We start from the raw sequence: 57,671 nt of genomic DNA on the forward strand, positions 1-57,671 counted from the left end.
GGCCAGCAGGGAGTCAGCCTGTACTCCTGGGAAGTACAGGCTTGGCGTGGGTTACACGTCTTTCTTGATTTTTGTCCACTCAGACTTGAGTTTGCTCACGAAGGATTCTTTCGGGGTTTCCTTGCATGCCGTCACCACGATAGGCGTGATTTTTGCGATACCGTCTACATCCAGTACCGCATCTTCAACTTTGCCCTTTTTGTTAATCGCTTCACCCAGGCCTACAGCCGTCGGCTGGAAACTTTCATCAACGGCCAGGAAATCCGCGCACGTCCATTTCGACACGGGCTGTTTGGTTTCAGCCTGAGCCAACGTAGACAGTGCAACCAGACCCACAGCGCCCATTAACAGAATGTGCTTCTTCATATGCAAATATCCCTATCGTCAAAGATTCAGTAACTCGTGTTCTGCCGCAAAGAACATAGTCGCAGACCGTGAACCTGTCAAAAAAACAGTTAACTTTCTGTTTTTATACCGACGTATCATGCGACCACTTATTTACCCGCCACAACAATAAGCACGCTAACTTTGGCGATGCTTTTTATATAAAACCGCCTTTGGCGCACCCATGCATATCCGCGGCCTACAGCAACTTCATGCTGGCGGCCGACGTTAAGTTTTATTGAGAAAGAATAACTTTCATGGCCTTCTCCTTGGCCGCATTACCGAACACTTCATACGCCTGCAAGATGTCGGACAACGCAAAGCGGTGGGTAATCAACTTGCCCGCATCGATCTTCCCGGACGCCACGGTTTTCATCAGCAGAGGGGTGGTATTGGTATTCACCAGCCCGGTGGAAATGGTGACGTTCTGGATCCATAGCTTTTCCAGGTGCAGTTCGACACTTTTGCCATGTACACCCACGTTGGCGATGCTTCCGCCCGGGGCTATGACCGATTGGCAGGTGTCAAAGGATGCTGGAATGCCCACGGCCTCAATCGCAACGTCGACCCCCACGCCATGGGTAATCTCGAATATGCGCTCAACCGCGTTTTGCGTATTGATATCGATCACATGTGTGGCGCCAAACCGTTGAGCGACTTCGAGCCGGTTGGTATCACCATCCACCATGATCAACTGAGCAGGCGAATAGAACTGCGCCGTCAACAGAGCCGCCATGCCCACCGGGCCCGCACCGACGATTACAACGCTGTCACCGGGCTTGACCTTGCCCGCGAGCACGCCGATTTCAAAGCCGGTCGGCAAAATGTCGCTCAGCATCACCAGGGCTTCTTCATCGGCCCCTGACGGCACCGGGTAGAGGCTGTTATCGGCATGGGGGATGCGCACATATTCCGCCTGGGTTCCGTCAATCGTATGCCCCAGAATCCACCCGCCATCCGCGCAGTGGGAATACATCTGACGCCGGCAGTTGGCGCAACTGCCACAGGAAGTGATGCAGGAAATCAGTACATGATCACCGGGCTTGAAATTGCGTATGGCCGGGCCGACTGCTTCGACCACGCCTACACCTTCATGACCCAGAACGGTGCCTCGAGTCACTTCCGGCACATCTCCCTTGAGGATGTGCAAATCGGTTCCGCAGATGGTGGTGTGGAGGATACGCACGATGGCGTCGGTCGGTTTATCGATCACAGGTTTGGGCATATCGGACCAGGATTTTTCGCCAGGCCCCTGATAGGTAAGCGCTTTCATGGTGGTTTTCCTTTACCGGATCAAGAATCAGCTGCGGCTACCTCTGATGTGCATCCTGCACGGCAGCCCCCAAAAACACAGGTGCAGTTAAGCAGCCTTTTTCAGGAACGCCCTTGCCACAGGTCATAAAAATGCCTGACTGACTAACGGTGCGGGTGGACTGTGGCAGACACCAGCTTGATCACAATCGGGCGCACCACCAGAACGCACAAAAAGGCTACGGGCATGGCCAGTTGATAGGCGTGCAGCACATTACTCAGGTAATCCCCCTCAATACCCGAGTTGGCTGCGGTGATCACCAGGCACATCAGAAAAGCCATGATTGCCGACATATAAAACGCGAACACATACGGCGTGGCCTGTGCAGAGAGCTTCAGGCGCTTCAAGGGCAATGTGTTAGAAGATTCTTTCGGCGTCATGTCAGTCCATTTCCAGCTTCAATTTAAGGAATGACGGACCTTAGCAAGATCAGAAATCCACAACTAGACGTCTCACGATAGTTACTTTATAAAGAAAAACTTACGAATAACCTTCTCAAGGCTGCCCAAAGTGAATCTGTTAGCGGCAATTGCCAGCTTTATCAAAGTGGTCGAAACAGGCTCCATCGTTGGCGCGGCCAAACAGTTGGGGGTCAGTGCCGCTGCCGTCAGCCAGACCATCAACCGCCTTGAAGAACATCTGGGCACTCGGCTGCTGCAACGCACCACCCGCAGCATGGCACTGACTGAAAACGGTACGTTGTACTACTCAAGGGTGCGGCACATCGCCTCCGACCTGGAGTCAGCACAGATGGCCATCAGCGCGGGCGATACCGAGCTCCAGGGGCGGCTGTGCATTGCGTCTTCCTCCGCGTTCGGTCGGCATGTGCTGGCCCCTTTGATTGCGGGCTTTGCTACCCGCTACCCGCGGCTGAGGCTTGAGCTATGCACCACCGATGGAAAAATCAACCATATCCAGGAAGGCATTGATCTGAGCCTGCGGATCAAACCCCAACTGGAAGAAGGCATCGTTGCGCGCAAGATAGCTTCTGTTCCTTTTATCGTTTGCGCCTCCCCCGCCTATCTGGCCCGGGCCGGCATCCCCCGTACCCCGGAAGAGCTCCAGCAGCACGCCTGCCTGGCTTTTCGCTACCCGCTGGACGGGCGCTTGCTGCGCTGGGGTTTTATTCGTGACGGGCAGCACTACTACGCAACGCTGAATTTCACGGCGATCAGTGACGATATCGATGCGCTGACCCAAATGGCGATTTACGGAGCCGGCATTGCGCGTCTTGCCGAGTTTGTGGCTGCGCCCTACATAGAGTCAGGCCAACTCATCTCGCTGCTGAAAAACAGCCATGAATCGACCGAATCCTACGCAGAACCGCTGGATATATACGCTTGCGTACAGGATCGCGCTGCCATGACGCCAAAAGTTAAAGCCTTTATCGAGTATTTAACCGAACACCTGAAAACGCGTTGGCCAAAAGATAATATTGCGAACACTGCACTCATTTATTGAACGCTTTCCAGGCGCACTAAGGTGGTGCGGTTTCTTTATGAATAGCACCTGCAATCCAATACACCCGGAACGATCTATCATTACAGCGTCGTGAACATATTTGCGCTTCAAACAAAAAAAATAAACGTTCCGGCGGAGTACTATTTTTTTATGTGCTGTTACACTCAGCCGTCAAGCCATTCAAGGAATGAATAGTATGAGCGTCACAAACAGACGTGGCTGGAAATGGGCCTACCGCAAGATGCGTGACCTTCACTGCACCCCCGCCTCTGCCTTTTACAGGGCAACCCTTTACGTACTTCGTGGCGACACCGGTACATTTATCTGTGAAGTAACACACAAGAAAATCCGCATCAGTCGCTGATTGCATTAGTTCCAGTGCGTTGGCCAGACCGCGCCTGACTAAAGTGCGCACTGGCTTTCACTTGCAATCCTTTAGTCTCAATCCGGTTTCACATGACTGCACAGTCTTGACTCAGGGACGACACTATCAACGCTTCCTGGACCCGTTCAGGAACGTGTTGCCCCCCCCCCCCGCCCAAGCAGAAGATGCAATCTGAAGGCCATGGGCGCCGTACAAACACTTCAGACCTATCGTTACGCAAGCGAGGCAGTACAATTGCTCAGCCTTGCCAGATCGTGATCCTCATCGATCGGGCCCCGAAGAAGTTTGGATAATGCCGAAGAAGAATCCCGCAAAAAGCCCGGCGGTTACTGCAGCCGACATAGAAAGGTCGATCCAGGCCCTGAATAAAATGGCCGAACGACTTTGGGGGGATGGTCGAGAAGCTGAAGCAAAAGCCCTTCTCGATGCCCTGGACGCGTTAAACCGTGCCTTGGACAGAATCAGGATTGGCGAAAGTCGCCGGGTCGTTACGCTTCACTGATATCTGTTGGTTTTTGGGCGCTTTACATACCGTCTCGCCCTTAAAAGTGGCGCCTTCCCACAAACAAACAGGAACCGCCTGAATTGCTCCGGCGAACCTGAATTCATTATTTTCCCTTCCGAATTGGATGCCCACGGGCGACTGGATCAGCGAAGGGTTTAATCATGGCGTTTCACGTCTCGGGGCTAACACCCAAACAGCGCAATAAAAATCCGGAGCCTTCAGCTCCACAAAATAACCTTGTCTCTTTAATCCTCTTGATTGCACTGCTCGCCTGGCTTCTTGCTGGCGATGAGTAACGGGCGATCACAGCAAAGACCAGCATCAGCACATAAGCTGTCAGCAGCTCACCATTACCCCAGACAAAAGGTTTAGCCGGCTGCTTGACTCTCTCTTCAGGGGGGCCGTCGAGGCGAACACGTGCCACAAAAAGCACCGGTTAAAGAGCTGTTGCGCAAAATGCTGGGCGCCGCGCTCATTTTTCCGCCGTCAAAGAACAGCACTTACCGACCCCAGGCCCCGTTTTTAGACAAAGAAAGGGGGCCCAACCCCGGAAACACGCGGAATCAGATCCCGTCCACCGTACAACTGTCGCCATACCTATGCGACAATATGCTTAATGTCCGGTTTGAATCCCGCCTTCATTTCCCAGCAGCTTGGCCCTAGCGTCCAAATGTTGCTGTCTACTTATGCGCGTCGGATCAACTCAAGCTCAGATTGGAGCGAGCTGGAAAAGCTCCAAATTGGTATCAAATTGGTATCGGCTGAAACCAGCGAACTCTAAGCTATTGATAGGTAAAGTAATTGATCTCCACAGCAAATATCACGATGCAGTTCGGCGCAAAGCCGCTATTCGAGAACGTTTCAGTAAAATTTGGTGCAGGTAACCGTTACGGTTTGATCGGTGCCAACGGTTGCGGCAAGTCCACTTTCATGAAAATCCTCGGCGACGACCTTGAGCCATCCGGCGGGCAGGTCATGCTGGAGCCGAACGTGCGTCTGGGTAAGTTGCGCCAGGACCAGTTCGCTTACGAAGAATTCACCGTAATCGATACCGTGATCATGGGCCACGAGGAGCTGTGGAAGGTCAAGGCCGAGCGCGATCGCATCTATTCGCTGCCGGAAATGACTGAAGCAGACGGCATGGCCGTCGCAGAACTCGAAACCGAGTTCGCCGAAATGGACGGTTATACCGCTGAATCCCGCGCCGGCGAGCTGCTGCTGGGTCTGGGTATCGGTATCGAACAGCACAACGGCCCGATGAGCGAAGTGTCGCCAGGCTGGAAGTTGCGCGTTCTGCTGGCTCAGGCACTGTTTTCGAATCCTGAAGTGCTGCTGCTCGACGAACCAACCAACCACCTGGATATCAACACCATCCGCTGGCTGGAAAACATTCTGACCCAGCGCAACAGCCTGATGATCATCATCTCCCACGATAGACACTTCCTGAACAGTGTCTGCACCCACATGGCTGACCTTGACTACGGCGAACTGCGCCTGTTCCCGGGCAACTATGACGAGTACATGACAGTCGCAACTCAGTCGCGCGAGCAACTGCTGTCGGAAAACGCCAAGAAGAAAGCCCAGATCAACGAACTGCAAGCGTTCGTCAGCCGCTTCTCGGCCAACGCCTCGAAATCCAAGCAGGCCAGCTCCCGTGCCAAGGCGATCGACAAGATCACGCTGGCCGAGGTCAAGCCTTCAAGCCGTGTCAGCCCGTTCATTCGCTTTGAGCAGAACAAAAAGCTGCACCGTCAGGCAGTCATGGTCGAGCAAATGGCCAAGGGCTTTGATGGCAAGACCCTGTTCAAGGACTTCAGCTTCACCGTTGAAGCCGGCGAGCGCGTCGCGATCATTGGTCCGAACGGTATCGGCAAAACCACCCTGCTGCGCACCCTGGTCAACGAACTGACTCCGGATGCCGGTACTGTGAAGTGGACTGACGCCGCTGAGCTGGGCTACTACGCTCAGGACCATGCCCACGACTTCGAAGACGACATGACCCTGTTCGACTGGATGGGCCAGTGGACTCAAGGCGAGCAAATGGTACGTGGCACATTGGGCCGCATGCTGTTTTCCAACGATGACATCCTTAAGTCGGTCAAGGTGATTTCCGGTGGTGAGCAAGGTCGCATGCTGTTCGGCAAGCTGATCCTGCAAAAAGCCAACGTGCTGATCATGGACGAACCGACCAACCACCTGGACATGGAATCCATCGAGGCGCTGAACCTGGCACTCGAGAACTATCCGGGCACTCTGGTATTCGTCAGCCATGACCGTGAGTTCGTATCCTCGCTGGCCACTCGTATTATCGAGCTGAGCCCAAGTGGCGTGATCGACTTCAGCGGCACATACGATGACTACCTGCGTAGCCAGGGCGTAGTGTTCTGATTGAACACACCACGTATCGTCGAGCAATACCCCGTCCTGGCCGGAGTGTGTAAAAACACAGCCTGACCAGGACTGAAAGCAAATGCCCCGACCTGTCGGGGCATTTGCTTTTCTGGAATCTGAAAATGAAGGCTCTGCGAGCCATCCATCCCTGATAACCGCTGGGCTCCCGGCGCCACGATGCTCTTGTCGCCATACCTTTGCGCATTGCTCCAATAGCGAATTGGCGTAGAAGCGCCAGCGCTGAATCCCGAGCGCAAATACAAATTCATCGCAACTAGTAACAATTACCATTTACAGATGCGAATAAGTCTTTAATATCGCCCGCTAGCGTAGTCCGTTATCAGACAACGAGCTCCAGTCGCTGCTATTTGTCTGTCAAACAGGTGCGAATATTTCCCCTTTGCAGGATCTGTATGATGCCCCTTCCCTTTACCTCATCGTTGACTGGTGCCCTGGCACTGGGCTTATCTGCTGCAACCCTGGCTGCCCCGGTCAGTCCAGGCCCGCTGAACCTCGGTGAGGTGAATATCAATGCCCAAAGCGTAATAACCGATAACGCCACCACCGAAGGCAGCGGTTCCTATACCACCGGCGCCATGAGCACCGCTGTCGGCCTGCCGTTGTCGATCCGCGAAACGCCGCAATCGGTCAGCGTCATTACCCGCCAGCGCATGGATGACCAGGGCATGAATGACCTCAACGATGTAGTCAAGTACGCACCGGGCATCACCTTGCGCAAGTTCGGCGGGGACCGCCAACAGTTCCTTGCGCGGGGCTTTGTGATCGACAATTTGATGTACGACGGCCTGCCCACCAGCCTCAGTACTTTCACCCTGGACACCATTGCCGGGGCGGATTTGGCCATGTACGACCGCGTTGAGGTAGTCCGCGGCGCGACCGGCCTGATGAGCGGTGCGGGTAGCCCGTCAGCCACCCTGAACCTGGTGCGCAAGCGCCCTACTGCAACGCCGCAGGTCAGTATCACCACCAGCGCCGGGAGCTGGGATCGCTACCGCACCGAGGTGGACGCGTCAAACAAGCTCAACGAATCGGGAACCCTGCGCGGCCGCGTCGTGGCCGCCTATGAAGACAACAAGAGCTATATCGATGAACGCGACAAGCTGCGCCAGACTTTTTACGGTGTTGTGGAAGCTGATCTGAGCGATGCAACCACCTGGACCCTCGGCGCATCCAAGCAACGCGACGACGCAACCTCGGACTGGGGCAGTCTGCCAGCAGGGCCCAATGGCGAAGACCTGCACTTGTCCCGGTCTACGTTCCTGAGTAACGACTGGGCCTATTGGGACCGGGACAACGTCAGCCTGTTCACCGACCTCACCACTCGCTTTGACAACGGCTGGACCTCAAGGCTGGCATTCGCCAAGATCTGGGCCGAGTCCAACACGTTCTCCAGCTATTTGAACGCAGCCAAGGGCGGCGGGTTTACCCAGTCCTCGGGGCAATACGACACCACTGACGTGCAGACCAACCTCGATGGCTCGCTCTCGGGCCCGTTCCGCCTGTTTGGCCGCGAACATGAGCTGACAATAGGAGCGAGCCGCCGACAGGAAAAGTTCGATCAAAAAGGTGGCTTCTGGGCCAAGGCGACGCCAATCGACATCTACAACTTCGACCCGGGTGTCATCCCCAAGCCGGACATTGCTGACCGCACCCCCTATCAAAGCCAGAACACCGCGACAGAAGAAGGCGTCTACGCCGCCGCGCGCTTCAACCCGTTCGACCCACTGCACGTCATCATCGGCTCCCGGTTGAGCTGGTACGAATACGACAACCGCTCGGGCACCGGTGATTACAAGGTCACTCAGCAAGTCACGCCGTATGCCGGCGTGGTCTACGACATCAACGACACTTACTCGGTCTATGCCAGCTACACCGAGATTTTCAAGCCGCAAACCCAACAGGACGTCGCAGGCTCGGTGCTCAAACCGATGACCGGGGACAGCTATGAAGTCGGAATCAAGGGCGAGTACTTCAACGGTGAACTGAACGCATCGTTGGCACTGTTCGACATGACCCAGCAAAATCGCGCGTATGCGCTCGACACCCAGCCCTCCAGTTGCCTGGCCACCAACCGTACCTGCTACGAAGCCGCAGGCGAAGTACGCAGCCGTGGTCTGGATGCGGAAATCAGCGGCGCCCTCACCCCGGACTGGCAGGCTTCCGCCGCCTACACCCTGGTGCTGAGCCAGTACGTCAAGGACAAGGCCTTTGACAAAGGCAACCTGTTCGCCCCCAACCAGCCCAAGCATTTGTTCAAAGCCGCGACCACCTATCACTTGCAGGGCAATCTGCAGAAAGTACGGATTGGTGCTGACGTGTTGGCGCAAAGCGCAACCTATGGCCGGGTCGGCAACGGCCATGCCGAGCAGGACCCCTATGCCGTGGTTGGCTTGATGGCGGGTTATCGGTTGGATGAGCACTGGGATGCACGGGTTAACCTGAACAACGTCTTTGATGAAAAATACTGGCAGGGCATCCCTACCGCCAGCGGGGCCGGGACTTATGGTGACCCGCGCAACCTGATGCTTTCGCTGAAGTGGACACTGTGACACGCATCGGCTGATGCGCCAGGCCTGCTCATGGGTGGCAAGCGGTACCCGCATACCGCAAGCCAGCCATGTCCCTAAGCCATGGGGGCTGCACGCTCAAAGGGCAATAAACAGTTTGTTGGCCAACGCGGTATTGATCTTGCCCCGGTAAACCTCAATCACATCCCAGCTGTTTCTCGCTTTGGCGTATAGCGCCCGCTCGCTCATTGTTCGTTGTTCGAGGGTTTTCAAATGCGCTGCGGTGTAAGACCCCACTGCGGCATCCTGGGTGTCGTAATGAAAGTGGGCATACCAGAGCGGGGTGCCCGACTTGTCCTTTATTTCGTACTCCTGCAGATAATCCTTTCGAGGCCCCCTGGACAAAGCTCGTCTGGCGCCCAGCCGCGATATATTGATTTCGCCCTGTGTCATCAAATAGTCGACCCGCTCCTCAGTGGGAGGCTGCTCCTTGATCATGTCGATGCGGATCTGGCGGCCTTCCTGTTTCAAGCGTTCGGCTTTCAATTCAAGTTCGGCAATCGTCCCCCTCAGGGCACTGGCTCTGACTTCAGAAATGCTGCCTTCGGCAAGGTTAGCGTCGCTCAAAATGTCCTGAATGCCCCGCGCGGTATCCAGCAACGTCTGTGACTTGCGGACCAGAATGTCTTCCATTTCCAGCGGGATTTTCGCTGTTTTTGATTGAGACCTGATCAGATGAATAGTGCCCTCGACTTGTTCCAAGTGTAATTGCGCTTGGGATTCCAGCCTGGACAACGCCCGCCTCTGCGGGGCACGCCTGGGCACAGGCGGGGTTTTAGCATCGACTTCTACCCAGTTTTCCCCACCTGTGTTGCGATAGCTGCTGACTTTGACATGGCTCAAGGAATCAATCACATCAACCACCTCCCCGGTCTCCCCGGCCACGGGGTCGCGCACCTCGCCGACCAACACTTGCTGTTTGTCGGTTCGGAATACTTTCCTGGGTTTCGCCGAAGGAGATGGCCTGCTTTGAGCCTGGGATGGCTGTTGGCTGGAAGAAGCAACGGGCTCTTCCTCCACAAGGTTTTCGAGGGTTTTGATGGTGTTGCTGAAGCTCACTTCTGCAAGGCTGCTCAACTGTTCCAGCATGCCCAGCAATGAACTTACATACTCAAGACGAAAGGCATTGGATTGCATGAACAGCACATTGCGGCATTGCAGCCTCGCCACCTCATACTGATGCAGCGCGCTGTCAAAGAACTTTATGCGGTCCTCAATAGAAAACCTGCCATCGGCCTGCAGGCTGATTTGCGACATGGCCAATTCAGACAGACTCGTATTGTCGAAATAATTCACGCTCTGTTGTTCAAAGGGGGTCAGCTCCGTGTTTTCACGCCTGACAAGCAATTCCAGTAACGTCTTTACATAAACAACACTCCAGTAGCGCCACGCGGGGTCCCTGTTCGTGATCGCGTTAATCTGCTTCAAGTTCTGGTCACGGGTGGTATTCAATTTGGCTATTTCCTGCAAGGTTTCGAGGGCTGTTGCGCAAGTACTGACCAGTTTTTTCTCCCATGACTCGGTAACTTGCAGGCGGGCGATCATGTTCTCATAGTGCTGGTTGTCTCCTGCGGCAAGCGACTCTATGGCCTGAAACTTTGAATCTGAAAAATCAAACGCCAGCGTGCTGCCTGGCAACTTTCGATACTCGCCATCTATCAACTTTTGCAAGTCAAAGGTGAACCTGGCCAGCTCGGACAAACCGTAAATTCTGTCATGTTCATAGGCAGCCGCGCTGCTCAGGTCATTCATGTCATCCAGCAGCTTAAGTAACTCACTTTGCTTGGCGTACCAGCGCCGATACTCCACCTCATACCGTTCAACTAATTCGACACGCCTCGACGTGGCAGATTTCAACAGGTTTGCTGTCAGTTCCATCACCCCTTCTATGCCTTTTTTTTGTTCGATCAGGGCTAACCTGCGGCTGTTAAGCGCTCTGAACTTTTCGGCTTTTACTTCACGCAAGGCCTGTACGCTTTTTTTCGGCCCGCCACCGCGCAGGCGTAGCCGCAGATCAAAATCCCAATGACCAAAACCATCGCTGCGCAGCCAGGGGCCTACGCGCAGGACATTGTTGTTGTCCTGAATAACCAGGCCGTCCGGCTCCCGACTGACCCTGTACACAGCGTCTTTTATCTTGACCCAGCGTTTGCCTAGATAGTTGTAAGTCCCTTTGTATGGCCCGACTTCAATTTTCGTGGCCTTGCTCAAATCCACATTGACGCTGAACGTTTGTATGGCGACAGCCTGGTTAGCCGTCATTTGAGGGCTCGCGCCAAACCATGAAAAATCAAGCTGCGAATACTCTTCTCGCCCGTGGGCAGGGATCGTGCCCGGGGCTCTTGCCCGAAGCGTTGCTGATGCGGGCTGGAGTTTTTTCTCCTCCGGAACGCTAAATAATGGTTCGTCCATCGCCCTCTCCATCAGGCTTTGATGACGTTCCGCCTCGAACTTGAGCCCTCGGTGCAACAAGGTGAGGCTGATCATGAACAGCAAATCGATAACTGATTGCGAGGCTGCAGGTTTGTTGCCTTCGATCCGCGCCTGCAGGCCGGAATCGATACTGACCAGAACCTGGAAAAGCCATGCGGCTTTCGCCAGGGGGCCACTGATAAAAAACGTCAGGCCGTTGAACAGTGTCCAGGCACATTGTTTAAAGAGGGCCCAGCGCCTTTCGGAAACACTGACCGACTGTTGATCCGCCAGTTGCACCAATGCAGAGGTGTTGGAGTCGTACATAAACTCAAAATGATCACCCACCAACACACGCTCGCTCAGGGTGGCCGGGCTGCGCGGTAACAACGCCAACTGGCCTTCCAGCATGACGCTTTCAAGATGGGGCCTGTCGAAGCCGCCATCCACGTAATACTTGCGGCTTTGGGGTGGCATCCATTCCATAACATGGTCGTTCAGTTCCCCGGGTTGCCTGATCGCGTCGAACAGGGATGGCCAACTGGCAAATTCGCGCAAGACCTGGTGGCTAAACGGGCTATACAGAACGAATGGCCCCGTATTTTTTTGGCGTGTACCCAAAATGAACATATTGGCCACGGTATCAACTGGAGCAGAGGAATAAGGAGAAAACTCCAGAGGCCTGATCACAATACTGTCAGTGGCTGACAGTCTGTCTTGGCGCATCAACTGGTGAACGATATCGACGCCGCTTGCTGTTATCGCGGATTCGTTCTTGATCTTTTTCTCCAGCGCGAGCATGGGCAATTGATTGCGCAATTGATCCTTGAACAACACCCGACGGGTGTTGGCCACCTGCTCGTCTTCAATCAGAACGCGCTTGAGCAAGGCAATATAAGAACTGCCCACGTCCAGTTCCATGACCAGCCGCTTCGCGTAACCGGCATCCATCCACGGCGGCAGCGTCACGCCATTGCGCCCCCTGACAGACAAAAACCCCGGGGGTTTTCCACCGATGTAGGTCAACGCCATGTCGACCAGTGACATGACGTCTTCGGTCAACCAGGCCATTTGCAGATTTTCGATACTCAAGTCGTGCACTTCAATATCGGCCACGTCCAGGCCCAAAGCGTCTGGATGATCCTGAAGCATTCGGGTGCGCAACTGATGGCTGGCGTAATCGGGCAGCGAATCTATACCGTCCAGAAAAGAATGCCCCTGAACCTCACTTTGCCGCCTTACTTCGCCAGCCAGCAAAGCACTGTATGCCAACTGATCTTCGGCATTGGCGCGGTCAAGCCAGGCCGGGAATTTATCGGCCACGTTGTCAAACTGGCTGCGTTCGCCGGCACTGAACAGATCGAACATTTGCGTAAGGCCTGCCAGCGCATGCTCGAGTCGCGCCGCGCTCCAGTGTTCAGCCCGAGCCGTCGCGGCCATCGCGGTGATGTCCTCCAGTTGCTTGTCCAGCAAGGTGTGTGCGAGGGCGACAAAGAACTCATCTTCCGGTTCGTCGAAGCTCCAGCTGGCGTCTTCTGGCAAAGGCTGCGGTAGACGGCTGGCGATGGTCGCGGCAAATGCCTGCCGAGACTCAAACGTCTCGATACCGCCCTCGAGGGTGTAGGCCAACCATGTTGTTTGCGTGAGCTCCACGCGTTCAAGCACAGCCACGCCGGGCAGTCGAAAAAGCCAGGGCCTGCCCTCGCGGGTGGTATCGATATCAACAACATAGGCGCGATTGACTACTTCACCCCGGGGGCGCAAACGGTGTTGCTTATGGCTTGTCAGCACGACTTCCGTGGCCAGGTCGAGCTGCTTTTGAGTCAGGGCCGGCGTACGCCGGGTATTCAAGGCGGCGCTGTACAGACCCGCCTTCAGGGTTTGCCCCAGCCAGGTCAGAGGGCTCTTCCCTGCTGCGGACAACTCGCCCCAGAAACAAGCCAGTGCCTGTTTGAAAAGAGGAATTACCTGGGGAGTCCAGTCGGCGACCATGCTTTCCATATCCCGCATGTTCACGGCCAGCAGGCTGAGGGCCTCTGCATTGTCATCGGTGGTCAACCAGTGAACGTCTTGCCTGAGCGTTCTCTGTGCCACTCCGGTAAACCGCTCGATCATGAGCTGGGCCGGGGTGATGAAGCGGTAACGTCGAGGCGCGTTGTATGCCGGCTCGGGAGTGCTCAACGGCACTGCGATCTTGAGCGCAGCGCCCTGAATGTTCAGGCCGGGGTATTGTTGCGCCAGTGCTTCGGTAAAGGCCTGTGTCACTGCCTGCTGGAGAGTCGGCAGTGGAGCGAAATTGTTACGTGCAAAGCTGCTCAGCACATCAAAGCGGCTGAGGTAATCGGACGTCAATGGGAGTGAGCGCATCGGAAAAATCCATCATGAGGAAGTTATCTGCAGGCCGGCCTCAAAAAGGCGCATGAGCAGATAACGGATTTAAAACAATGGGACGCCCGTCAGTGCGCTACATAAGTAGGCTCTGTGGCGGTCTGTTGTTCGATCCCGTTGAGGTGCAGGACTATCAAGCTTCGCTTCTGTGGCACCAGGCTTATAGTTAGCCTGCTTTCATTTATTCCGAGGCCGCGCCATCATGCCGGTCATTGACCGTCAGCCGGATGCTTCGTCTATGCCTGCGCAACACCCACCCTGCGAGAGTTCCCTGTCGGTTACCCTGCAAATCCTGTCGATCGTGTTTTACACCTTCATTGCGTTTATCTGCATCGGCTTGCCGATTGCCGTATTGCCCGGTTATGTCCATGACCAATTGGGCTTCAGCGCCGTGATCGCGGGTCTGACCATTGCCTCGCAATATTTGGCGACGCTGCTCAGCCGTCCCTCGGCCGGGCGACTGGTAGACAGCCTGGGGACCAAGCCGGCCATCGTTTATGGCTTGATCGGGATCGCCATCAGCGGCGTGCTCACCACCCTGGCCGTCATGCTGGAGCAATGGCCATGGCTTAGCCTGGGCATTTTGCTTGTCGGGCGGGTTTTCCTGGGTATCGCCCAGGGCCTGATCGGCGTCGGCACCATCACTTGGGGCATCGGCCAGGTCGGCTCCCAACACACCGCCCGGGCCATTGGCTGGAACGGGATTGCCTCCTACGGCGCCATCGCCATAGGTGCGCCGCTGGGTGTGGTGATGATTGACCAGCTGGGCTTCGCCAGTCTGGGGGTGACACTGTTGCTGCTGGCACTGCTCGCGCTGCTGCTGATTCGCAAAAAGCCTTCAATCCCGGTGATAAGCGGCGTACGCCTGCCCTTTTGGTCGGTGTTCGGCCTGATCGCTCCGTACGGCATCAGCCTGACCCTGGCCTCCATTGGCTACGGCACGCTAACCACCTTTATCACCCTGTTTTATATCGACCGCGGCTGGGTCGGCGCTGCGTATTGCCTGTCGGTCTTCGGGGTGTGCTTTATTCTCGCGCGCCTGGTGTTCACCAACAGCATCAACCGCCTGGGCGGCTACACCGTGGCGATTGCCTGTATGGCCATCGAAACTGTCGGCCTGACATTACTGTGGTTGGCACCCGGCCCTGCCTATGCCCTGGCGGGTGCTGGCCTGACGGGCTTTGGCCTGTCGCTGGTGTACCCGGCGCTTGGCGTTGAGGCGGTCAAGCAAGTGCCCGTTACCAGCCGGGGGGCCGGGCTGAGTGCCTATGCGGTGTTTTTCGATCTGGCACTGGCCATCGCGGGCCCGATCATGGGCGCGATTGCATTAAACATGGGTTATCCGTGGATTTTCTTCAGTGCTGCACTGCTAAGTATTCTGGGGCTGATACTTACTGTAGGTTTATCCTTACGTAAAACTTCATAAGTTGAGTAACTTAACTTACAGAGAACCTCGCATACACTCTGTGTGAAATAGCTTTAAACAACAAGATCAACTCCTGAAGATAGAAAGCAGCCAACATCTTCAGGCAAAAAAGCCACTCTGAAACATCAAGAATACTTCCAGGCATATGGCTACTATTGCGCAGTAAATCTCTTACGCCAATATTCGACTTGCTGAATAAGCTCAGCACAAGCTGCCTATACCAATAACTGAATATTCTTATAGAGTAATAATAAAAAATGCGTGCATTGATAACAACTATCGCTGTTCCTGCTTTGTACTTTGGGTTGAGCGCTGTTGCGCAAGCAGAGGTTGACCTGAATGCCCCTCCCCATGGCTGGCCATGCTGCCCTTTCAGCGATGCACAGCTGAAAACTGATGTTCGCCCCCTGACCGACTCCACCAGCAAGCTGCTGCAACTCCAGGGCGTGACGTTCAACTGGAAAAACGGTGGCCATGAGGACGTAGGGCTGATTGCGCAAGATGTGCAAAAAGTCTATCCGCAGTTAATTCGCGAAGATAAAAAATACCTGCGCGTGGACTACGAGAAACTGGTTGCTCCGTTGATCGAATCGGTTCGCGAAATGGATGCGCGCATCAAACAGCTGGAAGCAGCCAGCAAGGCGCACTGATAGTCTCCACTTGAGCCAGTCAGCAGGGCAAACCTACTGACTGGTCGATGCAGTTGTTCTAACCGTCACAGGCCCCAGGGCCTTGCTGAAAAACCGCCCTGCCTCATAAATCAGATCACGATGTACATCTTCGCGATCGACCCCTTCAGCATCTGTACACAGCCCGGGCATTGCCGCCATTTGCTCGTCGGTACACGGCGCCATAAATACAAAATGCCCCGCGCCGGGAATCACCTTGAACTCAGGCTCCATCGGCAGTTTGCGCGCCAGGGCGTCGGCGTTCATATCGGGGAACACCAGACTGTCGTTTTCGCCGCTGTACAGCAGCACGGGCACATGCACGTCCGCCAGGGTTTGGCGCCCGAACATCAGGCTTAACGGCGCCAGCAGCAACAGCGCCCGCACACGGGAATCAGAAACAGGAACCAGATCATCGCGATCGGCGATCAGCTCGCCCTTGGTCGTGCAGGCATCATGGTCCTCCGGTCGCTCCTGGCAGTAGCGCCGCAAACGGTCCAGATCAGGCTCGGCGCCGGCCAGGATCAACGCCGTTTCCCCTCCCGCCGAATAGCCGATCACCCCGACCTGATCGTCATGCACATAGGGGGATATATCAGCATCAGCCAGGGTTGCACTGATGGCCGCGGATATCTGCATCGGCCGCCCATACAGGTTGCTCAGGGTGCCCAGGCGGCTGTGGTCTTTATAGTTGTCACCAGGGTGCAGAACCGCCACCACAACAAAGCCCTTGCGCGCCAGTGAGGTTGCAAGGTCATGTAATGCCAGGGGCGTGCCGGTATTGCCGTGGGACAGCATCAGCAGCGGGTAGCGGCCGATGGCAATCCTGGCGTCTTCGGTGGCCTCGACCTCATAGCTGCCCATTTTAGTCAGCCCTTGGGCTTCAGCAGAGGGATAAAAGGCGATGGCGCGCATGGGCTGATCGTCCAGCGGGTCGAGAAAACTCAAACGATGAAAGCCCACACTCCAGTGGACCTGCGGCTCAGCCTGCACCACGAATGGGCCATATGCCAGCAACAGTGCCAGTACCGCGCATAAACGCATCATGGATGCTTACCTTTGATGGCGTGTGGCTTGCAACCGGCGATGCCAGAGCGTTGACCCTCAACCCTGCACAACCCAAGCCAAACGCAAAAAACTCCGTACCCTGGAGACGTTCAGAGTACAGAGTTTAGTCGTTGCAGCGGGGCAGATTGCTTACGCGGCGCTGAACAGATCCTGCTTAATTTGCGCATGGGCATCGTTCATGGCTTTGCTGCGAACTTCGTCGCCATATGCCAGCCCGTGGGCGCGGACAAATTCGACGTCGGTGATGCCCATAAAGCCCAGCATCACTTTCAAGTAGTCTTCATGGGCCACGCCTGTAGCCTGACCAGCATGCAGCCCACCCGAGGTCGATACCACGATCACTTTCTTGTTGCCGCACAGGCCTACGGGGCCGGCTTCGGTGTAACGGAAGGTCTGGCCGGCAACCGCGATACGGTCGATCCAGGCCTTGAGCTGGGTCGGAATGGTGAAGTTGTACATCGGTGCCGCGATTACGACTGCGTCAGCTGCCAGAAATTGCGCCAGGGTGTCAGCGCTCAATTGCGCTTCGTGTTTTTGTGCTGCATCACGCAGCTCTGCCGGGGTGCCAGCTGCCACCAGGGTCGCAGCCGAAAAGTGCTCAATGGCCTCGGCGGCCAGATCGCGGTAGCTGACTTCAACCTCCGGGTCGGCAGCCTGCCAGGCCTTGACCACTTCACGGCTCAACTGACGCGAAGCGGAGTTGTCGCCCAGGATGCTCGAATCGATATGCAAAAGTTTCATGGTGATCTCCGATGAGGACCGCCACTGGGCGATCTGATGAAGGTGATGCTATAGATGAAAGCAATCGACGATAAGTCAGGCATCATGCGATAGTTCGTCCCATCTGTAGGACAGTGAGCCAGCCATGCAAGACCTCAATGATCTTTATTACTTCGCCAAGGTGGTTGAAGCCGGTGGTTTCGCCGCTGCGGGCCGCCTGCTGGGGATTCCCAAGTCGCGCCTGTCGCGCCGGGTGGCCGAGCTTGAAGAGCGCCTGGGCGCCCGTCTGCTGCAGCGCACGACCCGTCAACTCAAACTCACCGCGGTGGGCGAGCGTTACCTGCGCCATTGCCAGGCCATGCTGCTGGAGGCAGAAATGGCCGACGAGGCAGTGGCCAGCATGTCCAGCGAGCCCCGGGGCCGCTTGCGCGTTTCGTGCCCCGTGGGCCTGGCCCATGAGTTCATGCCTGGCGTCATCAGTACATTCTTGCAGGCCTACCCCCTTGTGCAGCTGGAAGTCAGCCTGCTCAACCGGCGCGTCGATCTGGTCACAGAAGGCATCGACGTGGCCTTGCGCGTGCGCGAAGAAGGCGATGAGGACCCGTTGCTGGTAACGCGGCGCCTGCGTCAGGCCCAGACCGTGATGGTGGCCAGCCCCGAGTTTGCCCGCCAGTGGCCAATCCACAGCCCGGAAGATCTGAAAAACGTCCCGCTGCTGGGAGCTCTTGAACCTGATCGCATGGTTCATTTGCGCATGCTCGATGAGCAAGGCAAGGCCTGCAACCTGGTGCTTGAGGCGCGGCTGGGGATTGACGACTTTATCGTGCGCAAAGCCTGCACCCTTTCAGGCCTTGGCTTTACCGTGTTGCCCATGATGTATTGCGAGCAGGAACTGCAAAATGGCCAGCTGGTTCAACTCTTGCCCAAGTGGACCCTGCCCGGTGGCTGGTTGCACGCGGTGTACCCCCACAGGCGCGGGGTAATGCCTGCCGTCAGGGCCTGGATCGACCATTTGGTCGAGTCATTCGAACGTTGTGGAGACAAACTGCTATGAGCGTGATGACCAAACAGGAGGTAGCCGAGTTCTGCCTTGGCCTGCCCGGTGCCCGGGAAGAGGTTAAATGGGGCGGGGTTCAGGTGTTTTTTGTCGACCAGAGCAAGATGTTTGCCCTGTTCAACCTCAACAAGGACGGGCTTTCGTTCAAGGTCGAAAAAGAGTTGTTTCTGGGTTATGTAGACCGTCCAGGCATACGCCCGTCGCCGTATCTGGCGCGGGCGTACTGGATCAACATGCAAGCGCCCTACCCGATGGGGGCGCAGGAGATGCAAGACTTGCTGCGTCGCTCCCACCAGTTGGTGGTCAGCAAGCTGGCGAAAAAACGCCAGATCGGTTTGCTGCTCTGATCGCTACAGGTTCTGAAAAGTGATTTTCAAAAACAGTATGTCAATCCATACCACCTGGTGCAGCGTGACGATCAGCCAGAAAAATACCTGATACGACAACTTGCGGGTTTTGTGGCGAAACATCTGTTGCGCCACCAAGGCCCCCGGCCAGCCGCCAAGCAGCTCAGCCCCGTGCAAGACATTCTCCGGCGTGCGCCATTGGCCCGTTTGGGCCTGCTTTTTGTCGTACCAGTACAGGCCAAACGCCAGAATGCTGGCAACCAGATAGGCCAGCAACGGCACCCGGCTGATACCGTTAAGCAGCAAGCTTATCGAGCCGCCCACGGGCAGCGCACAGAGCAGCGTGAACATCAGCAGCTTGAGCTTCAAGCCGCGAATCGGCGGGCGCTTGCGCTCACCCATGCCGACATGCTCGCGCCGGTCCTTGGCCTGTTTTTTCACGCGGCAGCTGCTGACCAGTCGATCCAGCCGAACTGCCAGGTAGCCAGGATCAGCAGACCAAACGCGATGCGGTACCAGGCGAACACGGCATAGCTATGGTTCGAAATGAACTTCAGCAATGCCCGTACCGCGATCATGGCGAAGATGAACGAGGTCACGAAACCAATCGCGAACACCGGCAAATCGTCAGGCTGGAACAGATGACGGTATTTGTAGCCCGAGTACACCGCCGCACCCACCATGGTTGGCATGGCCAGGAAGAATGAAAACTCGGTGGCCGCCTTGCGCGACAAACCGAACAGCAGGCCGCCGATAATGGTCGAACCGGAACGCGAAGTACCGGGAATCATCGCCAGGCATTGCGCAAAACCGATTTTCACCGCGTCTTTCCAGGTCATGTCATCCACTGTTTCGGCGCGGATCACATGCTGGCGACGCTCGGCCCACAGCATGATGATGCCGCCGATGACCAATGCCGTAGCAACAGTAATCGGGTTGAACAGGTATTCATGAATCACGTCGGCGAAAATCACCCCCAGAACCACCGCCGGCATCACCGCGATGATCAGGTTGGTGGTAAAGCGCCGCGCCTCGGGTTTGGTGGGCAAACCTACGACAACGTCGATGATCTTGCGGCGAAATTCCCAGACTACAGCCAAAATCGCGCCCAGCTGGATGATGATGTTGAACGCCATCGCCCGCTCGCCGCCAAAATTCAGCAAGTCGGCCACAATAATCTGGTGGCCAGTGCTCGATATCGGCAAAAACTCCGTCAAGCCCTCTACCACGCCCAGTATCAACGCCTGAGCGGCAGTCCAAAGATCCATTATTCCCCCATAAAGCCCTGCCTCATGCAGAGCTGATTAGTCATGATTAGGTGTTTGCAACCGCTGCCGTAGAGTGGGTTACAGGTGTGCCATGTTCACCACAGCGGCGTGAAAAAACTGTCAGAAATCAATAAAGATGAAGCTTTGCCAATTTCGGCCGAGATCCTATCAGACACGTTCCACTTTCGCTGCTATGACATAGCTTCGGTGTCGTCTGACAGACAAGTCTGAAAGTTGTTCAGTGAATCACCACAACAAGAAAAATACGGAGTGACTACTTATGAGTACCCTGCGCGGGTTGTCCATCAGCCGACGTTTATGGCTGATCTTGATCGTGGCCATGGCCATGCTGCTGGCGTTGGGCTTATTGATGCTAAAGCAGATACATGACGATTTGTATGACGGCAAAGCCCAGAAAACCCGGCATGTGGTGCAAGCGGCCAGTGGCGTGCTCGGGTATTACCACGGTCTGGAAACCGCCGGCAGCTTGAGCCGTGAGGCCGCGCAACAGCAGGCGCTCACCGTGATCAGCCAGTTGCGCTATGACCAGGACGACTACTTCTGGATCAATGACCTGCGCCCTTTCATGGTCATGCACCCCACCAACCCCAAACTTGACGGCAAGGACCTGTCGACCGTCAAGGACCCCGACGGCTTTGGGATTTTCAACGAAATGGCCAGCCTCGCGAAAACCCGAGGTGCCGGCATGGTGGACTATCGCTGGCCAAAACCGGGGGCCGAAGCACCGGTGCAAAAAACCTCGTATGTGCAACTGTTCGAACCCTGGGGCTGGGTGATCGGCTCCGGGGTCTATATCGACGACATGCAGGCCGAATTCCGGGCCCAGGCCTGGAAGGCCGGTTGGGCAGGCCTGGGCATTGCACTGGTGATGGCGCTACTGGTGACGCTGATTGCCCGCAGCATCGTGCGCCCGTTGCAAGAAGCCGTGCAGGCCATGGCCAATATCGCCAGCGGTGAAAGCGACCTGACCCGTAGCCTCGATACCCATGGCCGGGATGAAGTCACCTTGCTGGCGCAGCACTTCAATGCCTTCACCGCCAAGTTGCGCAATGTGATCAGCCATCTGCAGGCCACCGCCACTGCCCTGGAACAGTCTTCGACAGAGCTGGGCAGCGACGCGACCGACGCCCAGCAACGCAGCCAGCAGCAAGCCCTGCAAATGGATCAGGTGGCGACGGCGATCAACGAAGTGACCTACGCCGTGCAAGAAGTGGCCAAAAACGCCGAACACGCCGCCAGCGAAATGCGCGGCGCACGGTCGCAAGCCGACCTTGGCCAGCAGAACATCGACACCAGCCTGCAGCAGATCGGCGAGCTGTCGGGCACCATCCATCAGGCGGTAGAGGTGATCCGCACCCTGGCCACGCAAAGCAGCGAGATTGGTAGCGTGCTTGAAGTGATCCGCTCGATTGCCGATCAAACCAACCTGCTGGCCCTCAACGCAGCGATCGAAGCAGCGCGGGCAGGCGAGCAAGGCCGGGGCTTTGCGGTGGTGGCTGACGAGGTGCGATTGCTGGCCCAGCGCACGCAAAAATCCACGGCCGAAATCCAGACCATGATCGAAGGTTTGCAAAAGCATTCCGAGGCCGCCGTGGATGTGATCGGCAGCAGCAGCCGTGCCTCGCAGCTGACCATCGAGCAGGCCACCCAGGCCGGGCAGAGTCTGACCAGCATTGGCCTGGCCCTGAGCAACCTCAATGATCTCAATGCGTCCATTGCCAGCGCCACGCTGCAACAGGCCCACGTGGTGGAAGACATCAACCAGAACGTGACCCGGGCCGCAGAGCTGTCCCAAGGCACCGCCCAGGCGGCGGAGCAATCGAGCGTTGCCAGTGCGCACCTCAAGGAGCTGAGCGTGCAACTCAATGGGCTGTTGCGCCAGTTCAGGGTGTGAAAGCCGGGGCAGGCTGCAAACTTGCAGCCTGCCCCGCCTCAAGCAATCACAATGTCGTTGCCTGCCAGCGAGGCCAGCCCGACACCGACCAGCGTCACCGAGTCATTGCCAAAACTCAGGACGGTGTCGTGCCCCGATGCACTGGCATGGGCCCGGTAGTCAGCGTTGTAACCGCCATCAACTCCCATAAACAGCAGCGTATCGGTAGCCTGGTAGCCCAACAGTGTGTCGTTGCCGAAATGCCCGCTGAAGACGAAGGTATTGATCCCGCCTCCCGACTCCAGCAGGTCATTGCCCGCGCCGCCGATAAACACATCGTTGCCCCGCGAACCGATCAGATGATCGTTGCCGCCCTGCCCCAGTAGCCAGTCGCCGTGCTCACCGGCCTTGAGCGTGCTGTCCCCGGGCCCCGCCTTCACCGCAGCGGTGTAATCACTGCGGCTATTGCCGGACCACAAGCCGTCATCGGTCACCCGGTGGACCACGGCTTTGCTCATCCCCAGCCAGCCCGGCTCTTGCGTTGCCAACAGGTTAATGTCCCGGGCAATGCTGAGCCCGCCGTGTTCATCACGCACATAGAGGGTGCCATGGCCGTCATTGACCACTTCCACGCGGCTCATGGCCTGTTGCAGGTCCAGGGTATTGATGCCTTTACCGCCCAGAATCAAGTTATAGCCGCCACTGTCCCTAAAAGTGTCATTACCCTCGCGCCCTTCCAGGAAGTCATTGCCGCGCCCGCCCTGAATCAGGTCGTTGCCGTCGCTGCCAATAACGAACGTACTGCCCTTGTGGGGCTCGGCGTTGCGATTCAGATCCTGAACCCAGGTGTTTTCCCGAGCCGGATTCGACAAGTTGGCAACCACGACGGTCGAGTCCTTGCCCGTCAGGTCATAGAACGCCGAGTCGAGAATCCGCGTCATCCCGCTTTCGTAACCGCTGGGTAAATGCGTGACCCAGGTCGAGACATTGGCGATCGAAAAGGGCATGAGGTTCCACGCCGTTGAGGCGTAGTGATCGTTGAAGCTCACGATGTTGTTGGTGGCAGACGGCTGATGCGCGTCGTGTACCCCCAAGGACGACAGATTGAAGTCCGAGCCATCCAGAGCGCGGAATACCGGATCGTTCTCGTAGCCGATATTCAGCACGCTGGACGTGGTTTCACTCTGGGTGGGTGAAGCGAAGGCAATGTAATTCGCATCGCGATAAAAACCCGACCAGTGATCGGCGCTCAGATCGGCCAGGCTATTGACTGCCAGACCGCCGAGGCTGTGGCCACTGACCAGTACATCCTTGCCCGCCAAACCCTGGGCGCCGGCAAAGGCGGCCACTTTGCCCAGTAGCGAGTCGAAGGCATTGGCGCTGTAGTTTTTGGCGTAATCCCCCGGTCCGACAGCGGCCAGCAAATCGCTGATGGCATCGCCAATGGAGTCCGTGATCAGCGACTCCCGCGGCCCGCTGGTGCCGCGAAAGCCGATGCCAATGGCCGTCAGTTGGCCATCTGCGCCGTACTTGCCGAGGATCTCCACTTGAGCAGTGCCATAGCCGGCCTTTTCACCGAAGAAGGTGCCGCGCTGATCAACCTTGCCTGCGTAACCCAACTGCTCTGCACTGATGGGGGTCCAGCCGGCTTTTTCCACGGCTTCGCGGGCGAGTTTTTCCGAGTCCGGGTTCCAGGGAATCCCCGGCACTACCCCCTGTGAGTCGGTCCCTCCGAGCACGGCCTTGACCAGCGTGGCAGGGAGCCCGGTGCCCATGCCGTTTTTCTGGTAGCCCACGGCAAAGCCGTTGTCCAGGTTGTGATAGCTGTAAAGGGTGATCGCCAGAGCATCTTTAACGAGAGCCGTTGAAACGTTTGATCCCACATCCATGTAGTCAAAAATCGCCATGGTTTTTCTCTCCTCGTTGATAAAACTATCGCTCCACAAAAGCCTCATCGACCCGTGCCAGGTCCTGTTCACGCAAGGTGCCCGCGTAAAAGTGCAATTTGGTCCACGCCAGCAGGTAGTCGTAACGGGTCTGGGCCAGGTCGCGCCGCGTGCTGTAAAGCTGCTGTTCGGCGTTCAATGCATCCAGGTTGACCCGCTCGCCACCCAGAATGCTTTGCCGGGTCGAAACCACCAGCGCTTCGGCCGAGACCAGGGCTTTCTGATAGGCCCGCAACTTGCTGACGCCCGACAAACACGCGTTGAATTGACGTCTGAGCTCAATCAGGGTTTCCCGGGTCTTGCCCTCCAGTTCATATTCCGCCTGGGCCAGGTTGCTGCCGGCCTGACGCACCGACGCCGACACCCCGCCCCCCGAGTACAGGGGCAGGCTGACTTCAATGCCGATGGTGTTGGTGTCGTAGCGCTGGTTGTAGGTATTGCCGCTCTCGGACTCCATCTTGCGCACACTGGCATAGGCATTGAGCTTGGGCAGATGCCCTGCCCGGTTTCGCTCCACTTCGTACTTTGCCACCTCCAGTGCCTCACGCTGCGAGGCGAGCACCGGGTTGTTGGCCAGGGCCAGGGCATGCCAGGTCGAGAAGTTTGCAGGTTCCAGCGGCAATGAATTGAAACTGCGGGCCAGCGGCGTCAACTGCTCGATATCCACTGCAGCCACGCCTATCAGGGCGCCCAGCTCACGCAATGCTGCATCTTGCTCATCAAAGGCCTGGATCTCTTCAGCGCTGGCCAGTTCATAACGCGACTCGGCTTCCAGAATGTCGGTGCGCGTACCCTCGCCTTGGCGAAACAGGTGCTCGTTCTGCTGGAACTGCTGCTCGTAGGCTTTTTTCTTGGCTTGCGCGATGTCGATCTGATCCTGCGCAAACAGGGCCTGGGTGTAATACGTCAGCACCCGCACGAGCAATTCCTGGCTTTTGCTGCGAAAGACCTCATCTGCAAACAGCGCCTGGGCTACACCCTTGCGGTAATTGGCGTACGCCTCGTAGTCGATCAGCGGCTGCTGCACCATAAAGGTCGAGCCGTAACTGTTGTAGTTGCGGTCATCGTGGGTGTTGCCGCGCTCGTTGAGGTAGGTGGCTTTGGAGTTGTTGCGCCCCTTGTTGTAGTTGTAGGACAGCTTGGGCAGCAGCCCGGCGCGGCCAATGACCCGGCTTTCAAGGCCTGCGTCGCGTTCCTGGATTGCACCTAGGAACTGCGGATCATTGCGCAACGCCTGTTCGTACACCTCAAACAGTCCCATTGCCTGTGCGCTGGCCGTTACCCCGAGCCACAACCCGAGCGTGAGGGCCAACCGTGAAGCTCTTTTCATAGGTCGCAGCATCCTAGCGCTCACTCAACGCAGAACCTGCGCGATCCAGCAGCGGTTTAAACAAGTAGTTGAGCAGCGAGCGTTCACCCGTGCGTACGAACATCTCGGCCGGCATGCCGGGCTTGATCACCAGCCCGTTGAGTTTTTCCAGCGCCTGATCACTGACCGTGCTGCGCAGTACGTAGTACGGCATGCCGGTTTTTTCATCCAGCAACTGGTCTGCCGAGACCAGGCTCACCGCCCCGGACACCCGCGGGGTTCGGCTCTGATTGAACGCTGTAAACAGAATGTCCACGGGCAACTGGCTGCCCACCCGGTCCACCAGGTTCACCGGCAGGCGCCCTTCGACTTCCAGGCGCGCGTCCTGGGGCACGATTTCCAGCAGGGTTTCCCCGGCCCGGACCACCGCGCCCTCGGTGTGTACCCCCAGATTGACCGCGATACCGTCCGCTGGCGCATTGATTTCGCTGTGTTGCAGATCAAAGCTGGCCGAAGCCAGTTGCTGCTCAAGGGTCAGGGTTTTGAGTTGGGCCTCGGCCAGCTGGGTGCGTACTTCCTTCTGATACTCGTCAATGTGCTGCGCCAGTTTGAGCCGCGACTCCAGAATGCCCTGCTCGATGCGCCCGCTTTCGCCGACGTTCTGCGCCAGATCCTGCTGGATCTGCGACAGCTGGCGTTCGTACTCCATCAGCCGGTTACGCGGGATATAGCCGTTGTCAGCCAGTGGCCGCAAATTGCTCAGTTGCTGACGCAAGGAATCGGCCTGAGCCAGCTGATCACCCCGGGCCCGGCGCATGCCCGCCAACTGTTGCGTGGCGCCTTCGATGCTGGCCTTCAGCCCGGCCTGCTCACGGGCAAAGGCCTCACGCCGGCTGCTGAACAACTGTTGCTGGCCTTCGAGCACCAGAGCCAGTCGCGGGTCAGGGTCGTCACTCAACTGCGGCGCAAAACTCACCCGGCCAAGGTTGTCGCGCTCGCTTTGCCAGCGGGCCTGACTGGCCCAGGCCATGCGGTACTGCGCCCGCAACGATTGCACATCGGCCTCGACCTGGGTCGGGTCCAGGCGAAACAGCGGCTCCCCCTGACGCACCGCCTGCCCTTCGCGCACCAGAATCTGGCTCACCACCCCCGGCCCCAAAGACTGCACGGCCTTGCGTTTGCCCGATACCACCACGGTGCCTTGAACGGGAATCCCCTCGTCCAGTGGCGCGAGGCTGGCCCATACAAAAAAACTGCCGGCGCCGAGTATGGTCAGCACCCAGCCTGCCCGCACGTAAAACCCGGCCCCGCGCTGTGGCTGATGGTCATCACTCATAATGGGAGCTTCCTTGCTCATGCGTCGGCACTCTGGCGATTGATACTGGCGGGCGCCGTCTGTGCGGCGGCGTGTTGTTGCTGTGCCCCGGACAACGCCTTGAGCACCTCGGTACTGGGCCCGAAGACCTGGGTGCGGCCGTCATTGAGCACCAGCAATTTGTCGGTCTGGGCCAGGGATGATGAGCGGTGAGTCACGAGTATCACCGTGCAACCCTGCCCCTTGAGCTGGGCAATTGCCCGGGTCAGTGCTGCGTCACCCACGGCATCGAGGTTGGAGTTGGGCTCGTCGAGCACCACCAGGCTCGGCCTGCCGTACAAGGCCCGGGCCAGTGCCACGCGCTGCTTTTGCCCGCCCGACAAACCGCTGCCCTCGTCCCCCAGCACCGTGTCGTAACCTTGGGGCAGGCGCAAAATCATCTCGTGCACCCCGGCCTGCTGCGCCGCTGCGACCACCTGCTGCGGGTCGCTGTCACGGAAACGGGCGATATTTTCGGCAATGCTGCCGCTGAACAACTCGATGTCCTGGGGCAGATAGCCGATATGCGGCCCCAGCTGATCGCGGTTCCACTGATGGATATCCGCGCCGTCCAGACGCACCGTGCCAGCCAGGGTGGGCCACACGCCCACCAGCACCCGCGCCAGGGTCGACTTGCCGCAGCCCGATGCGCCCAGCACACCAAGCACCTCGCCGGCATTGAGGCTGAAACTGATCTGATGCAACGTGGGCAGGCGCTGGCCCGGCGGCGCGGCGCTGACCTGCTCAAAGCTCATCTGCCCCCTGGGGGCCGGCAACGCCATGTTGTCTTCACTGGCCGGATGCTCGCGCAGCAGACTGTCCAGCCGCTGATAAGCCAGCCGCGCCGAACTCCATTGCTTCCACACGGCAATCAACTGGTCGATGGGGCTCAGCACGCGGCCCATCAAAATCGAACCGGCAATCATCATCCCGGCACTCATGTCGCCCTGAATCACCAGCAAGGCCCCCAGGCCCAGCACCAGTGATTGCAGGCACAGACGCAAGGTCTTGCTCACCGAACCGATGACGGCCCCGGTGTCGCTGGCCTTGTTTTGCTCGGCCAGAAACCGCGAATGCAGGTTGAACCAGCGCTTGCGCAACACCCCCAGCATGCCCATGGCCTGAATGGTCTCGGCATTGTGCAAATGGCTGGTGGCCAGTTGGCTGGACTGCTGCGAGTACACACTGGCCAGGCCCAGGGATTTACGCGTCATCACCTCGTTGACACAGGCCAGCCCTACCAGCAACAGCGCGCCTGCGGTCGCCAACACCCCGAGCCAGGTGTTGAACAGGAAAATCACGAACAAATAGATGGGAAACCACGGCGCATCGAAGAAGGCGAACAGCGCAGGGCCCGTGACAAATTGGCGGATCAGGGTCAAATCCCCCAACGCCTGGCCGGCATGGGCCTGACCGCTGAACAGATTACGCTCGAAGGCGGCGCGGTACACCTGCTGGTTAAAGCGGCGCTCCAATTGGCTGCCGATGCGGATAACAATAAAACTGCGCACCGTTTCAAGCAGCCCGATAAAGATGAAAAACCCCACCACCATCAATGACAACATGGCCAGCGTTGTCGTGTTTTGCGAGGACAATACCCGGTCATATACCTGAAGCATGTAAATGGACGGCACCAGCATCAATATATTGATCAAGGCCGTAAAACACCCCACGCTGATCAAGATGTTTTTATAGTCACCCAGCACCTGCAACAAGGGGGCAACGGGACTGTTCTTCAGCCGCTTCATGACTCTTCCTTGATAGATAATGCATTGCGTACCTGCACGCATATAACCCACAGACACCCGCGAACTGCCACGGGCGGTTACCCGCTCAGCCCTTTACGCCAGAAGTTGCGTCTTGATAACGCTTAGTTATTCGCGCGCACCATCACCAATATTTTTTGAGCGCCAAGTTGCACTTCATAGTGCCCCGGTTCAATACGGTTCATATGCACTATATCGGTACCCCCCTTGCCCATCAGGAATAAGCCGTCCGGGGTCGGCGACCAACTTGTCGGTACTTCGCCCAACCAGGTTTGCAAACATTTCACTTCAGGGCTGAAGGCCCTGTTTTCGGCAATCAGCCGTACCGTACAGGCCTGATCGGCATCGTCCTGCGAATAAAACGTCCAGTTGCCCGCCAGTTGTGCGGGGCTCAGCAGCAGCAAGGAATTGGCCATGGCGCTCTCTGTAGAAAAGGTCAGCAATGCGGCTATACACCCCATCACCTTGAAAAATCCGGTTAGCCTGCAGTTCATCTCTTCAGGACCCCTGAAAGCAGCGCTTGCGCGCTGCTCCTGTACCGGCAGGCTTACGCGACGATGTCGTAAGTGGCCACTTGACCCACGGTGCTCACCAGGAAATCAGCGACCGCATGGCCGCTGAAGTCGACAGCAAAGTGGCCCTGATTGCTGGCCTTGTCATAGCTCACAATCGCTTCCCCGGCACGCCCGGAGAAGGCGTCGACAAAGTTCAGCCCGGCCAGTTTGGTGATGGCCGAGACGTCGATTTTGTCGATGCCGGACTGGAAGTCCATGATGGTATCGGCGGCATTGGGCGCAGAGTCTGACACCGCGCCAAACACGAACACATCAGCACCGGTACCGCCCCACAGCGTGTCAGCACCGCCACCGCCGTAGAGCAAGTCGTTGCCGGCCCCGCCCTTGAGCACGTTGTCTGCACTGTTGCCAATCAGCAGGTCATTGCCCGAGCCGCCAATGGCGTTTTCGACCGTTACGCCCTGTGCAATCGACACGTTGCCGGTCATCCCGCCCACGTCAGAGAACGAACCTGCTGTCAGGTTGATCTTCTGGTTTTGAGTGAAACCGGAGAAGTCCAGGGTGTCATTACCGCCACCGTCCCACACGGCAAAAATCAGCTTGGAGCTGGCTGATGTTGCGCTGTAGAAGTCCCGGTCCGCCGTGGCGTTGAAGCCGTAGACGGTGTCGTCGGCACGGGTTTCAAGGTTGGCGCCATAGAGTTTCTGCACCGCTGCAATGTCATCCAGTAAAGGAGCCGATGCGTAGGCACCTTCGCCGCTGTTGGTGAAATGCTGGCCGGTATTGCTTTCACTCCAGTAGCTCATGACGCTGTACGCACGGTTGTCTTCGCCATATACCGCGTCGCGGTAAGTCGGGTTGCCGTTACCGGCGTTGTAGTCGCCGGGGTGCGACAGCCCCAGGGTGTGGCCGATTTCGTGGGTCAGGGTCTGGCGACCGTAATTGCCTTCGCCCGGGGTTTTGTTGACGTCATACTCCCTGTTGATCAAGTACCACGACTCGCCTTTGCGCGAACTGTCCGGCAGATAGGCAAACGCCGCGCCGCCGTTACTGGCGCTGAAGTTGGCGAAGGTCATGTGACCATCATTACCACGGCCTGCCGGGCCCTCAGTGAAAGTCACTTTGGCCACGTCAGCCCACGATTCCAACGACAGCTTGGCTTGCTCCTTTTGCAAGGAAGAGAACTGGCTGAAGGTTCCCAGGCCGCGGGTGGCAAAACCCACGGGCGGCGCTGTCAGGAAGGTATAAGTGAGGTTGATCACGCCGTCGCCGTTCAGGTCATGCCAGCTGGCGCCGGAACGGGTCAGCTGATCGGCCGCCTGGTCGACGGTGAACGAAGGTTTGCCATTGACCAGATGATTGCCACGATCATAGAAATGACTGAAGTTATCAATTTGAGTGAAGACGGAACTGCTGACCGTTGCCGCTTGGGTCTGGCCGACAGACAGTGCCGCTTTCTCTTTAAGTTTCGACATTTAAACATTTCCTTGTTTAGCAGTAGAAAGTTTTGACAGACAACGACGACCCCTTGGCGAGATCGTCCTATCACTCGCCGTTATATGGCCGGCAGAAACTGACACAAGTTTAAATATTTAGTCCAGTACTATTTTGCAATAAAATGACAGCAAGTGTGCATATAGCCGTAACCATTGATCATTCAACGGAAAGTTATTTTTTACCCTGCCAGCGACCAAATACTGACTGCCCGGTCCGGGACAATAAGTTTAAATAAATGAGCAACTCATTCGTTATGGCTGCCGCGCACGCGTCTATTTAAATAACAGTCATCATCTAACTGAAAACCCAAGCATTGCATGCCAAAGTTATTGTGCAAAGTGTCGCCCACGGACAACTACGCGTCGCTATCCGCTATTAAAAACTTGCTCTTTTCAGGGCAGTACGGCGGTGTAATCGCCGCCTCGTGGCTCGTCACCGACCACCTGAACCTCAACGCGGGACTTGACGAGGCCGGGGGATTTGAGTTCTCCTGAAACCGGTTTCAGCGCCCTCACGCGAAACCGCCTGCGATAACTCAAATAAAAGGTTTCAGGCCGTGAACAGTTTTTCTGCAGCTCAGCGCACCCGCGTGACCATGCTCGATGTTGCCCAGCGTGCCGGCGTGTCAAAGGCCAGCGTGTCGCGCTTTATTGGCGAAGACCGCGCCTTGCTCTCCGAAGCCATCGCCGAGCGTATCGAGCGGGCGATCAATGAGCTGGGCTACCACCCCAATCAAATGGCCCGAGGCCTCAAGCGCGGACGTACGCGGCTGATCGGGATGCTGGTAGCCGATATTCGCAACCCCTATTCCATTGCCGTCATGCATGGCGTCGAAACCGCCTGCCGCCTGCACGGCTACAACCTCGTGGTGTGCAACACCGATCTGGATGACGAACAAGAGCGTCAGCATCTGGCGGCACTGCGTTCCTACAATATCGAAGGCCTGATCCTTAACACCCTTGGGCATGACCCTGACGCACTGCAAGAACTGCATCGGGAAATGCCCATCGTGCTGATTGACCGCAAAGTCGAGCAACTGCACACCGATCTGGTGGGCCTCGACAACGCAGACGCCGTGCGCATGGCCCTGGAGCATCTTGAGCAACAGGGTTATCGCGACCTGCTGATGGTCAGCGAGCCGGTCGATGGCACCAGCTCGCGGGTCGAGCGCGTCAACAGCTTCACCGCCCAACTGGTCGCACGCCCTGCCCTGCGCGGTGCTGTGGTTAAAACCGGGGCGGGCCTGCGCGCCGCCATCGAATCGTTCCTGCAATCCCCCGGCAACGGGCCCAAGGCGCTGTTTTGCGCCAACGGCCTCGCCGCGCTGGCGTGCACCCAGGTGTTGCGCGAGCTGAACTGCCGCCTGTTCGAAGACGTGGGGCTGATTGCCCTGGATGACCTGGAATGGTTCCCCCTGGTGGGCAACGGCATCACCGCGCTGGCCCAGCCCACGCAACAGATTGGCGCCAACGCCTTCGATTGCCTGCTTAAACGCCTGGGCGGCGACAAGTCCCCGGCCCGTGAGCTGAGTTTCGCGGCGCAGCTGATTACGCGCGGCTCAACGCAACCCCTGACTGCCTGACACTTTACCCGCTTGGCACCCTTGACCCGGTAGCCGGCGGTTTAACACACAACAAAATGAAACCGGTTTCAGAGATTAATAATAATGACTGCATTTCCCGTATCCATCAGCCTGTCGAGTTACGGCGCCGACCTGGTTCGCCAGCGCGGACAACACAGTTTCATTGAATTGCTGGCCAACGCCGGCGTGTCCCGTATCGAACTGCGCGAAGAGCTGTTGACCGACGAAGACCCGGCCTCTTTCAGCCAGGCCGTGCAAGATCAGGGTCTTGAGTGCGTGTTCTCGTCGCCACTGGAACTGTGGGAAGCCGGGCAGTCACGGCCCAACACCCAACTGCTTGCTACCTTGCAGCGCGCCCGTTCGTTCGGCGCCCAATGGTTGAAAGTGTCGCTGGGCTATTTCACCGAACACTGTGACCTGCAAAACCTGGCGGCCTGCCTCAACCAGCAGCCTGTGCGCTTGCTGGTGGAAAACGACCAGACCTCGTACGGCGGGCGGATCGAACCCATGCAGCGCTTTTTCGACCAGGTCGAGCAGCAGCAGGCACCGATCAGCATGACCTTCGATATCGGCAACTGGCACTGGCAGGACCAATCGGCCGTTACCGCCGCCCGCCTGCTGGGCCGCTACGTCACCTACCTGCACTGCAAGGGCGTGAACCGTCGCCAGGACGGCAAGCTGGTCGCCACGCCGCCCACCGCCGCCGACCTGCAACAGTGGCAACACCTGATGACCCATATGCCCCACGGCCTGACACGGGCCATCGAGTACCCGCTGCAGGGCACGGACCTTGACTGCCTGACCCGGGAACACGTCGCCGTACTGGCCCGTTTGAGCCAAAAGCAACAGGAGCTGAGCCATGTCTAAGGTTGATGTGTTGTCGTTTGGCGAAACCATGGCCATGTTGGTGGCCGAACATACCGGCGATCTGGCGCAGGTCGCGTTGTTCCACAAGCGCATCGCCGGTGCCGACAGCAACGTCGCTATTGGCCTGTCCCGCCTGGGCTTCAATGTGAAGTGGCTGAGCCGCGTGGGTGCCGACTCGTTCGGCCGCTTCGTGCTCAACACGCTGCAAGCTGAAGGGCTGGACTGCCAGCATGTTGAAATCGACCCCCACAACCCGACCGGTTTTCAACTCAAGTCCCGGGTGGACGATGGCAGTGACCCGCAGGTGGAGTACTTCCGCCGTGGCTCCGCCGCCAGCCACCTGAACCTCAGTGCACTGACCCCGCAACTGCTCGGTGCCCGGCACCTGCACGCCACCGGCATCCCGCCCGCCCTCTCGGCCAGCTGCAACGAATTGTCGTTCGAACTGATGAAGTCCATGCGTGCCGCCGGCAACAGCGTGTCGTTCGATCCCAACCTGCGACCTTCGCTGTGGGCCAGTGAGCAGCAGATGATCCGCGACATCAACGCCCTCGCCGCCCACGCCGACTGGGTGCTGCCGGGCTTGAGCGAAGGCCGGCTGCTGACCGGCTACGAAGATCCTGGCGATATTGCCGCGTTCTATCTCGACCAGGGTGCCGAGGCAGTGATCATCAAACTGGGGGCCAAGGGTGCGTTCTATCGCACTGCCCAGGTTGAGCAATTTGTGCCGGCAGTACCGGTCGCCAACGTGATCGACACCGTCGGTGCCGGTGATGGCTTTGCCGTCGGTGTGATCAGCGCCTTGCTGGAGAACCTCGGGTTTGCCCAGGCAGTACAGCGCGGCAACTGGATCGGCAGCCGTGCCGTACAGAGCCGTGGCGATATGGAAGGCCTGCCGACCCGTGCCGAGCTGCTGGAACACAACGCGCTGCCTGCGCCCCTCTAAACGACCTTTTCAGCTTGACCCGTTACCTGCTGCGCACAACAAAAACAAGCTCAGGAGCACCACTATGCACTCGTTAAAACTCGCTGCCCGCCGGTGGTGGTACATCATGCCGATCGTGTTTATCACGTACAGCCTGGCTTACCTTGACCGTGCCAACTATGGTTTTGCAGCCGCCTCCGGGATGGCTGAAGACCTGAACATCACCCCCGGCCTGTCGTCATTGCTGGGTGCGCTGTTTTTCCTCGGGTATTTCTTCTTCCAGGTTCCGGGGGCGATTTACGCGCAGAGAAACAGCGTCAAGAAGCTGATATTTGTCAGCCTGATCCTCTGGGGCAGCCTCGCCACGCTGACCGGCGTGGTCTCCAGCGCCTACTGGCTGATCGTGATCCGCTTCATGCTCGGGGTGGTTGAGGCCGCCGTGATGCCCGCGATGCTGGTGTACCTGTGTCATTGGTTCACCCGCGCCGAACGCTCGCGCGCCAACACCTTCCTGATCCTGGGCAACCCGGTGACCATGCTCTGGATGTCCGTCGTTTCGGGCTACCTGGTGCAGCATTACAGCTGGCGCTGGATGTTTATCGTCGAAGGCCTGCCTGCCGTGCTCTGGGCCTTTATCTGGTGGCGCCTGGCCGATGACCGCCCAAGCGAAGCCAAATGGCTCAGCAACCAGGAAAAACACGACCTGCAAAGCGCGCTGGATGCCGAGCAAGTGGGCATGAAGCCGGTGAAAAACTACGCCGCCGCGTTCCGTACCCCGGCCGTTATCCTGCTGGCCTTGCAGTTCTTTTGCTGGAGCATCGGGGTGTACGGCTTTGTGCTGTGGCTGCCGTCGATTCTCAAGCAAGGCGCACAGATGGACATGATCGAAGCCGGCTGGCTCTCGGCCCTGCCGTATCTGGCTGCCGTGATCGCCATGCTGGTGGTGTCCTGGGGCTCGGACAAACTGCAAAAGCGCAAACGCTTCGTCTGGCCGCCGCTGCTGATCGCATCCATCGCGTTCTACGGCTCGTACATGCTGGGCGCCGAACACTTCTGGTGGTCCTACGCGTTGCTGGTGATTGCCGGCGGCTGCATGTACGCGCCCTATGGCCCGTTTTTCGCCATCATTCCTGAAATCCTGCCTTCCAACGTGGCAGGCGGTGCCATGGCGCTGATCAACAGCATGGGTGCGCTGGGCTCCTTTGCCGGTTCCTACCTGGTGGGGTATCTGAACAGCTCGACCGGCTCTACGGGCGCGTCCTTCCTGCTGATGAGCGGTGCCCTGATGATTTCGGTAGTACTCACGGTGATGCTTAAACCTGCCGCCAAAGACCCTGCCGTCCCCCAACACGATGCTTCGCAGCGTCTGGCCCACTCTTGATTAGGTTGGTGACTCCCTTGAAAAAACATGTCGTGCTCTACAAACAACTGTCCGACGCGCTGATGCAGCGCCTTGAGGCCCACGCCCATGTCACCCTGATCGAGCGGCTTGACGCCCGGGGCATGGAGCAGCTGCGAGCTGCCCTGCCCCAGGCCCGTGGCATCCTGGGAGCAAGCCTCAAGCTGGATGCACAGCTGCTGGATCTGGCGCCCGAGCTGGAGGTTGTGTCCAGCGTGTCGGTAGGTGTCGATAACTACGACATCGACTACCTGACCGAGCGCAAGGTTCTGCTCACCAATACCCCGGACGTGCTGACCGAAACCACCGCCGACACCGGCTTTGCCCTGGTACTGGCCAGTGCCCGGCGCGTGGTGGAGCTGGCCAATATGGTGCGTAATGGCCAATGGCAAAAAAACGTCGGCCCCGAGCATTTCGGCACCGACGTGCATGGCAAAACCCTGGGCATTATCGGTATGGGCCGTATCGGCGAAGCCCTGGCCCAGCGCGGCCACTTTGGCTTCGGGATGCCGGTGATCTACCACAGCAACTCGCCCAAACCTGCGGTCGAAGCACGCTTCAACGCGCAATACCGCAGCCTGGACGAGTTGTTGCAACAAGCGGACTTTATCTGCCTGACCCTGCCCCTGACCGCGCAAACCGAAGGTTTGATCGGTGCCGAGCAATTTGCCCTGATGCGCCCCGAGAGCATCTTTATCAACATCTCTCGCGGCAAGGTGGTGGACGAAAAGGCGCTGATCAACGCCTTGCAGCAAGGCCAGATCCGCGGCGCCGGGCTCGACGTGTTCGAGCGCGAACCTCTGGAGCTGACGTCGCCATTGCTGAAACTGGACAACGTGGTGGCCACGCCGCATATCGGCTCGGCCACCTTTGAGACCCGTGAAGCCATGGCCCGCTGCGCCGTGGAAAACCTGCTGGCGGCATTGGCCGGTGAGCGTCCGGCCAACCTGGTCAACCCGCAAGCATTGCGCTAAGAAGCACTCTAAATAAACGGTATTCCAAAGAACGGTGGCTGCCGTTACCAGGTTTAGCCCGCTGGCCCGGTAGCGTTGCAGCTCAAAACTACGGTCGAGGATTTATCCAAATAACGCATTTTGCCGTTGATGGACTTTCCGACCATGAGAACATGCAGGTCGATAACGGCGTCGTACTCGCGGCAGGCGCCAACAGTTATCAATATTAGTTACCTGAAAATTAAGCAGCAATACATATGTATGCTTGGCGAAGTACTGATTTTACGCACAATGATGGCGTCCATTGTAAGGTGCTACAGCCGTAGAATGAATGTCATGGCACAGATTTCAAGAGGCCCAGCCACAGCTTTCTGCTTTACAGGACTTAATACCTATCTTTTTTGGTGTAAACACTTAAAACAGGAAAGTAATATGTGGCAGCGAGGCGAAACACTTTTCTTAGGCGCTACCGTAATTACCGCATTTGGACCCAACCCGGATTTTGGCGCCATGATAACTGGAGGGCATCCTTATAATTCAGCACCCGCAGATATTGCAGACCATTTATTGCCAATGATTATTGTATCTAACTACATGGATGAGGTGATCAAAACACAGGAACATGAAATAAAAAAGAAACACGCAACAGATACGGCGCACATCGACTCAAGCATTGATAAAATCATAAAAAACGCAGGGGGCAAGAGTGCCCCTATGAATGCTAAAACACCACCAGAAACGGTATCAAAAGAACTGAGTGTTGTTTCGGCAGCGAGCGCTGAAAGCCGCTCATTGGCCAACACTAAGCTGCAAGAAGCCAAGTCCTTTTTTGGTGAGAACCCCATTAAAGAAGCTGGCTATGACTTAAGAGACTTTTACTCAAATGGTTTGGCGCCAGGCCCACACCCTAACTATAAACTCCTCAAGGATTGGGCCACTGCTTATAACGCGTATAAAACTTCTCAAGTCTATTTGGAAATGGCGAACCGGCTAAAAGCGAAAGAGGATGCACTCACCGCTATAACAGCTGAACAAAGCCGTATTGCCGCCGAAGCCGAAGCACAACGCGTGGCAGCTGAAGCAGAGGCCAAACGCATAGCTGACGAGGCCGAAGCCAAGCGTGTCGCTGATGAGCAAGCTCGAGTTGCAGCAGAAGCACAGCGAGTGGCGCAACAGCAAGCCGCGCGTCAGGCTGTATTCAGGACCGCAGGTACATTGGCCATGCCTGCAAATGCCGCAGCGATCACAGTCTCGGGGCAAGGGCTGATTCAAGTAGGTGAAGGTGCTGGCGCTTTGGCCCAGGCTATTGCCGATGCCATTGCGGCACTGGGCCGAATTGCCGCAGCAGGGCCTGGCGCATACATCGCTGCATTTGTCTCATTAGGGTTGTACTCCCCTGCGACGGCTGACGGTTCACAGGATCGTACGCCTGACCGCATTCGCTATGGTTTTGGCCTGAAGGCGGAGCAGTTGGGGCTTGCGCCAGGTGCCGATCTGCAAAGCATTGCGTTGGCTCAAGGTACCGTCGAACTGCCATGGCGCCTGACCAATGAAGCCAAGAGCGATCGATCTGTTATCTCAGTGGTCAGTACCGATGGTGTGAATGTACCCAAGGCGGTTCCCGTACGGGCTGCAACGCTGAATCCCACGACAGGTCTGTATGAAGTGGTGCTTCCCACCACGATTCCTGATCAGCCGCCAATTACGCTGACGTGGACACCCCTTGATGCGCCGGGGAGCGAGAACCCATCAAGTACAACAACACCTGCGGTACCTCAAGAAATCCCGGTCTACACCGGCACCACGCTGCAACCGATCACCGTTGAGGCTGAGCCCTATCCTGGTGTAACCATTACCCCAGATGATTTGATCACCTGGTTCCCAGCAGAGTCAGGGATTGCACCGGTTTATGTGATGTTCAGCGAGCCTTTGGATTCGGGAGTCTTTACCCGTAGACAGCTCCAAAAGAAGTTTGACAGTCATAAAGAAGACTTCGGTTTTGAAGGGCAAAATGCCACCAATCAGACGCTAACAGAGTTTAGAGATAAAATACTTACTCACCTTAGCGATCCTGCGACTATTGAGAAAGGTACTTTTCACTCCGAGCCGAACTCAAAAGTATATTTTAATTCCGATAGCAACTTAGTAGTAATTGTTGGAGCTGATGGAATGTTTATTTCTGGATGGCATCTTGAACCAGGAACCCGACAATACAAAGTTTATATTGATACAGGAGTATTATGATGAGCGTAGCGTTGATTGAGCTTGCAAAAAAACTAACCACATCTTCTATTAGCGGGAAGGATTTTACTGCAACTTTTTTTGAACAGTGGAGGTCTGAAGGTAAGTCGGGGATTTTAGCACAAGATGATGATCATCTAGGCGATTGCCTAAGACTAATGTTCGGTCTTGCTGATAGTTTTACAGACGGCCCCAAAGATCGCCCTACAGAACTGACAGAGAGTGAGCTAAAGCAAGAGGTAAGCAAGCTTCTCAGTACATATGGTTATATTTAATTAGGAGAAAGACTTTAGTTAGTTTTGACCGCTTGTAGTTATGTAGCTGTAAAGTCATGATGGAGAAAACCCGGCTCAAGCTGGGTTTTTTTGAGTTCAACTTGACAAATTAATCATCTCTGCATACCAATCACTCTTGCTGGTCGTATTTTTAGGTATACATAAAATGGTGCATCTAGAAGAAACCAGTTCTGGGGAGATTTTCTATTACTGGTACGTTCAATTTGATACGCCAATATGTGAACACTCAACATGATACGAGAGAGTAGAAGCCGCCATGTTCGTTCGTTCTTATCTTCGTGCGTCGACCATCGAGCAAGACGCGAATCGAGCTAGTACTGCATTGGAGCAACTCGCGACTGAACATGGCCAGCTCATTGCCAACATGTATACCGAGAATGCCAGCGGCACCGAAGCGAATAGGCCTGAGCTTCTTCGGCTGCTCAAGGATGCACGCAAAGGCGATGTGCTCCTGGTTGAAAGTATCGACCGGCTGTCACGCATGGAAGATCCTGAATGGCGAATGCTCAAGGCAACCATCGACTCAAAAGGACTTCGTATTGTCGCGTTCGATCTACCCACCAGCCACCTGGCATTAAGAGTCACCCAGGGGGACGAGTTCACCAGCCGCATGCTTGGATCAACAACATGATGATCGAAATGATGGCTCCTATTGCTCGTAAGGATTATCAACAGCGCCGTGAGCGACAAGCTCAGGGAATTGCAAAGGCCAAAAGCGCCGGGGCCTGCAAAGGTCGACCTATTGATGCCGATTTGCACAAGCGTGTACGGGAACTGCTGTCCGCCAACTTAGGCATCCGAGCAACCGCCCGCCACGCCGCTTGTTCAACAACGACCGTTCTCAAAATCCGAGATCAGCTTCAACAAGCTAAATAGCCGATTTATATGACTCCTCTGGCGTAGCGCCGTCCGATTTGATGGGTGTCAGCTCAGGCCATTGCGGCCACTGCAATCGGCTTAACGTGCTTTATTTTCCGTTTTCTTAAGAGACCCCTTAATGTGCTTTATTGTCCGTTTTCTGAGGCTCCCCCTGAGTGAGTTCACCGAAGGTCACTTGCCGCTTTTGATATTGGTCCACACCCGGGTGCGGACCCGGTCAATGTTCAGCGGCATGGCCTCGAGCGCAAACAGCTTGTCCATCATCTCTGGGGTTGGATAGACCTTGGTGTCAGCCTTGATTTCAGGGCTGACCAGGGCATCGGCCTGCTCGTTGCCATTGGCGTAATGCACATGGTTGGTGATCCCGGCCATCACGTCCGGGCGCAGCAAGTAGTTCATGAAGCTGTAAGCGGCCTTTTCGTCCGGCGCATCGGCAGGCATGGCGACCATGTCAAACCAGATAGCGGCACCTTCCCTGGGAATCCCATAGCCGATTTCGACGCCGTTATTGGCCTCTTTGGCCCGGGTTTCGGCCTGCAGAATGTCTCCCGAAAAACCTACTGCCACGCAGATATTGCCGTTAGCCAGATCACTGGTGTACTTCGATGAGTGGAAGTAGCTGATATACGGCCGGACCTTGAGTAGCAGCTCTTCGGCTTTCTTGTAGTCGGCCGGGTTCTTGCTGTGATGGGGCAAGCCCAGGTAGTTGAGCGCCGCAGGCAGGATTTCCGGGCCATTGTCGAGAATCGCCACCCCGCAGGACTTGAGCTTTTCCATGTTTTCGGGCTTAAAGATCAAGTCCCACGAGTCCACCGGCGCGTCGTCCCCCAGCACCGCCTTGACCTTGGCGATGTTGTAGCCAATCCCGGTGCTGCCCCACAGGTATGGAAAACCGTGCTCGTTGCCCGGATCGTTGACCTGCAGTGCCTTGAGCAGCACCGGGTTGAGGTTTTTCCAGTTCGGCAGCTGGCTCTTGTCGAGCTTCTTCAGCGCCTTGCCCTGAATCTGGCGCGCCATGAAGTGGTTGGATGGAAATACCACGTCATAACCGGATGACCCCGTCATCAACTTGCCATCCAGCGTTTCGTTGCTGTCGAACACGTCATAGCTGAAGGCAATGCCGGTATCACGCTGGAAATTCTTCATCGTGTCGGGGGCAATGTAGTCCGACCAGTTATAGACCTTCACGGTCTCGGTGGCCTGGCACAACGTACCGGCGAGCATCAGGGGCAACAGGGCGACACGGATCATGATTCGATTCCTTGCATGTTTTGGGGCAGCTGTTTTTATTGGCAGGTTTCGGCGATCAAAGGATCAATACATACGTCTTGCGCACGGTTTCCTGGATATCCCAGATTCCGGTGCTGTTGGCAGGCAACATCAGTGCATCGCCCGCTTCTATGGTCAGGGTTTCACCCTTATCCGGGGTGAAGGTGCAGCGGCCTTGAATAAAGTGGCAGAACTCCTGTTCCATGATCTGGCGACGCCAACGGCCCGGGGTGCATTCCCAGATACCGGTTTCGACGCCGTCGTTACGCTCTACACAGGTCACCGAGGTGACCGCAACCGGCGTGCCCAGCGGCACGGCGACGGGAAACGACTCTTGCAGCTGCACGTGGGCGGTGTTCTTGAATTGCGTGATGCTCATGGGACGTTCCTGTTCTACGAAAATGTCGGGTTAACGCATAAAGCCTTCCATAAGCCCGGCCATACGGCTGGCAAATTGCCGACGCCAGGGCGGGCTGTCTGGGTTGGCCAGGGTTTTGTCTTCGTACACAAAGCTGCGGATGATCGCGTTGTAACCCAGCCAGCGACAGGGCTCCGGCTCCCAGGCCTTGAGTGCGCCCAGCCCGCCTTCGGTCAACACCCAGGGCTGTCTGACCTCAAGGGTGTCACGCTGCAAAATCAGGTCGGCCAGCGTGCGCCCGCCCAAGTGGCTGGCGCCCACGCCTTCTCCGCCGTATCCGCCTGCCAGGGCAATGCCCTGCTGGCGATCACAGAGCATGTGCGGCTGAAAGCGCCGCGACATCCCCAGATTGCCGCCCCACACATGGCTGATCTCTACATTTTTGAGCTGCGGGAACAGCTCGCTGAACAGATAGCGGCGCAGTTCGATTTCGCTCTGGCTGAGGTCGAAGTTCTCGCGCAACCGCCCGCCAAACTGGTAACCGCCCCGGGCCCCGAACACCAGGCGGTTGTCCACCGTGCGCTGGCCGTAGGTAACCTGGCGACTGCTTTCGCTGAAAGCCTGCCCCCGGGCCAGACCAATCTCGTCCCAGATCGCGGACGATAAAGGTTCTGTGGCCACCATCAGGCTCTGTACCGGCAATTGATAGCGCCCCAGGGGCGCCAGGGTGTTGGCATAGCCCTCCACGGCAGGTACCACCCAACGGCTACGTACCCGGGCCTTGGCGGTGCGGGCAAACCCTGCGCGCCACTCAGTCACCGGGCTTTGTTCGAAGATCCGCACCCCCATGCGCTCAACGGCGCGGGCCAGGCCGCGTACCAGTTTGGCCGGGTGGATGGTTGCGACATGCGGTGTGAAGATCCCGCCGTAAGGCTTGGCCACACGGATCTGCTGCGCCAGTTCGGCCGGGCTCAGCCAGCAGTAGTCGGATTCGTCCAGGCCTTCGGCGTAGAGGCTGGCCAGATAACTGCGCAAACTGGCCTCTTGCTCGGGGTAGCGCGCCGCGCAAAACAGTGCGCCCCCTTTACGGTAATCGCAGTCGATGCCTTCGCGGTCGATGACGCTTTTCACGGTATCGGGAATGCCGTGCAGCAAGTCGAAGGACTCGCGACGCTGCTGCGCCGGCAACCCGGCCAGCAAGCGGTCTTCGCCCAGCAGGTTGCCCATCAGCCAGCCGCCGTTGCGGCCCGATGCGCCAAAGCCTGCGGTTTGCGCTTCAACGATTGCAATGCTCAGTTCAGGGGCATGGCGCTTGAGGTAATACGCCGTCCAGAGCCCGGTGTAACCGGCTCCGATAATGACCACGTCGACATCCAGATCGTGCTCAAGCGGCGGCCGGGGTGCGAGATCTTCCCCGAGCTGGTCCATCCATAAACTGATTGAGCGCCATGCTGGCATTACCGACTCCACACCGATCCAAGAATGGGTCGATCCTAGTCGCTGGCCTCAGGGCGCGTCTTGCGTGCGTGCCCGCAAAGAAATTTGTTTGGCGTACGCCTTGGGCGACTGCCCGGTGTGCTGGCGAAAACAGCTGTAAAACGCGGATATGGAGTTAAACCCCGCCGAAAATGCCAGCTCATCGACCTTGACCGCGGTGCGGGCCGCATCCATCGCCGCCAGTACATGACGCAGCCGTGCCTGATTCACATAACGGTAAAAGCTTTGCCCCAGTACCTGGTTGAGCAGATACGACATCTGGTTGCGCGTATAACCGCAAGCCCTGGCCACTTCCTGCAGGTCCAGTTCGGGATCGAGCCAGGGTTGTTGCTGCTCGAAATAGGTTTGCAGGTCCTGGGCCATAAAACTCAGCTGCCGGGCCGAAAGTCCCAGGCGGCTGACCGCAGGCCGCAGCGAGCCTTGGCCCGCCGGGTTGGGCGCGGTTTCGTGGACCAGTGAGGCGTATTCGTTGACCTGCCAGATCAGCCCGTCGCGCACCGTGATGGCTTCACTGGCGCGGAACGACACCAGCCCCTGGCTGCCGCGCAAGGTCATCCGGTACTGAATGAAGGCGGTATTACCATCCAGACGAATGCGATCGCTGTGTTCGAGCGCTTCGTCCGGCTCTCTGGGCATGGACGACTGCACGTACTCGCGCAGCTCATCGAGGGCCATGGCCCGGTTCTGGAAAAAGTCGTTGTAGATCACGTCGGGGTGATACAGCGCCATCACCCCGTCCAGATCACGATGCTTCCAGCACAGGTGGTAGCGCATCACGGTTTCGCCGGTGGCGCGGGTATGTTCGGGGCCGTCGTCTGGGGCTGACATAGAACGCTCGAAAACAAAAAACCAAGAGTGACGCGTTTGTTCGCGGGCCTCAATGGGGACGCGGCGAGGCAAACGCAGAAGGGAAATCAGCTAAGTGCATGATTCATATCAAAAGCCAGTCAAACAAGTGGCCATGGCAGGAAAAAATGCTTAGCACCCTCGCTTTTGAATGCTAGGTTTGAACACGAAACACTTTCAAACACATGCGGTCAGCGTTAACCGCACGACACCTTGAGCTAAAGGAATTGCTCTATGCACCTCATGGACAGCGTCAACAGAATCACTTTCCCGAATGCCTGCCAACTCATGCGCTGGCATTTCCATCCGATGGGCTTCGAAGCAAGCATGGACGCACCGGGCAGCATGATTGCCCGCCTGTTTGACCGTGCCAGTGGCGAAACCGTGATTGCCATTGCCGGCATCCCCTGCGCCACGGTCATGAGCCTGGGCCAGGTGGGCCGCATCATCCAGGCCGTGGAAGACGAGCTTGAAAGCTTCGTACCACCGATGACCTGGCAGGCTCAGGCCTGAATCAGAAGGCTGGGGCCCACAGGGTTTGTGCTGTTCCGCACCTAGAATAAACATTAGGTTATTGATTTATATCTTTATAAATCAGAACCTTAACTCAATATTCTAGAAACAGAATCAAGCCCATAAAACAACTTATGGGCCATTTCCGCTACCTCAATCCCCTGTTGCAGTGCCTTCTCGACGCGGGTCAGCACCGGCGACCCATCCGTTTTCGTCCCGGGCAACTTATGGGCCATTTCCGTGTACCTCAATCCCCTGCTGCAGTGCCTTCTCGACGCGGGTCAGCACCGGCGACCCATCCGTTTTCGTCCCGGGCAATGATCTGGGTGCCACTGGTCATTTCGATCAGGGATACCTCATGGCCACGGTCCTTCAACTGCTGCACCAGTGCGGGGCTGACCATGCCGGCTTCAAGCTCGGTACCGACATTGCGACTGCCGAAGTTGGGCAGACTGATTGCGTCCTGAGGGTTCAGTTTCCAGTCCGCCAGGCCAACGACCGCCTTGTTGACGTACTCGATGATCTGAGAGCCGCCAGGGGAACCCACCGTGGCAACCAGTTCGCCGCTTTTGCGATCGAACACCAGAGTCGGGGCCATTGAAGAACGCGGGCGCTTGCCTGGCTCGATACGGTTGGCGACAGGCTTGCCGTTTTCCTGCGGGACAAACGAGAAGTCGGTGAGCTGGTTGTTCAAGATGAAGCCATTGGTCATCACGTGCGAACCAAACGCGGCTTCGACCGAGGTGGTCATCGAGATGGCCCCGCCCTGATCGTCCACCGCGGCTATCTGCGAGGTGGAAATACGCAGCGCCGACCGGTCAGGTGCCAGTGCCAGGTTAATGCCTGCTGGGATACCCGCCTCGGCACGCCCCATGCTTCTGTCCCCGATAAGCGCCGCCCTTGTGGCGTAGTAGGCCTTGTCGGTCAGCCCTTTCACATTGACGGGCACAAAGTCGCTGTCCGCCAGATAAAGCGCCCGGTCAGCATAAGCCAGGCGCTCGGCCTCGGCGATCAGGTGAACTGCCGAAGCAGAAGGCTCCACGCCTGTGCCCGTGCTGCTCGGCACCGGGGGCATCCTGGCCAGGTCCAGCGCTGGCGAGGTGTGCTGGAACGCCTCGAGAATCCCCAGCGTCTGTAGCACGGCGACGCCACCCGAAGACGGCGGTGGCATGCCGCAGACGCGCCACTCTTTGTAGTCACCGCACACCGCCTGGCGCTCTTTGGCCCGGTAACCGCTGACATCCGCCAGGGACAGTGTGCCCGGGCGGGCGTGGGCGCCGACTTTGTCCACCATCGCCTGCGCGACCGCCCCCTGGTAGAACGCATCTGCACCGCGAGTGGCAATAGCGTCAAGGGTGCGGGCAAGTTCAGGGTTTTTCAGCAAGGTACCCACGGGCAAGGCCTGCCCTTGTGGCGTCAGGAAGTACCTGGCCATTTCCGGTGAACCGGGAATGAATTTGTCAGCGGCGATCTGGGTATGTAACCGCTTGGACACAGGGAAGCCCTGAGTGGCCAGTTGAATGGCAGGCTGGAACAGGTCACCCCAAGGCAGTTTGCCGTGTTGCTTGTGGGCCATTTCCAGCGCTCTGAGCACGCCCGGCACGCCCACCGAACGCCCGCCTATCTGGGCCTCCGTAAACGGTATCGGCTGGCCATCAGCCCCCAGGAACATGCGCGTGTCGGCCCCTGCCGGGGCCGTTTCGCGACCATCAAAGGCCTGAACCTGCTTGCCATCCCAATACAGAATGAAAGCACCGCCACCGATGCCACTGGCCTGCGGCTCGACCAGCGCAAGCACCGCTTGCATGGCGATCGCCGCATCAATCGCAGACCCGCCCTTGCGCAGCATCTGCTGCCCGGCAGCGGTTGCCAGCGGGTTGGCCGCTGCGGCCATATGGCGAGTGGCGTGTACCGGGACCATGTCTGAGCGAAAACCCGAGGAAATTTCGGGCGCAGGCGGCAATGCAGAGGTTTTATGGGGCGCCGAGGCCTCTGTACCGCATCCACTGAGCCACAGGGCCAGGGCTGATACACCGATCACGCCGGCACTGTTGTTTTTGGCACGCAAGTTGTTGATCAAAATGAGTTCCTTTTACTGGCAGTACTGCTGATTGTTGTTATTCGGGCGTCACCCGCCATTGGAATTGCTGACGCTTGACGGGGTGCGCAAATCTTCAAAGAACGCCTTGCCCTGAGGTATCCGGTCAGAGGCTTTGGGGACGTTGGGCCCTTGAGCGTCCTGGTTTTCCAGATACCAGTAGCAATGCTTGACCGCCCGGGTGATGCCGACATACGCCAACCGCAGAATCTCGTCCTTCTGCGCGCTGTCGTAAGGTTCCGGGTCGCCGTCCTTGCCCAGGCCCGCCATGCGGTACACCTGATTTTTGTAGGGCGAAGACGTCAGGTGCTGGCAGTCGCCCAGCAAGAACACCGCATCGGCCTGCAAGCCTTTGGAGCTGTGGTACGTCAGTTGCTTGAGCCTGCGGTCGGCAGGCGCCAGGCTGGAATCCAGATTTAAAACTGACTGAATATCCTTTTCAATCAATAGCTTATCGCTACTTTTTCGATACAGCATTAACACGCTATCGCCGGCGTTGTAGTGCTCGGTCAACCGGGCAGCCAGGCCCTGATCGTCGCGATGCAGGACATTGACCGGCACGGGCGTCTTGGGCTCGCCGCTGGCCTTGGCCCGTTTGCCGGCAATGGACGGCGCGGCGCGCACGATATGTTCTGCGGCATCGATGATGTGTTGGTGACTACGGAAGTTGTCGCTGAGCATCACCCGGGTGGTGGCGGGCGACGGGAATTCCTTGTTGAACTCCATGAAGTATTTGGGCGAGCTGCCGCGCCAACCGTAGATCGATTGCCAGTCATCCCCCACACACAGCAGCGAAGAACGCTGGGCACCGCGCCCTACATGCATCGCCGGGCCACGGCTGCGAATCTCGCGCAAGCTGGCCCGTAACCAGGAGACGATCTGCGGCGACACGTCCTGAAACTCATCGATCATCAAGTGCGACAGTGGCCGTAGCTGCTCGTGACTCAGCAGTTTGAAGTTCTGCGGGGTGTTCTCGCCAAACAGCGAGAACATGCGGTTGTAGGTCATGACCGGCGGGGTTTGCGCCAACAGATGGTCTTCCAGCGCTCGCCAGTACAGGCTCAGGGCTTCGAAGAAGAAACGGTCCGGATCGTCTTTGGCAAAGCGCATGTCCGCCACGGCCGCCGCCACGTCGAGCCCAAGGTTTTCGATAAAGCTTGCCGCCGCAACAAAGCTGTCGAGCAACGGCGCTGAACCCAACTCACCCTTGAGCTTGTAATCAAACCCCGGGCCGGCACTGGCGCCCCCTGCCAATGCGCTGATAACGCGCTTTGCAGAATCGTAATTTTCTAGCCATATCAATGGTTTATTACAGAAAGCTCGAAACAGGGTCCGTTTAACCGCCCACTCGGCCCGCACACTGAGCTTGGCGCCGGGGCGGCAAATCTGCGGGTTCTCCCGTGGGTCGAAACCCAATACCACCCAAGCATCAAGCTCGGCAATGTAGCCGTGGCAATGGAATGACGAACCATTGATTTCAACTGTTTCGCGATTGGGTTCGATGCCCTGGATCGGCCACGCACCGGCAGCAAACCACAGATCCTCCAGGGTGTCGCAAAGCTCTTCGTCGCGCCTGGCGGCCAGTTCGGTCACCGCCATGCGCTTTTGCACGTCGGGGTGGTCGCGCTCCAGCTCCTTGAGCTGCAAGGCATGCCGGCACAGCGGTGCCAGTGTCTGGCGAAAGCGCTCATCACGGGTGTAAAGGCTGTGGTAGCAAGCATTGAGCTGCTGACGCTGGGCGTCGTTGATGCGCAAATCGAACGGGTTGCTGTCGCTTTCGTCGTCGTTGAACAGGCTGCGCGTGTTCAGGGTCTCAAACGCCTGCAACTGGCCGTAGCCGGGCAAGCTGCGCACCATGGGCAATATGCGCGAGTGAAAGGTGCGCACCACGTCACGGGCTTCCTTGAGTGACAAGGTGCGCCCCCACAGGGCAAAAATCTCCTGCAGTTTGCTGATGAAGTCCTTGCGTGATTCGCGGGTGAAGGTCACCACGGTCATCGAGCCAAGTTCAAAGCCCAGATAATGGGTAAGCAGCAAAATCCGCAGCACCAGCGACGTCGACTTGCCTGCCCCGGCACCGGCGACCACCGAGGTTGACGGTGTATCGCTGAAGATCATCTTCCACTGCGCAGCACTGGGCTGGGCATGCCCGGGCAGGATTGCAGCCACGTCGGCCTTGATTTGCTTTTTCAGTTCGGGGCCCAGGGGCAGCCGCCAGTCATCGAACAAGTGGTCATCAATACCGGGGGCCCGCAGTTCCTGCGCACGCAAGTCGCTGATAAACAGGACCTGACGGCCCTCTTCCAGCCCTTCGGCGTGGCCCTCTGCAAAGCCGTAATCGACCCCGGCGCTGTGCCCGCTGCGAAACCCGTCAGCCTGGCCTTGTAGCCAGGACGCCCCATGCCGGGCGCGCAAACGGCTCAGGCCGCTGCCAAACAGTCGGGCAGCCAGGCGCTTGAGCAGGGGCAATTGAGTAATGGGGGCCAGTTCTTCAGGCAGATCGGGATTGTGTTGCGGCACGCTGACTCCAGGGTGTGAGGCTGTCCGGGCGGGAGACTATGGTCGCTGCATTAGGCTCAGAGATCTAGCTAATTGCTTGGGCATCAGCCATTTAGAGCTTCCAGTGAAGGTAAATGACGATTTACTGACCTGCAAAAGCATCTATTTATTTGATTGGTTTTACGCATTTTTTAAGCTTTTTATCGATATGTCACTGATGGAGAATCATCCCATCATCAACCGGGTAACCGTTCACACCCCACGGGCAACCTGAACAGGAGACGCATCATGCTTGAACTCAGACCCTTCAATACCCTGGGCGGCGCAAACCACGGTTGGCTGGACGCCCATCACCACTTTTCGTTCGCCGAATACCATGATCCGCAGCGGATGAACTGGGGCAACCTGCGGGTATGGAACGATGACGTGATCGCCCCCGGCACCGGCTTCCCGAAACACCCGCACCGCGACATGGAAATCATCACCTATGTCCGTGAAGGCGCCATCAGCCACGAAGACAACCTGGGCAACAAGGGGCGCACTGAAGCAGGCGATGTGCAGGTCATGAGCGCGGGCACCGGGATTGCCCACAGCGAGTACAACCTGGAGCCGACGCCCACCAAAATCTTCCAGATATGGATCATTCCGAATCGGCAAGGCGATGCGCCTGCCTGGGGCGCCAGGCCTTTCCCCAAAGGGCAGCGTGAAGGGTTTGTCACCCTGGCCAGTGGCAAGGAAGGCGATCATGAAAGCCTGCGCATCCGCGCCGATGCCCGCCTGGTGGCGGCAAACCTCAAGGCCGGCGAAAGCGCCGAGTACCGGCTGGACAGTGGGCGTCGCGCCTATCTGGTGCCCGCCACGGGAGTGATCGAGGTCAACGGCCTGCGTGCCAATGCACGGGATGGCGTAGCCGTGGTGGATGAGTTTGTACTGCGGGTGACGGCGATCGAAGACAGCGAGATCGTGCTGGTCGATATCGCCTGACGCCACACGTAAAAAGACCGGGCACCCCAGGGTGTCCGGTCTTTTTTCAGGCCTGGAACCAGGTTTTGTACAGCAGGGCCCCGGCGACCAGCACACACAAAGCAGCGAAGCCCAATTGCAGCACCTGCGCCGATACCTTGGGCGCGACCACGCGACCCGCCAGCATCCCGCCCATGCAGGCCAGGATAAAAATCACTCCCTCGACCGGGATGCGTACACCGCTGTAAAGCGCGCCGATGATGGCCGTAAGCGAGATCAGGGCAATCACCATCAAGGACGTGGCAACCACGGCGTGAGCGCGGATATCGGTCAGTTGCCTGAATGCCGGTACCAGCAGAAAGCCGCCCCCCACCCCCAGCAACCCCGTCAGCAACCCGCAGAACGAGCCCACCAGCGCCAGGGTTGCAGAGCACTTGAGCGTCCATTTCAAACGGCCGGTGGTTTCATCCAGCATGCAGTTTTTTTGCTCCCAGCCCTGGTCACCCGGTGCTTGCGCCAGAGGTTGCGGGCTGCGGGGCTGACGCGCCATGCGCACGGCAACCGCGATCAGCACCAGGCTGAATAACGCGCTGAGCCCGCTTTCAGGCAGACGGTGAGCCACATACAGCCCCACCGGGGTAAAACCCGCCCCCAGCACGGCCATCAAGGTCGCCGCCCGATAGCGCACCAGCCCTTTGCGCAAACCATCAAGTGCCCCGAGCGCAGCCGCAGCCCCCACCGCCATCAATGCCACGGGGGCGGCCTGGGTCATTGACCAGCCCAGGCCGATCACCAGGGCCGGGACGGCCAAAATGCCGCCTCCCGCCCCTGTAAGGCCGAGAATCAAACCCACCATAATTCCGAATAAAATCTCAAGCGACACAACTAACCTCGGTCCAGCGTGAAGAGCACGAGCGCCAGGCCTGACCACACACCCTGAAAACATCAGGATCAATTTCAGGCATCAAGGCTCTATAGTGTTGCGGGCTTACTCAACCACGGCAGTCACTATGGAACCTCGGATACAGGCATTTTTTGACAGCGCCTCGTGTACCTACAGCTATGTAGTGTTTGAGCACGAAGGCAGTCAGTGCGCGATTATCGACTGCGTACTGAACTATGACCACACTTGTGCACACACCTCGACCACCAGCGCAGATGAAATCGCGGCCTTTGTGATCGAGCACGGCTTGCGCCCGCAGTGGCTGCTCGAAACCCACGCCCACGCTGACCATCTTTCCGCAGCGCCTTATCTGAAGCAAAAACTGGGCGGCAAAATCGCCATCGGCGCCGGTATTCGCGATGTGCAGCGGGCGTTCAAAAACATCTTCAACCTTGAACCCGCGCTGCAACTGGACGGCTCGCAGTTCGATCACCTGTTCGAGCCCGATGAGGTATTCCAGATAGGTCGGCTTCAGGCGCGCGCCCTGAGCGTACCGGGCCATACTCCGGCGGACATGGCCTTTTGTGTGGAAGGCAGCACGCTGTTTGTCGGCGACACCCTGTTCATGCCCGATGTGGGCACTGCCCGCTGTGACTTCCCGGGCGGCGATGCCCGCCAGCTTTACCGCTCAATCAAGCGGTTGCTGGCATTTGCAGCCGATACCACGCTTTACCTGTGCCATGACTACCCGCCGCCCGAGCGCGAGGCCCGGTGCAGCACCACCGTGCAGGCACAGCGCGACGGCAATATCCATGTGCGCGATGGCATCAGTGAAGACAGCTTTGTGGCCCTGCGTACGACACGCGATGCCACCCTGGCGATGCCTGTTCTGATGTTGCCGGCGGTACAAGTCAATATTCGCGCCGGCGAACTGCCCGCCCCGGAAGCCAACGGCATCCGCTACCTGAAAATCCCGCTGAACCAGTTCTGAGCGCGCTGCGATCAGGACGTGGCAAGCGCTTCGGCGTTTGCCTTGCGCCGCTGGATCAAGTAACCCAGCACCGCCAGCGGCGCAGTGGCCAGCATCACTTCCACGGTGATTTGCAATGGCTGGCTGATATAGGTCGACACCAGCAGGCTGGCCACAAAACACAACCCGAGCTGCAGGGTATTCTGCAAGGCGGCCGCTTTGCCGGAGTTTCCCGAGAAGGGCATGAGCGCATTCGCGACCACAATCGGATAGCTCGCACCGTTAACCAGCGCCATCAGGCAGAACGGAATCAGCAAGGTGGCCAGTGTCGGCTCGGTGTACATGGCGACCAGATACAACCCCGCCATGCTGGCGCAGTAGGCGAACAGCAACCAGGGCAACAGCGTGCGGCCACTGAACCGCTGCAAGGCGCTGCGGCAGCTGTAACCGCCGACCAAAAAGGCCAGCGTAGGAAAGGCATAGCTCAACCCGATATCGCTCGGGCTGTAGCCCATATCACCCAGAATGAACGGCGATGCGGTCAACCAGGCAAAGAAGCTGGCCGAGCACGCGGCGAAAACCATTACATTGCCGCTAAAGCTTGCCGTACGCAGCAGCTGCCAGTAGCTGACCCCCGACTGTGCCGTTTTTGGCGCTGTGCGCGGGGTTTCCTTGAGCAGCAGCGTGGGAATGATCAGCATCACTGCCAGCCCCAGCAGCACGGCGAAAATCGCCTGCCAGCCCAAATGCCCCAACACCACGGCCCCCAGCAACGGTGCCAGGGCCGGCGACAACCCCATCAGCGGCATGATGCCGGCAAACACGCGATTGGCTTTGTCGGCCGGGTAGCGATCAATCACCAGCGCTTGCCACGTGACGGCAGCCGCACAGATACCGACGGCCTGGATAAAGCGCAAGCTCAGGAGCAGCACGGTGTTATCGACCCAGAACATGCCCAGGCAACCCAGCGCGAACAGCGACAGGCCCGCCAACAGCACCGGCTTGCGCCCCAGGCGGTCGGACAGCGGCCCCCAGAGCAACTGGCCAAAGGCAAAACCGGCCAGAAAGATGCTCAGGCTCGCGCCCACGGCACCGGCTGACAGCCCCAATTCGCTGCGCAACGTGCCGAATGCCGGCAGGTACATATCCATCGCCAGATAGCCCAGCATGCTGAGCCCGGCGAGATAACAGGTAAAACCAAAAGAGTTCTTCATGTGCACCCAAAAACTTGCCATCAAACAATTTGTTGACTGGCGAGCATTATCCATCAGAGGATTTGCTTGTGAAGCGATAATAATTGCCAACTGGCATCAAATTTTTTAAAGGCAAAGACATGTGGTCCGAATACTCCCTGGATGTGATTGATGCGGTGGCCCGCCACGGCAGTTTCAGTGGTGCGGCCCAGGAGCTGCATCGCGTCCCCTCCGCTGTGAGCTATACCGTGCGCCAACTGGAGCAGTGGCTGGCAGTCCCGTTGTTTGTGCGCCGTCACAGGGATGTTGAACTGACGCCCGCCGGGCATATGTTCGTCAAGGAAGCCCGGGACGTGATGAAAAAAATGCTCGGCACCCGGCGCCTGTGCCAGCAGGTTGCCAATGGCTGGAGCGGCCAGTTGCGCGTGGCCGTGGACTCGATCATCAAGCACCCGCGATGCCGGCAAATGGTGATCGACTTTTACCGCCACTTTCCCGACGTGGAACTGATCGTCCAGTACGAGGTGTACAACGGCGTATGGGATGCACTGGTGGACGGTCGGACCGATATCGTGATCGGCGCCACGCGTGCGGTTCCGGTGGCAGGCAGCTTTGCGTTTCGCGACATGGGCTTTATGCATTGGTTATGCGTGGCCAGCCCGCGGCATCCGCTGGCCTCGATTGAAGGCTTGCTGGGTGACGACCATCTGCGCCCCTACCCTGCGCTGTGCATGGACGACACCTCCCGCAGTCTGCCCAAGCGTGACACCTGGACCCTGGACAACCAGCGCCGGATGATGGTGCCCGACTGGGCCACCGGGCTGGCCTGCCTGAGCGACGGGCTGTGCGTGGGCATGGTGCCTGCTCATCTGGCCCAGCCTCTGATCGAAACAGGCCAGCTGGTGGCGCTGGACCTGCAGCGGCCCTTCCCCGCCAGCCCTTCGTGCATTGCCTGGGCCCAGAAGAATCATTCCCCGGCCATGAGCTGGCTGCTGGAGTACCTGGGCGATACCCCGACCTTGAGCCAGGAATGGCTCAATGAACATCGAACAGAATCGGATACAGCGACGCCACCAACAGAATCGCCATGGTCAGGTTGAATGCCAGCAACCACCGGGGCCTGGTCAGCACCGAGCGCAACGCACTGCCGAAGCCGGCCCAGACACACACGCTGGGCAAGTTGATGACGGCAAAGACCAGGGCAATGATGAACACATTGGCGATATAGCCCTGGGACGGCGTGTAGGTGGTAATTGCACCGATGGCCATCACCCAGGCCTTGGGGTTGACCCACTGAAAAGCCGCGGCGCCCCAGAACCCCAGTGGCTTGCCATGGGCCGCCAGCGACTCGGAAACCGGTCCCGAGGTGGCCACTTTCCAGGCCAGGTACAGCAAGTACGCCGCACCCAGGTAACGCAAGAGGGTATAGGCCATGGGCACGGCCTTGAACACGCCGCCCAGCCCCAGCCCCACCGCCAGCACCAGGAACATGAAGCCGAAGCTGATGCCCAGCGCATGGGGGATGGTGCGCTTGAACCCGAAGTTGACCCCTGAGGCCAGCAGCATGGTGTTATTGGGGCCGGGGGTGATGGATGAGACAAACGCAAACAGGGCGAAGGCAGAAATCAGTTCGAGGGAGAACGCCATGGTGTTATCCGGCTGTGAAGGGAGTGATGGACTCACCCTATCGGATTACCGGGCTGGCATTACGCTACAGATGGCTACTATTTTGACCACACACATTTGCATCGTTTTATACACATCGCTTTCACATCACTTTCACATCGTCTGGCCTAGATTGGATCCACTCCTTTAAATGAATCCCATTTGGCCCGCTCCCCCCAGCGGGCCTTTTTTTGGCTGTCGTTCAGCGACCCTCAGTCCTCCAGGGCCTGTACCGGTTTTGCGGGTTTTACCGGCTTGGCCGACTTGCCCGCCGCACTGCCCTTGGCTGGCGTCTCGGCTACTACCGGGGCCTGGGTTTCCTTTTCGGCCGCAGGCAAGGCATCGACGGTTTTAAACAGCTCGCCGAGGTCCACGTCGCCCGCGGTCTCGACCTTCTTCTCGCCGTCCTTGCCGATCAGAATCACTTTGGCCTTGTCGATGATCATCCCCGGCTTCAACCCGCGAATCAGCGACATCGTGCTCTGGGGCTCAAGGTCTTTGCCGTCACGCTTGCCGGTTATGCCGACAATTGTGTAAAGCACCATGTTGCGCTCATCGAACGCCTGTTTGATGGCCGGGTCTTCAAGGGCTTTTTTGAGGTGCGCCAGCGTCGGGTCAGCCTCTTCACGGGCAACGATGACCAAAGGGCGAAACTTGCCACGATCCTGATCAAGGGGGTTGGGGACTTCAACAGCCTGCACGGTGCCTGTTACCAGCACACTGGCAAGGATCAATAATCGGATAAACATCCAGACCTCCTTTTATTATCGGACCGGCTTCGCGGGCGTGTTGCCAATGCCTTGAAACCCTTGACGTTGAGCCTGTCATTCAGAGCTTAGGCCAAGGGTTCAGTCGCGCAACCGGGTTACCGGACTTTGCCTTTCATGTTTATTTTTTGCAACTGCATCCAAACCCCCTCCCCGGGGGTAGTACCTGTAACAGCCAACGAGCTGTTATCCCATCAGGAGACAGGTACATGAACGCAAAAACCTTGATCAGCCAAGCCGGCGCGACACTTGCCACCACACTGCTTTTGATGGCGCCGGGCGCCTATGCACAGTCCCGGCTACCCGAAAACATTAGGGTTCCCGAAGGTCACAAGGTGGCGATGACGACAGTTGGTGTAGGGCAAATCACTTACGAATGTAAAGAAAAAGCCAATGCGCCCGGTCAAATGGAGTGGTTCTTTGTAGGCCCAAAAGCGCAGCTCAACGACACAAATGGTAAACAAGTAGGCACCTACTTTGGCCCGCCCGCCACCTGGCAAGCCCTGGACGGTTCCAGAGTCACGGGTACCCAGCTTGCAGTAGCCCCTGCCGGCGCCGGCAACTTGCCTTACCAGCTGGTCAAGGCCAACCCGGCCGAAGGTAAAGGCGCCATGAGCGGCGTGAGCTACATCCAGCGTGTCGCGCTCAAGGGCGGCGTGGCACCCGGTAGCGAATGCACTGCCGCCAACAAGGGCGAGCAACAAGCAGTGCCGTATCAGGCGGACTATGTCTTCTGGGCCAGCCGCTAAATCAATGAGGCACCCGTGGCCGGTTGCGAAAACCGTCTACGCTGCCTCGATGAAACCCGGGCCAATGACTTGAGAACACCCCCTAGTGACGCTACCTGAGCCATTGTTTGACTATGAAGCCTGCCTGTTTGCCTGCGCTCGCGGCGAACGGCAGGCGCTCGTGGCCCTGTATGCCCAGGAAAGCGCGCGCTTGCTGGGTGTTGCCAAACGCATTGCCCGCGACAACGCCCTGGCGGAAGACATCGTGCACGACGCTTTTATCAAGATCTGGATGCGCGCTGCCAGCTTCGACCCTCAGCGTGGCTGCGCCCGGGGCTGGATTTTCAGCGTGACCCGGCACCTGGCGCTGAACTTTGTACGCGACAGCCGTCTGGAGCTGCAGGTCAGCGATGACAGCGCGCTGGCGTTACAGCCTTTGGCCTCGCTCGATGGCCGGCACCAGGAGCAGGACGCACTTGAATGGCAAACCGGCGCCGAGCGGATTTATGGCTGCCTTGAGCAGCTCGACCCGGCCAGACGCACCTGTATCGTGCATGCCTATGTCGACGGCTATACCCACGCCGAGATTGCCGAAAAACTCGCCACGCCATTGGGCACTGTAAAAGCCTGGATCAAACGCAGCCTGAGCGCATTGCGCGAGTGCATGGGATGACTTTCAAACCTGACAACAACGACCCGGCAGAGCTTGACGCTCTGGCGGGTGAGTACGTACTGGGGACGCTCGACGCGCCGCAACGCCGCGCCATTGAGCAACGCCTGCGCCATGACGGCCAACTGCAAGCGGCGGTCGGGCGCTGGGAGGCACGACTGCTGCCCCTGAACGATCTTGTTCCGCCACAGACGCCTTCAGCACAACTGTGGCCGCGCATCGAACGCAGCCTCAACGCATTGAATGAGCCCGCGCCCCAAGCCCGGCAGCCGGCCGGTCCCTCCTGGTGGAATCTGCTGCCCTTGTGGCGCGGCCTGACTGCAGCGGGGCTGGCCGCAACGCTGGTACTGGGCACGGTGTTGTTGACCACGGCCCCGACCGTGCCCCCGCCCGCCTATGTGGTGGTGCTGGTGGCGCCACAAAACCAGGCGCCGGGCTGGGTGGTCCAGGCCAGCAACCGCCAACAGATCCAGCTGATTCCGCTGGGCATGGCGCAGGTGCCGGCAGACAAGGCGCTGGAATTCTGGACCAAGGGCAAAGGCTGGGATGGCCCGGTATCCCTGGGGCTGGTCAAGCCGGGGCAAACCTTGTCCATACCGCTGGATAGCCTGCCGCCGCTTGAGCCCGACCAACTCTTTGAGCTGACCCTTGAAGGCCCCAACGGCTCACCGCTCGGCAAACCTACTGGGCCCATTCAATTTATCGGCCGGGCTGTCAAAGTGATTTGAGGCCCTGTTGTTTGGCCCGGTAATGACGCACCAGGGCTACGGCCACCATCAGTGCAATCACAGACAGCACAATCGGCAAACGATAAGGCTTGAGGTCGCCCAGCGCGCGCTCCAGAAACTCCCCGGCCCAATACCCGCCCGAGGCAAACAGCGTCGCCCACACCGCCGCGCCCAAGGCATTGATGCAGGAAAACTTCAGCGGCGAGACCTTGCACGCACCG

Annotated in this window: 49 protein-coding genes and 2 pseudogenes (1 of these 51 only partly in view); 25 read left to right on the forward strand and 26 right to left on the reverse strand. The window is 57.9% G+C overall.

Annotated features, from left to right (window positions below; translation table 11 throughout):
- Window positions 1-51 precede the first annotated feature (51 nt).
- The 3 genes from hdeA to ACZRMS_RS17830 form a co-directional block, all read right to left on the reverse strand.
- Window positions 52-366 carry an acid-activated periplasmic chaperone HdeA gene (gene hdeA, locus ACZRMS_RS17820; protein ID WP_463996359.1) on the reverse strand — a complete coding sequence of 105 codons (315 nt, stop codon included), beginning with the start codon at window positions 364-366 and terminating at the stop codon, window positions 52-54.
- A 253-nt stretch (window positions 367-619) separates the two neighbouring features.
- Window positions 620-1,657, reverse strand: coding sequence for a zinc-dependent alcohol dehydrogenase family protein (locus ACZRMS_RS17825; protein WP_463996360.1), 1,038 nt, complete (start codon window positions 1,655-1,657; stop codon window positions 620-622).
- A gap of 143 nt (window positions 1,658-1,800) precedes the next feature.
- The gene (locus ACZRMS_RS17830; protein ID WP_463996361.1) at window positions 1,801-2,076 is read right to left on the reverse strand and encodes a DUF2798 domain-containing protein; all 276 of its coding nucleotides are present in this window, start codon (window positions 2,074-2,076) and stop codon (window positions 1,801-1,803) included.
- 130 nt (window positions 2,077-2,206) lie between these two features.
- Between ACZRMS_RS17830 and ACZRMS_RS17835 the strand changes: the two genes are divergently transcribed.
- Window positions 2,207-3,157, forward strand: a complete 951-nt coding sequence (locus tag ACZRMS_RS17835) for a LysR family transcriptional regulator (RefSeq protein WP_463996362.1) — start codon at window positions 2,207-2,209, stop codon at window positions 3,155-3,157.
- A gap of 677 nt (window positions 3,158-3,834) precedes the next feature.
- Window positions 3,835-4,044 (forward strand): hypothetical protein, encoded by a 210-nt coding sequence (locus tag ACZRMS_RS17840; RefSeq protein ID WP_463996363.1) that lies wholly within the window; start codon window positions 3,835-3,837, stop codon window positions 4,042-4,044.
- A gap of 172 nt (window positions 4,045-4,216) precedes the next feature.
- On the opposite strand, the gene ACZRMS_RS17845 is transcribed toward ACZRMS_RS17840, so the two are convergent.
- Window positions 4,217-4,471, reverse strand: coding sequence for a hypothetical protein (locus ACZRMS_RS17845; protein WP_463996364.1), 255 nt, complete (start codon window positions 4,469-4,471; stop codon window positions 4,217-4,219).
- A 50-nt stretch (window positions 4,472-4,521) separates the two neighbouring features.
- On the opposite strand from ACZRMS_RS17845, the pseudogene ACZRMS_RS17850 reads away from it, so the two are divergent.
- The 3 genes and pseudogenes from ACZRMS_RS17850 to ACZRMS_RS17860 form a co-directional block, all read left to right on the forward strand.
- Window positions 4,522-4,828: pseudogene (locus ACZRMS_RS17850) on the forward strand (site-specific integrase); the annotation flags it as partial.
- Window positions 4,829-4,848: 20 nt separating this feature from the next.
- On the forward strand, window positions 4,849-6,435 hold the full coding sequence (locus ACZRMS_RS17855) for an ABC-F family ATPase (protein ID WP_463996365.1): 1,587 nt from the start codon (window positions 4,849-4,851) through the stop codon (window positions 6,433-6,435).
- Between the two features lie 419 nt (window positions 6,436-6,854).
- The gene (locus ACZRMS_RS17860; protein WP_463996366.1) at window positions 6,855-9,008 is read left to right on the forward strand and encodes a TonB-dependent siderophore receptor; all 2,154 of its coding nucleotides are present in this window, start codon (window positions 6,855-6,857) and stop codon (window positions 9,006-9,008) included.
- A 96-nt stretch (window positions 9,009-9,104) separates the two neighbouring features.
- Here the strand turns inward: ACZRMS_RS17860 and ACZRMS_RS17865 are convergent, their stop codons facing one another.
- Window positions 9,105-13,760 (reverse strand): dermonecrotic toxin domain-containing protein, encoded by a 4,656-nt coding sequence (locus ACZRMS_RS17865; RefSeq protein ID WP_463996367.1) that lies wholly within the window; start codon window positions 13,758-13,760, stop codon window positions 9,105-9,107.
- A 304-nt stretch (window positions 13,761-14,064) separates the two neighbouring features.
- Here ACZRMS_RS17865 and ACZRMS_RS17870 point away from each other — a divergent pair, with 304 nt between their 5' ends.
- Together ACZRMS_RS17870 and ACZRMS_RS17875 are read left to right on the forward strand one after the other, a co-directional pair.
- A complete protein-coding gene (locus ACZRMS_RS17870; RefSeq protein ID WP_463996416.1) occupies window positions 14,065-15,252 on the forward strand; it encodes an MFS transporter in 1,188 nt (395 codons plus the stop codon).
- 257 nt (window positions 15,253-15,509) lie between these two features.
- The gene (locus ACZRMS_RS17875; RefSeq protein ID WP_463996368.1) at window positions 15,510-15,902 is read left to right on the forward strand and encodes a tail fiber domain-containing protein; all 393 of its coding nucleotides are present in this window, start codon (window positions 15,510-15,512) and stop codon (window positions 15,900-15,902) included.
- A 33-nt stretch (window positions 15,903-15,935) separates the two neighbouring features.
- On the opposite strand, the gene ACZRMS_RS17880 is transcribed toward ACZRMS_RS17875, so the two are convergent.
- Both ACZRMS_RS17880 and ACZRMS_RS17885 read right to left on the reverse strand, forming a co-directional pair.
- Window positions 15,936-16,967 (reverse strand): alpha/beta hydrolase family protein, encoded by a 1,032-nt coding sequence (locus ACZRMS_RS17880; RefSeq protein ID WP_463996369.1) that lies wholly within the window; start codon window positions 16,965-16,967, stop codon window positions 15,936-15,938.
- Between the two features lie 150 nt (window positions 16,968-17,117).
- Entirely contained in the window at window positions 17,118-17,729 is a 612-nt protein-coding gene (locus ACZRMS_RS17885) for an FMN-dependent NADH-azoreductase (protein WP_463996370.1), read from the reverse strand.
- Between the two features lie 124 nt (window positions 17,730-17,853).
- Here ACZRMS_RS17885 and ACZRMS_RS17890 point away from each other — a divergent pair, with 124 nt between their 5' ends.
- Together ACZRMS_RS17890 and ACZRMS_RS17895 are read left to right on the forward strand one after the other, a co-directional pair.
- Window positions 17,854-18,762: a LysR substrate-binding domain-containing protein gene (locus ACZRMS_RS17890; RefSeq protein ID WP_463996371.1), complete on the forward strand. Its 909-nt coding sequence runs from the start codon at window positions 17,854-17,856 to the stop codon at window positions 18,760-18,762.
- A 5-nt stretch (window positions 18,763-18,767) separates the two neighbouring features.
- Entirely contained in the window at window positions 18,768-19,112 is a 345-nt protein-coding gene (locus tag ACZRMS_RS17895; RefSeq protein ID WP_463996417.1) for an MmcQ/YjbR family DNA-binding protein, read from the forward strand.
- Window positions 19,113-19,115: 3 nt separating this feature from the next.
- On the opposite strand, the gene ACZRMS_RS17900 is transcribed toward ACZRMS_RS17895, so the two are convergent.
- Window positions 19,116-19,514: a DUF1294 domain-containing protein gene (locus ACZRMS_RS17900; RefSeq protein ID WP_463996418.1), complete on the reverse strand. Its 399-nt coding sequence runs from the start codon at window positions 19,512-19,514 to the stop codon at window positions 19,116-19,118.
- A 35-nt stretch (window positions 19,515-19,549) separates the two neighbouring features.
- Window positions 19,550-20,380 (reverse strand): undecaprenyl-diphosphate phosphatase, encoded by an 831-nt coding sequence (locus ACZRMS_RS17905; RefSeq protein WP_463996372.1) that lies wholly within the window; start codon window positions 20,378-20,380, stop codon window positions 19,550-19,552.
- Between the two features lie 280 nt (window positions 20,381-20,660).
- Here ACZRMS_RS17905 and ACZRMS_RS17910 point away from each other — a divergent pair, with 280 nt between their 5' ends.
- Window positions 20,661-22,295: a methyl-accepting chemotaxis protein gene (locus tag ACZRMS_RS17910; protein ID WP_463996373.1), complete on the forward strand. Its 1,635-nt coding sequence runs from the start codon at window positions 20,661-20,663 to the stop codon at window positions 22,293-22,295.
- A gap of 38 nt (window positions 22,296-22,333) precedes the next feature.
- Here ACZRMS_RS17910 and ACZRMS_RS17915 read toward each other — a convergent pair whose 3' ends face one another.
- The 6 genes from ACZRMS_RS17915 to ACZRMS_RS17940 all read right to left on the reverse strand — a co-directional run bounded on the left by ACZRMS_RS17915 (window position 22,334) and on the right by ACZRMS_RS17940 (window position 30,639).
- Complete coding sequence (locus ACZRMS_RS17915; protein ID WP_463996374.1) at window positions 22,334-24,181, reverse strand: polyurethane esterase; 1,848 nt, start codon at window positions 24,179-24,181, stop codon at window positions 22,334-22,336.
- 25 nt (window positions 24,182-24,206) lie between these two features.
- The gene (locus ACZRMS_RS17920) at window positions 24,207-25,562 is read right to left on the reverse strand and encodes a TolC family outer membrane protein (RefSeq protein ID WP_463996375.1); all 1,356 of its coding nucleotides are present in this window, start codon (window positions 25,560-25,562) and stop codon (window positions 24,207-24,209) included.
- Window position 25,563: 1 nt separating this feature from the next.
- On the reverse strand, window positions 25,564-26,865 hold the full coding sequence (locus ACZRMS_RS17925) for an HlyD family type I secretion periplasmic adaptor subunit (RefSeq protein WP_463996376.1): 1,302 nt from the start codon (window positions 26,863-26,865) through the stop codon (window positions 25,564-25,566).
- Between the two features lie 17 nt (window positions 26,866-26,882).
- Window positions 26,883-28,631: a type I secretion system permease/ATPase gene (locus tag ACZRMS_RS17930; protein WP_463996377.1), complete on the reverse strand. Its 1,749-nt coding sequence runs from the start codon at window positions 28,629-28,631 to the stop codon at window positions 26,883-26,885.
- A gap of 122 nt (window positions 28,632-28,753) precedes the next feature.
- The gene (locus ACZRMS_RS17935) at window positions 28,754-29,065 is read right to left on the reverse strand and encodes an AprI/Inh family metalloprotease inhibitor (protein ID WP_463996378.1); all 312 of its coding nucleotides are present in this window, start codon (window positions 29,063-29,065) and stop codon (window positions 28,754-28,756) included.
- A gap of 131 nt (window positions 29,066-29,196) precedes the next feature.
- Window positions 29,197-30,639, reverse strand: coding sequence for a serralysin family metalloprotease (locus ACZRMS_RS17940; protein WP_463996379.1), 1,443 nt, complete (start codon window positions 30,637-30,639; stop codon window positions 29,197-29,199).
- Window positions 30,640-31,217: 578 nt separating this feature from the next.
- Here ACZRMS_RS17940 and ACZRMS_RS17945 point away from each other — a divergent pair.
- From ACZRMS_RS17945 to ACZRMS_RS17980, 8 genes and pseudogenes are all read left to right on the forward strand, one after another.
- Window positions 31,218-32,243 (forward strand): LacI family DNA-binding transcriptional regulator, encoded by a 1,026-nt coding sequence (locus tag ACZRMS_RS17945; RefSeq protein ID WP_048361716.1) that lies wholly within the window; start codon window positions 31,218-31,220, stop codon window positions 32,241-32,243.
- Window positions 32,244-32,327: 84 nt separating this feature from the next.
- Window positions 32,328-33,110 (forward strand): sugar phosphate isomerase/epimerase family protein, encoded by a 783-nt coding sequence (locus tag ACZRMS_RS17950; RefSeq protein ID WP_463996380.1) that lies wholly within the window; start codon window positions 32,328-32,330, stop codon window positions 33,108-33,110.
- Window positions 33,103-34,056 carry a sugar kinase gene (locus tag ACZRMS_RS17955; RefSeq protein WP_463996381.1) on the forward strand — a complete coding sequence of 318 codons (954 nt, stop codon included), beginning with the start codon at window positions 33,103-33,105 and terminating at the stop codon, window positions 34,054-34,056. Before ACZRMS_RS17950 ends, ACZRMS_RS17955 begins: the two co-directional genes overlap by 8 nt.
- 64 nt (window positions 34,057-34,120) lie before the next feature.
- Window positions 34,121-35,416 carry an MFS transporter gene (locus ACZRMS_RS17960; RefSeq protein WP_463996382.1) on the forward strand — a complete coding sequence of 432 codons (1,296 nt, stop codon included), beginning with the start codon at window positions 34,121-34,123 and terminating at the stop codon, window positions 35,414-35,416.
- Between the two features lie 17 nt (window positions 35,417-35,433).
- Entirely contained in the window at window positions 35,434-36,408 is a 975-nt protein-coding gene (locus ACZRMS_RS17965; protein WP_463996383.1) for an NAD(P)-dependent oxidoreductase, read from the forward strand.
- Window positions 36,409-36,723: 315 nt separating this feature from the next.
- Window positions 36,724-38,631, forward strand: coding sequence for an S-type pyocin domain-containing protein (locus ACZRMS_RS17970; protein WP_463996384.1), 1,908 nt, complete (start codon window positions 36,724-36,726; stop codon window positions 38,629-38,631).
- A complete protein-coding gene (locus ACZRMS_RS17975; RefSeq protein ID WP_463996385.1) occupies window positions 38,631-38,903 on the forward strand; it encodes a colicin immunity domain-containing protein in 273 nt (90 codons plus the stop codon). The genes ACZRMS_RS17970 and ACZRMS_RS17975 overlap by 1 nt, the downstream gene beginning before the upstream one ends.
- A gap of 277 nt (window positions 38,904-39,180) precedes the next feature.
- A pseudogene (locus ACZRMS_RS17980) lies at window positions 39,181-39,800 on the forward strand (recombinase family protein).
- A gap of 174 nt (window positions 39,801-39,974) precedes the next feature.
- Here the strand turns inward: ACZRMS_RS17980 and ACZRMS_RS17985 are convergent.
- From ACZRMS_RS17985 to ACZRMS_RS18000, 4 genes are read right to left on the reverse strand one after another with little or no spacing between them, the layout of a single operon-like run.
- Window positions 39,975-41,054, reverse strand: a complete 1,080-nt coding sequence (locus ACZRMS_RS17985) for a polyamine ABC transporter substrate-binding protein (protein WP_463996386.1) — start codon at window positions 41,052-41,054, stop codon at window positions 39,975-39,977.
- 55 nt (window positions 41,055-41,109) lie between these two features.
- Window positions 41,110-41,451, reverse strand: a complete 342-nt coding sequence (locus tag ACZRMS_RS17990; protein WP_463996387.1) for a cupin domain-containing protein — start codon at window positions 41,449-41,451, stop codon at window positions 41,110-41,112.
- A 30-nt stretch (window positions 41,452-41,481) separates the two neighbouring features.
- Window positions 41,482-42,888, reverse strand: coding sequence for an NAD(P)/FAD-dependent oxidoreductase (locus ACZRMS_RS17995; RefSeq protein WP_463996388.1), 1,407 nt, complete (start codon window positions 42,886-42,888; stop codon window positions 41,482-41,484).
- Window positions 42,889-42,936: 48 nt separating this feature from the next.
- On the reverse strand, window positions 42,937-43,755 hold the full coding sequence (locus tag ACZRMS_RS18000; RefSeq protein WP_463996389.1) for a helix-turn-helix domain-containing protein: 819 nt from the start codon (window positions 43,753-43,755) through the stop codon (window positions 42,937-42,939).
- 252 nt (window positions 43,756-44,007) lie between these two features.
- On the opposite strand from ACZRMS_RS18000, the gene ACZRMS_RS18005 reads away from it, so the two are divergent.
- Window positions 44,008-44,286 (forward strand): DUF1652 domain-containing protein, encoded by a 279-nt coding sequence (locus ACZRMS_RS18005; protein WP_463996390.1) that lies wholly within the window; start codon window positions 44,008-44,010, stop codon window positions 44,284-44,286.
- Window positions 44,287-44,533: 247 nt separating this feature from the next.
- Here the strand turns inward: ACZRMS_RS18005 and ggt are convergent, their stop codons facing one another.
- Entirely contained in the window at window positions 44,534-46,366 is a 1,833-nt protein-coding gene (gene ggt / locus ACZRMS_RS18010) for a gamma-glutamyltransferase (RefSeq protein WP_463996391.1), read from the reverse strand.
- Between the two features lie 48 nt (window positions 46,367-46,414).
- Window positions 46,415-48,904 carry a UvrD-helicase domain-containing protein gene (locus ACZRMS_RS18015; RefSeq protein WP_463996392.1) on the reverse strand — a complete coding sequence of 830 codons (2,490 nt, stop codon included), beginning with the start codon at window positions 48,902-48,904 and terminating at the stop codon, window positions 46,415-46,417.
- Between the two features lie 267 nt (window positions 48,905-49,171).
- Here ACZRMS_RS18015 and ACZRMS_RS18020 point away from each other — a divergent pair, with 267 nt between their 5' ends.
- On the forward strand, window positions 49,172-49,867 hold the full coding sequence (locus ACZRMS_RS18020; protein WP_463996393.1) for a pirin family protein: 696 nt from the start codon (window positions 49,172-49,174) through the stop codon (window positions 49,865-49,867).
- Between the two features lie 46 nt (window positions 49,868-49,913).
- Here the strand turns inward: ACZRMS_RS18020 and ACZRMS_RS18025 are convergent, their stop codons facing one another.
- Entirely contained in the window at window positions 49,914-50,729 is an 816-nt protein-coding gene (locus ACZRMS_RS18025) for a sulfite exporter TauE/SafE family protein (RefSeq protein WP_463996394.1), read from the reverse strand.
- 127 nt (window positions 50,730-50,856) lie between these two features.
- Here ACZRMS_RS18025 and ACZRMS_RS18030 point away from each other — a divergent pair, with 127 nt between their 5' ends.
- The gene (locus ACZRMS_RS18030) at window positions 50,857-51,720 is read left to right on the forward strand and encodes an MBL fold metallo-hydrolase (protein WP_463996395.1); all 864 of its coding nucleotides are present in this window, start codon (window positions 50,857-50,859) and stop codon (window positions 51,718-51,720) included.
- An 11-nt stretch (window positions 51,721-51,731) separates the two neighbouring features.
- Here ACZRMS_RS18030 and punC read toward each other — a convergent pair whose 3' ends face one another.
- Window positions 51,732-52,913, reverse strand: coding sequence for a purine nucleoside transporter PunC (punC, locus tag ACZRMS_RS18035; RefSeq protein WP_463996396.1), 1,182 nt, complete (start codon window positions 52,911-52,913; stop codon window positions 51,732-51,734).
- A gap of 119 nt (window positions 52,914-53,032) precedes the next feature.
- On the opposite strand from punC, the gene punR reads away from it, so the two are divergent.
- Window positions 53,033-53,992: a DNA-binding transcriptional activator PunR gene (gene punR / locus ACZRMS_RS18040; protein WP_463996397.1), complete on the forward strand. Its 960-nt coding sequence runs from the start codon at window positions 53,033-53,035 to the stop codon at window positions 53,990-53,992.
- Here punR and ACZRMS_RS18045 read toward each other — a convergent pair.
- Window positions 53,928-54,539 (reverse strand): LysE family translocator, encoded by a 612-nt coding sequence (locus ACZRMS_RS18045; RefSeq protein ID WP_463996398.1) that lies wholly within the window; start codon window positions 54,537-54,539, stop codon window positions 53,928-53,930. The genes punR and ACZRMS_RS18045 overlap by 65 nt on opposite strands.
- Window positions 54,540-54,769: 230 nt before the next feature.
- Window positions 54,770-55,306: a DUF4174 domain-containing protein gene (locus ACZRMS_RS18050; protein WP_463996399.1), complete on the reverse strand. Its 537-nt coding sequence runs from the start codon at window positions 55,304-55,306 to the stop codon at window positions 54,770-54,772.
- Between the two features lie 227 nt (window positions 55,307-55,533).
- Here ACZRMS_RS18050 and ACZRMS_RS18055 point away from each other — a divergent pair, with 227 nt between their 5' ends.
- The 3 genes from ACZRMS_RS18055 (at window position 55,534) to ACZRMS_RS18065 (ending at window position 57,450) form a co-directional block, all read left to right on the forward strand.
- Window positions 55,534-56,073, forward strand: coding sequence for a DUF3455 domain-containing protein (locus ACZRMS_RS18055; protein ID WP_463996400.1), 540 nt, complete (start codon window positions 55,534-55,536; stop codon window positions 56,071-56,073).
- A gap of 85 nt (window positions 56,074-56,158) precedes the next feature.
- Entirely contained in the window at window positions 56,159-56,725 is a 567-nt protein-coding gene (locus ACZRMS_RS18060; protein ID WP_463996401.1) for a sigma-70 family RNA polymerase sigma factor, read from the forward strand.
- On the forward strand, window positions 56,722-57,450 hold the full coding sequence (locus ACZRMS_RS18065; RefSeq protein WP_463996402.1) for an anti-sigma factor: 729 nt from the start codon (window positions 56,722-56,724) through the stop codon (window positions 57,448-57,450). The genes ACZRMS_RS18060 and ACZRMS_RS18065 overlap by 4 nt, the downstream gene beginning before the upstream one ends.
- On the opposite strand, the gene ACZRMS_RS18070 is transcribed toward ACZRMS_RS18065, so the two are convergent.
- Window positions 57,437-57,671 carry the final stretch of a DedA family protein gene (locus tag ACZRMS_RS18070; RefSeq protein ID WP_463996419.1) on the reverse strand. It continues 350 nt past the right edge of the window, so the window shows 235 of its 585 coding nt (coding positions 351-585); its start codon lies off the right edge, out of view; its stop codon occupies window positions 57,437-57,439. The two genes, ACZRMS_RS18065 and ACZRMS_RS18070, sit on opposite strands and share 14 nt — an antisense overlap.

Source organism: Pseudomonas sp. B424, assembly GCF_055408345.1.

Bases quoted from the DNA above. Each gene is read 5' to 3' on its own strand.
- hdeA (WP_463996359.1), bottom strand. From the start codon at position 366: ATGAAGAAGCACATTCTGTTAATGGGCGCTGTGGGTCTGGTTGCACTG.
- ACZRMS_RS17825 (WP_463996360.1), bottom strand. From the start codon at position 1,657: ATGAAAGCGCTTACCTATCAGGGGCCTGGCGAAAAATCCTGGTCCGAT.
- ACZRMS_RS17830 (WP_463996361.1), bottom strand. From the start codon at position 2,076: ATGACGCCGAAAGAATCTTCTAACACATTGCCCTTGAAGCGCCTGAAG.
- ACZRMS_RS17840 (WP_463996363.1), top strand. From the start codon at position 3,835: ATGCCGAAGAAGAATCCCGCAAAAAGCCCGGCGGTTACTGCAGCCGAC.
- ACZRMS_RS17860 (WP_463996366.1), top strand. From the start codon at position 6,855: ATGCCCCTTCCCTTTACCTCATCGTTGACTGGTGCCCTGGCACTGGGC.
- ACZRMS_RS17870 (WP_463996416.1), top strand. From the start codon at position 14,065: ATGCCTGCGCAACACCCACCCTGCGAGAGTTCCCTGTCGGTTACCCTG.
- ACZRMS_RS17875 (WP_463996368.1), top strand. From the start codon at position 15,510: ATGCGTGCATTGATAACAACTATCGCTGTTCCTGCTTTGTACTTTGGG.
- ACZRMS_RS17880 (WP_463996369.1), bottom strand. From the start codon at position 16,967: ATGATGCGTTTATGCGCGGTACTGGCACTGTTGCTGGCATATGGCCCA.
- ACZRMS_RS17885 (WP_463996370.1), bottom strand. From the start codon at position 17,729: ATGAAACTTTTGCATATCGATTCGAGCATCCTGGGCGACAACTCCGCT.
- ACZRMS_RS17890 (WP_463996371.1), top strand. From the start codon at position 17,854: ATGCAAGACCTCAATGATCTTTATTACTTCGCCAAGGTGGTTGAAGCC.
- ACZRMS_RS17895 (WP_463996417.1), top strand. From the start codon at position 18,768: ATGACCAAACAGGAGGTAGCCGAGTTCTGCCTTGGCCTGCCCGGTGCC.
- ACZRMS_RS17900 (WP_463996418.1), bottom strand. From the start codon at position 19,514: ATGGGTGAGCGCAAGCGCCCGCCGATTCGCGGCTTGAAGCTCAAGCTG.
- ACZRMS_RS17905 (WP_463996372.1), bottom strand. From the start codon at position 20,380: ATGGATCTTTGGACTGCCGCTCAGGCGTTGATACTGGGCGTGGTAGAG.
- ACZRMS_RS17910 (WP_463996373.1), top strand. From the start codon at position 20,661: ATGAGTACCCTGCGCGGGTTGTCCATCAGCCGACGTTTATGGCTGATC.
- ACZRMS_RS17915 (WP_463996374.1), bottom strand. From the start codon at position 24,181: ATGGCGATTTTTGACTACATGGATGTGGGATCAAACGTTTCAACGGCT.
- ACZRMS_RS17920 (WP_463996375.1), bottom strand. From the start codon at position 25,562: ATGCTGCGACCTATGAAAAGAGCTTCACGGTTGGCCCTCACGCTCGGG.
- ACZRMS_RS17925 (WP_463996376.1), bottom strand. From the start codon at position 26,865: ATGAGTGATGACCATCAGCCACAGCGCGGGGCCGGGTTTTACGTGCGG.
- ACZRMS_RS17930 (WP_463996377.1), bottom strand. From the start codon at position 28,631: ATGAAGCGGCTGAAGAACAGTCCCGTTGCCCCCTTGTTGCAGGTGCTG.
- ACZRMS_RS17935 (WP_463996378.1), bottom strand. From the start codon at position 29,065: ATGGCCAATTCCTTGCTGCTGCTGAGCCCCGCACAACTGGCGGGCAAC.
- ACZRMS_RS17940 (WP_463996379.1), bottom strand. From the start codon at position 30,639: ATGTCGAAACTTAAAGAGAAAGCGGCACTGTCTGTCGGCCAGACCCAA.
- ACZRMS_RS17950 (WP_463996380.1), top strand. From the start codon at position 32,328: ATGACTGCATTTCCCGTATCCATCAGCCTGTCGAGTTACGGCGCCGAC.
- ACZRMS_RS17955 (WP_463996381.1), top strand. From the start codon at position 33,103: ATGTCTAAGGTTGATGTGTTGTCGTTTGGCGAAACCATGGCCATGTTG.
- ACZRMS_RS17960 (WP_463996382.1), top strand. From the start codon at position 34,121: ATGCACTCGTTAAAACTCGCTGCCCGCCGGTGGTGGTACATCATGCCG.
- ACZRMS_RS17970 (WP_463996384.1), top strand. From the start codon at position 36,724: ATGGCACAGATTTCAAGAGGCCCAGCCACAGCTTTCTGCTTTACAGGA.
- ACZRMS_RS17975 (WP_463996385.1), top strand. From the start codon at position 38,631: ATGAGCGTAGCGTTGATTGAGCTTGCAAAAAAACTAACCACATCTTCT.
- ACZRMS_RS17985 (WP_463996386.1), bottom strand. From the start codon at position 41,054: ATGATCCGTGTCGCCCTGTTGCCCCTGATGCTCGCCGGTACGTTGTGC.
- ACZRMS_RS17990 (WP_463996387.1), bottom strand. From the start codon at position 41,451: ATGAGCATCACGCAATTCAAGAACACCGCCCACGTGCAGCTGCAAGAG.
- ACZRMS_RS17995 (WP_463996388.1), bottom strand. From the start codon at position 42,888: ATGCCAGCATGGCGCTCAATCAGTTTATGGATGGACCAGCTCGGGGAA.
- ACZRMS_RS18000 (WP_463996389.1), bottom strand. From the start codon at position 43,755: ATGTCAGCCCCAGACGACGGCCCCGAACATACCCGCGCCACCGGCGAA.
- ACZRMS_RS18005 (WP_463996390.1), top strand. From the start codon at position 44,008: ATGCACCTCATGGACAGCGTCAACAGAATCACTTTCCCGAATGCCTGC.
- ACZRMS_RS18020 (WP_463996393.1), top strand. From the start codon at position 49,172: ATGCTTGAACTCAGACCCTTCAATACCCTGGGCGGCGCAAACCACGGT.
- ACZRMS_RS18030 (WP_463996395.1), top strand. From the start codon at position 50,857: ATGGAACCTCGGATACAGGCATTTTTTGACAGCGCCTCGTGTACCTAC.
- punC (WP_463996396.1), bottom strand. From the start codon at position 52,913: ATGAAGAACTCTTTTGGTTTTACCTGTTATCTCGCCGGGCTCAGCATG.
- punR (WP_463996397.1), top strand. From the start codon at position 53,033: ATGTGGTCCGAATACTCCCTGGATGTGATTGATGCGGTGGCCCGCCAC.
- ACZRMS_RS18045 (WP_463996398.1), bottom strand. From the start codon at position 54,539: ATGGCGTTCTCCCTCGAACTGATTTCTGCCTTCGCCCTGTTTGCGTTT.
- ACZRMS_RS18050 (WP_463996399.1), bottom strand. From the start codon at position 55,306: ATGTTTATCCGATTATTGATCCTTGCCAGTGTGCTGGTAACAGGCACC.
- ACZRMS_RS18055 (WP_463996400.1), top strand. From the start codon at position 55,534: ATGAACGCAAAAACCTTGATCAGCCAAGCCGGCGCGACACTTGCCACC.
- ACZRMS_RS18065 (WP_463996402.1), top strand. From the start codon at position 56,722: ATGACTTTCAAACCTGACAACAACGACCCGGCAGAGCTTGACGCTCTG.